This window comes from Microcoleus sp. AS-A8 (genome assembly GCA_039962225.1).
In the GTDB taxonomy this organism is placed as follows: Bacteria; Cyanobacteriota; Cyanobacteriia; order Cyanobacteriales; family Coleofasciculaceae; genus Allocoleopsis.
This window is the reverse complement of record JAMPKV010000040.1, coordinates 1-45601: the sequence shown is the minus strand read 5'-3', so window position 1 is coordinate 45601 and position 45601 is coordinate 1. Positions and strand designations below refer to the sequence as shown.

The following is a 45601-nucleotide window of genomic DNA, read 5'->3' as shown; positions in this document are numbered from 1 at the left end:
AGGGGGCATGGCGGCAGGAGTTGTCTCTTTCATCGCTCAAACTTTAACGTGAAATCTATGCCATGCTTAGATTATACCTTTATTGCTTCTCGATTTTTGTTTAAGTCCCGTTAATACACCATCTTCGTAGGGGCACGGCAATGCCGTGCCCCTACATGTAGCGGATAGCGTAGCCAGTTGCATAAGTCCTGTACCAAACAACGTCAAACTTTCTATCCAAAAATCAGTCTACTGAATGTACTAAAAATTATTAATGCAGTTGTCGCGAGCCACTGCTCACGGCATTGCGGAGCAAAATCAGAAGCATTCCTATACCTGTAAACACTAACGCCAAAATGTGACTTTCTCGAGAGGCGAAGGCAACGAGAACTAAGTTGGAGATTAGCGCTAAAGCCGGAATCAGATAAGGAACCTGAAAGCCATTAGCTCGTGGTTCTTGGCGTTTAATGACCAGCAGTGAAAGGTTGACAAGACAGAACATTGCAAGAATCAAGGTTGCGGTTGTTCCAGCTAGGAATTGGAGTGTACCTGAAAGCGCCAGAAAGATGACGATCGGCAGAATGATCAGCAGCGTTCGATAGGGAGTTGCTCGCCGTGGATGTAATTTTCCTAACCAAGCTGGAAGCAGCCCTTCTCTCGACATCCCGAAGAGCAGCCGCGATGCCGTGACAAAATTCAGCAAAGCAGTATTTAGAACAGCGAACAGGGCGATGAGTGAAAAGACGACTGCTGGAAAATTTGGCTGCGATCGCAGAACGACATCGAGAAGAGGAGCGTTCGAGGCAGCAAGTTCCGCCGGACTTAGTACGTTAGTGGCAAGCCAAGAGACGAGAACATAAACGACACCTGCAATTCCCAGGGCAAACAGGATGGCTCTTGGAACATTGCGTTCGGGATTTTTCACTTCCTCCGCGACATTCACAATATCCTCAAACCCAATAAAGGCGTAGAAGGCGAGTGCCGCTCCCTGAAAGATCGCCGTCCAACCAATTGTTGGCGCGTTCGGTACAGGGCTTGCAACAGGATTACCCGCACCTGCTGGGCCTCCGATTATAAAAAGAGCAGAGACTAGGATAACGATGACCAGACCTGAAACTTCCAGAGCTGTGCAAAAAATATTTAGGGCTGAGGACTCCTGCATTCCCCTAAAATTAACAAATGCCAGACCAGAAAACAGAGCGAGGATAATCAACCAAGCTGGAATGGCTGGAGCAAAAGCATTTAGATAGCCTGCAAACGCTTTTGAGAGAGTTGCCATTGAAACCAGGCAGGTACAAAACATCAACCAGCCTACGAGGATTGAGAGCCAATCCTTGCGAAATGCTCTGTGGATGAAAGTGGCGACTCCTCCGCTTTGTGGAATTCGGCTGCCGAGTTCGGCATAGCTTAAAGCTGTGAGTGCCGCAACAATCATAGATGTGAGGAAAGAAACCCAAACCCAAGAGCCGGAAAGTCCCGCAATTTTTCCGATCACTGCATAAATTCCGGCACCGAGAATATCACCAACCCCGTAAATCACCAGCGTAGGCAATCCAAACACTCGCTTCAGTGAATCCGCTTCCACATTCGGTTCCATAGCATTTCTCTTGTCCTTCTATTCTCCCAATCGTGTCATCTTTCTGCTCATCAGTATAGGGGGTGGAAGCGTGATCGCACTTGCGCGGATTCCCACTCAGACCAAATATGCGATCGCGCCTGCCTGTAATCAAGTAATGGCTGAGGATGAGATATGCGTTAGCTAAAAATTCAGTTAATTTTCCCAGGATTCATAGACAACCAATTTTCGTAAATCTCCTCACCAAACTCACTCTGAAGTAATTGTAAAAGCTCAAGAGAATAGAAGCTTTTAAAAGCTTTCCTCTGGGGAACGGTGATGAAAAAGTCCGTTGTTGTGATCTACTGCTGGTGGTGTTTTGCAGAAGCTAAAACTGACAATCTTTGCTCGAAGATGGCATCAAGGCGGGAAAACGCTTCTTCTGTATAGGGAGAAAAAAACCGCTCCAAATCGACCCTTAGCCGAGGCGCTATCAGACGTACTTGACAGCGAGGATGATGAACTACCTTGCTTTGCTTGCCACCTATGAGCCAGCAGAGTAGAAATCGTCCTGTATACCTTGACTACCACGCCACAACCCCTGTCGATTGCCGAGTTGCCGAGCGCATCTACCACTGCATGACTGAAGAATTCGGCAACGCCAGCAGTGTGGATCACTCGTGGGGCGATCGCGCTGAAGAAGCCGTCAAACAAGCAGCTATTTAGGTAGCTGAGCTAGTTGGATCTCACAAGCGAGAAATCGTTTGGACATCGGGGGCAACCGAGAGCCTTAACCTGGTAATTCAGGGTAGTCTGTGTCCCAACCCTGGAAAACCTCACCGCATTGCGCTGCTGCCACTCGAACACAAAGCCATTCTCGACACCTGCCATATTCTAGAAAAACGCGGCTGGGCAGAACTGGCTTATCTCCAAGTCGATTCTAGAGGAAGACTCGATCTCAACCATCTAGAACAAGTTTGTGCTGAGGGACTCTCCCTTGTTTGTGTTATGGCAGCCAACAACGAGATTGGCAACATTTACCCAATTGAGGCGATCGCTCAGATTGCTCAACGTTACAGTATTCCCTTCCTCTGTGATGCATCCCAAGCTGTAGGAAAAATCCCGATACACTTTGAAGAGTGGGGAATCACTTACCTAGCCATCTCTGCCCACAAACTCTATGGTCCCAAAGGTTCTGGCGCATTAGTTGTCAGGAAAGGACATCACCTAGAACCAATCATATTTGGTGGCCCTCATCAGAAAGGAATGAGGTCTGGAACTCTTAACGTTCCTGGTATTGTTGGCTTAGGGGAAGCCTGCCGCCTGCGTCAACTGGAAATGAAAGAAGATGAAAAAGCGATAGCGAAGCGCTGCTGCGAAGCGCAGATCGCATCCAAGCGTGACAGACTTCAAAGCCTACTGCTAGACAAAATTCCAGGTTTAGTCATCAACGGAGATACTACCTCCCGGCTTGCAGGCAATCTCCACATTTCAATCCCCGATATTCCTAACAGTGCAGTTATTGCCAGAGTACGCTCTCAACTCGCCATTTCTACTGGTTCTGCCTGCTCATCAGGTGTAGAAACTCCGTCCCATGTTCTGCAAGCCCTCAATTTGCCCTCTGAGGTAATAGAAGGAGCATTACGTATCGGTCTTGGCAAATTTACCACGAATGAAGAAATAGAGCGAGCAGCGGAGATTCTCTCTACTGCTGTAAGCAAGACTCGCCAAACTATGCTTACTTGAACCTCCATTGCCCACCCTAATAGAAATAGGACTTACGCATCTTCTGCTTGGACACACACTTTAGCGGGGGCAATTCATAAGTTTCCTGACATAAGCGGATATCGTAGCTAGTTACGTAAGTCCTAAGAATCTCAATGGACATAGACAGGCGTAATCATCTGTTTGGAAAACTGGTCACTGATCGGTACAAATTGATTTAGGCTGTATGTGCCAGTTAGTTTCCAACTTTATTATTCAGTTTCCAACTTTATTATTCAGTTTCCAACTTTATTCTCCTTTTACATGGGGTAAATCGATTAATTTACTTTAAACGACCCGACCTAAGAATACTAATCGCCAACCACAGACCCAAAAAACTAGCAGTAGCAAATAGTACATTACTAATCAAAGACAACTGACTCGTCTGTGCATTACTAGAGATAATAGCTGCGCCGATAATCAATGAGCCGACGACCACACTAAACGACAGCCGATTTGCCGAATCATCCATACTGCGACGTAAAGGGTCAAGATCTCGTATGGTGATATTCCACTTTAAAGTTTCTGAAGTTACCCGATCTAAGAGTAACTCCAACTGACGCGGAGATTGCAAAGATAAACTCTTGAGATCCAGGGCAGTTCTTAGAACAGTTTGTAATGGATTATTTCCTAGTAGCTGACGCCGAAACATATCGGTCATCAGCGGCTTGATTTCGTCTAATAGGTTAATTTCAGGGTCAAAACTTCGAGCCACTCCCTCCAAGTTAGCTAGGGTTTTTGCATACAAACCCATATTGCTGGGCAGGCGAATCTTGTTGTTACGAGCGACTTGCAGCACCTCATAAAATACCTGGCTGAAATTGATTTGCGACAGGCTGATATTGTAATACTTTCGCAACATGCGATCGTAGTCATTCGCCAGTCGCGATAAACTGACAGGCTGATCCGACTCTGCCAGTTCCAGGGTTAGCTGGGCACACCGCTGGGCGTCTAAGTCCACGATCGCCAACAACATTTCCGTTAAAATCTGCTGTGTGCGCGGGTCTAAGCGCCCCACCATCCCACAGTCTAAGAGCGCCAAGCGACCATCACTCAAATAAAATAAATTACCTGGATGAGGATCGGCATGGAAAAAGCCGTCGATGTAGAGTTGCTGCAAGAAAGCGCGAAACAAAAGCGTGGTGATTTCTTTGCGCTGCGTGTCTGCATCCTTTCCATCCCGCATTGCTGGTAGCTTCGCTAACAGAATTGGCACACCATCGAGCCATTCCATTACCATCAGCTTTTTACTCGTGAAATCCCAATAAATCTCTGGTACCACTAGCTGTGTTGGGTCAAACCAGCGACTCGTCGATAAGTTGCGCCGTAGCTGATCGGTATAGCCAGCCTCTTGGCTGAAATCTAACTCGGCTTGCAAGGCTGTGGCAAACTCCTCAGCTAAGCCAACAATGTCATAATCCTCCCCAAAGTTCGTGCGAGACACCAACTCCGCTATACTCCGAATCAGAGCAATATCCTGAGCGACAATCACCTCAATTCCAGGACGCTGCACCTTTAGGGCAACCTCTTGACCTGTTTTTAAGGTGGCTCGGTGAGTTTGGGCAATCGAACCCGCCGCAACCGCTTGGGGGTTAATGCTGGAGAAAACATCCTCCAAAGGCTGCCGCAATTGTTGCCGAATCTGGATTTCTACCTCACTCCACCCCACCGGCGGCACATTCGCTTGCAAGTCGGTTAAGGCTTCGACATATTCCCCTGGCAACAGATCAGGACGAGTACTTAGCAATTGTCCTAATTTGACGTAGACCGGTCCCAATTCTACTAAAACTTTACAGAGAACGGCGGGGGGTGGCAGATTCGGTTCGTCCGTCTTACCAGTCTTACCACCCGTCAGCAGTCCTCGCATGTAATCCCAGCCGTTGCCGAAGACGACCTCGATGATTTCACGTTGCCGAGAAGTGGTTTGAGTTAAGGAAAACATCGTTTAGGTGTCACCAAGGTTAAGAAAGAAAAGGTAGAAGCAAAAACAAAATACTCTTTTGCTTTTGGGCTATTGGATACGATTTTGTTCTATCCCTGGAGGGTAGGGGCAAGGTAGAGCTGCCCCTAGGGCTGATATTCAACGTAATCAGATGCAGCCAGCCAGGTTAGCACTATTCTATTTATTGAATGTTGTAACGTTAAACCCTGGTGAGTGCAAATGTACCTGGAGTATGAGATCGTATTGCTCTGGTGTTTGTTTAGCTGACCTGTTTACAACAACTCTTGCAGTTTCGGGTCATCTTGAAGCGCTTTAACGACCTGCTTAATTTCCTGTGTCCGGTCTTTTTTCACGATTAAGGTGACGTTGCGATCACGCACCACAACCACATCCTCTAAACCAATCGTCACAATCACTTCATCGTTATCACTGGCGTAAAGAATGGCTCCCTTCGTATCCATCCCCACATGCTGCGCCAATTCTACATTTGCAGCATCCCCCTTAAGCAAGCGCTCGATCGCATTCCAATCCCCCAAATCATCCCAACCAAAAGATGCCGGTAAAACATACGCCAATTGGGTCTTTTCCATCAAGGCATAGTCAACACTTTTTTTCGGTAGCTGGTGATACGCCTCTACACCTTTTTCTTCCAGTGGGCCAATAATTTCGGGTGCATAAGTGCGGAGTTCATTCAATACCACCCCAGCGCGGAAAATGAACATCCCACTATTCCAGCTAAAGCGACCGGTAGCCAGAAACTGCTCAGCCGTTTCGCGATCAGGCTTTTCCGTGAAGCGCGTCACCTGATACACAGGCAATCCGCCAAACGTTCCCGTCTGTTCGCCTTGCTCGATGTACCCATAACCTGTAGAAGGATGGTTAGGCGTGATGCCCAATGTAACAATTGCGGCCTCTTTTGACGCCAGTTCAGCCGCTGCCTTGATGGTTTTCTGAAACGCCTGCTGGTCTTCAATCCAGTGGTCAGCCGGGAAAAATGCCACCACAGCATCTTCCCCATAGGTTCGTGCAATCTCCAGCGTAGACCAAGCCACTGCTGGAGCGGTATCACGCCCTTCCGGCTCCGCTAACAGATTCTGCTCTAAAAGGTCAGGGAGCTGTTCTCGAACCCCTTGAGCCAGTTGGGCTGAAGTTACGACCCACAACTTCTCTGAGCTTCCGGCTAGTTCACTGAGTCGGTCAGCGGTTGCCTGCAAAAGGCTCTTGCCGCTACCATCTAAGCTTAAAAACTGCTTCGGTCGGTGCTTCCGGCTCAAAGGCCAAAAACGCTCCCCTTTGCCACCAGCCAGAATCACAGGTATCAAGGATTTATCCATGGATTGCCACGCTAACTAATTTTTCTGCTATATCCTAGCCTTGTCGCGCCTGTACAAGCTTGCCTCGTCGTCGATTTCTCTAGTTCCACAACCCAGTAGGGGCAGTGGGGACACTCAAGGGCAGTTAGGGAAGTTTCTACTCCTGGAGCTTTTTCTACTCCCCCATTTGGTAGTTGATTCCCAAGACACTCCCTAGATCGGGAATCGTGCTGCTAACGCTATAATCCTGCAAGTAATTTCTGCAAGTATGTCAAACTGTACGCGCAGTCTACAGTTGAGGTGAGGGTGAAGGAAAGTTTTGAATCGTCTTCAATGGGCATAGGGCTAGAATCGTCCAAAAGTCCTACCAATTCTCAGATGAGTGTAGATACCGATAGCCGTGAGGATGTGGCTGACACACAATCGTCTCCAGACCCTAAGACGCCTGTCCCTAAATCCAAAAAGCACAAGCCATCGGGTCGCCCCTTGATTCGGTGGTTGATCTGGGGTTCCGCTTTTGTTCTCACCGCTACAATTTCTGCCACATTGGGGGCAGCGCTAGCGCTATTCACACCTTTGTCACCGTTTATCACACCTTTAAATCAAGGATTTGGTGCTAAAGGGGACTCGTGGGGTCGAGGCTTTCCGTACAAAATCGCCAGACCCGTCAACATCCTGGTGATGGGGATAGACCGAGTGCCAGAGGCTCCAAAGAACTCAGCGGCCGTCTTTGGCGGTCGCAGTGATACAATGTTACTCCTGCGCCTAGACCCCGCCGATAATTCGGTGCGGATGCTATCCATCCCACGGGATACTCAAGTCAACATTCCAGGGGTTGGACTGGCCAAAATTAATGATGCCAATGTGGAGGGGGGTGCTGCCTTAGCCGCACGGGTTGTGAGCCGCAGCCTCAATGATGTACCGATTGATCGGTACTTACGAGTCACGACCGAGGCATTCCGAGAATTGGTTGACCTTGTGGGAGGGATTGAAGTCTTTGTCCCCTATCCCATGCAATATACAGATGTCACTCAAAATTTGAAGATTGATTTAGAGCAAGGGTGGCAAACGTTGAATGGAGACCAAGCAGAACAATTTGCTCGGTTCCGCAAAGATAAAAATGGTGATATTGGTCGGGTACAACGACAGCAGGCACTTCTGAAGGCATTGCGGCAGCGTTTGGTGACGCCAAGCGTCTTGTCCCGTTTGCCCCAAGTGATGCAGGTGATGCAGCAGTATGTGGATACCAACCTGAGCTTAGAAGAACTGCTAGCGATCGCAGGCTTTGGTCTGAAGCTCCAGCAAGATAGCGTTAAAATGGTACTCCTGCCTGGTCGTTTCAGCGCTCCCAAGGAATTTATTGGCAGCTATTGGCTGGTTGATCCATTAGGGCGAGATCGAGTGATGCGCGAGTATTTCCAGCAAAATCCAGCGTGGACAGCCTTAGAGCCGCACAGTTCATCCCGGAGTGTGCGAATTGCCATTCAAAATGCTACGGACAAACCACAACTCGGTCAGCAGGTGGCTCGGTATTTGGCTGCTAAAAACTTTCGTAATGTTTATATTGTCAAAGACTGGCCTGATCGTCAGCCCCAAACTCAAATTATTGTCCAGCAGGGCGATTTGGAAGCGGCGGCTACTCTCAAAAAAATCTTAGGATTCGGTAGGGTAGAGGCATCTTCTACAGGTGATATAGAATCTGACCTGACGATTCGAGTGGGCGAAGATTGGATGGAAACTAACTTTGAATAACACTTTCTTCGTAATTCCATCAATCCACAACCTTCAGCACAAGGATCAGGACACGACCCGGTCGTGTCCTGACAAATAACTGTGTTGCCATGTATAGACCATATAGGACATCAATGGAAATTTTGAATTTAAAAGAGATTAAACCCTTTCTACAAACTTTAGTAAGAGTAATTTTAGCGATCGCTTTGGCGTGGCTGTGGATCATGCTATGTGCCACTCCCGCCTATGCCCAGGAAAGCACCATTAACTACAGTAGTACCAATTTAACCAATCGTGACTTTTCTCAAAAGAATTTAGTAGGCGCGGTTTTCGTGGCCGCTGAGATGCGGGGGACTAACTTCCAAGGGTCTGACCTAACCAACGCTATCCTGACTAAAGGAGTGATGTTGGGTGCAGATTTGGAAGGAGCAAATCTTACGGGCGCATTGGTCGACCGAGTGACATTGGACAATGCCAATTTGAAGAACGCTATCTTGCAAGAAGCAACGATGACACGCAGTCGTTTTTACGATGCCGACATCACTGGCGCTGATTTTACGGATGCGATTATTGATCGCTATCAAGTGTCTCTTCTGTGTGAGAAGGCGAGTGGGGTTAACCCAATTACGGGCGTTGCAACGCGGGATAGTTTAGGCTGTCGCTAAAATTGGCTCAGATAGATGATTGAAGGCTTCCCAGTTACGGACATCCTGGAGTAATGCCTGATAACCAGCAACATTGGGATGAAGACCATCTGAACATAAGTGTTTAATACACCAATCCTGACCGCGCGATCGCCAAAGATCGAAAATATCCAGGTAGGGAATCTGACGCTTTTGACAGGCAAGGCGCGTTGCCTCTTTGTAGCGGTACTGGTCAGCATGATTGAAGTAGAAACAATTGAGGAATGGCATCTTAGCTTCATCCACAGGCACCATACCCACGAATAGCACGGGACACAATTGTTTCGCTTGGTCTAACAGGTGAGCGAGTTCTGCCTGGAAACTCTCAAATTCTGTAAAATTTCGTCCATCCGGTCGTCCCAGACGGGCGGAATCATTAACGCCGATGGAAAGGATCATGGCATCTGGAACGCGATTCTTCAGTTCACCGCGATGGCGAAACTCATGTTCAAGCCGTGCTTGCACTTGCTTGACTCCATCGCCTCGAACACCAAGATTGTAGAGAACATGACCGGGACTATCTGGCGACATCCACTGGCGTCGTAATCTCTCTACCCAGCCGCCTCCTTCTGGGTCACCAAATCCATAGATGAGGCTGTCACCGAGGACAACGATTTTTAAAGGGGCTTGATGGGTTTGACGGATTGACGGGAAGCTAGCAGCAACAAGTGTTTGCATAAACAGTAGTAGTCAGCCAGTTTATATTAACAACTCGACAGGTTTACAAGAGTTTACATAATCTTACGCTATTCGTTGCACCTTAGAAATCATTGAGCGCCTTTCACTCATTATTCACATCCTTGTTGTATTGATGTCCGGAGAAGAGGGATATCTTCATCAAGTCTTCTATCTTCTGGCTGTATCTTTGTCGAGAACTTCAGCTTTTTAGGTTTCCAGAAATCCTCTGCCGATACAACCGCAGGTTCGCTCTCAATCTAGAACCGCTACCGAAGCTAAGCGTCCTCCCACAGGAATAAACGCCGCACTTGTCACTGCTGTTACACTGGAGAATGAATTGTGCCTTTAGCTAACCAACCTCAAAGGCTTGACGCTAAAGGCTATTTTTCTAAATCTGACCCACCTTCTAACGACGACTGATGCTGCACAAACGTTACCACCAGTTTGATTCGAGTCAAATTATGCATCGCGCCGAGGAGCTGATCAGTGCAGCTTCCAATCGCTATCGGATTACCGTGCAAGTGGCAAATCGTGCCAAGCGCCGTCGCTATGAAGACTTTGAGAATATTGATGATCCGATGATGAAGCCCGTTCTCAGGGCGATTATCGAGATGTCCGATGAATTGACACAACCGGAAATCATTGGAGATTAGACTCTCTAGAAACACTTCTCAATCCAGGCGAGGGCAGGTTTTGTTTTGATGTGGTTGTGGTTCACATAAAGATAGCCGCTCAACCTGCCCCTATCAATCATCGCTCTCGCGTTCAAAATGCTTCAAGCGATCCGAAAAGGTATCCGTTTCCGGCTGACGCTCGGTTTAACAATCGCCACATTCACAGGCATCTGCTTAATGGTTGGGAAAGCAGAGGTAAAAGATTCTAGTGTCTTCAAGTGGATTGGAGTACAACCTGTTGCTGCCCAGCTTTCCGTCCCCCAAGATGCGTGGCAGCGAGTTTATGAACGCTTACCCAATTTGCCTCTAGAGAACCAGTATGTCAGTAAACAAACTGGGAAAATAGATGAGAATAACACCTTGATTGGTCGCTTCATGCGGTATCACATTTTTGTGAAACGCCGTCCTCCCACGTACCGTTTGGATTGGAAGTTGACACTCGCTGACTATCTCGGTGCTAACAATTACTTGGTGGAATCTCAGTATCCCAGCGCTGATACCTTACGGGAAAATCCGATGGAAAGCGATCGCAAGGCAATGGAAAAGCTGACTCGTGCAGAGCGCGACGCTTTAGTGAATGTCTTAGTCAGTCTCTTCAATCCCAATAGTACTCAACAACCTGCACCGTCCCCCCGTGAGACACCGACGCCAGCGCCACCACCGCCTACTTCCTCCAGTCCCAGTACAACCCCCTCTCTCCCCAAACCGGGAGATGCTCAGTTGCTGATGCCTTAAACCATGGAACGGGTTGTTAAAACTGGATCGGGTTGGCGTTTGGGTTGGAATCCTCAAACCACGGATTATCAAGGTTTAGTCGGTGGAGAGGATTGGGCGATCGAGCTAACCGAGGCAGAGTTAGATGATTTTTGTCGCTTATTGGGGCAGTTAGCCCAGACAATGAGCCATATGGCAGATGAGTTGATGGATGAGGAAAAAATCATCTGTGAAGCTGACAGCGACTTGTTGTGGATGGAGGTAGAAGGCTATCCCCATGCTTATACCCTGCGATTCATCTTAAACACAGGACGCCGCTGTGAGGGAAGCTGGCTTACTGAAGCCGTTCCAGGTTTGGTTGCAGCCGCTCAATCTCTGAAAGTATTTTAGATTGTTGTTTTAATTACAAATATTGTGTTACATTAGTCTAGGTTTTACGGGGCGTAGCGCAGCTTGGTAGCGCACTACTTTGGGGTAGTAGGGGTCGTGGGTTCAAATCCCGCCGCTCCGATTGATTGAAAAATAGCCAGAACCCTTACTGGTAAAACTCAAGAGCCTAATACGTCCAAGAGATTGTTTTGGATGTGTTAGGCTCTTGAGCGTTGTATGCTGACTATTTTGGACTTTACACGAATCTCTAAAAAGATGTGATAAATATCATCACTTATCCACAGTGTATACGTTTGTCCTGAGGTTCATAATGCTGACACAGCTCACATGAGCCTGTGGGATTCACGGCACACAGTAAGTAGGCTGAGTGAGCGTTATATCTACAAGTCCCCTTTTTATCTATACTATTTGATACTTGTCTCAATCGTTGTTGATGGAACTCAATCCAGCGTTTGATCTGGGCATGGGATTTGAGTCGCATTCGATTAAACGCAATATTGGTCATTGCTCAAGACGGTGTGAAACGAACAGAGGGTCTATCTTATTTTTATCTTTCTGGCTTTTTGTTGCCTAAATTTGACATAAGTTATGACAAATTCAGGTGTGATGCGCCTGATCGCACAATTCCTTGTTGTTACGCTTCAAAACCCAGATAATGTGATGCCCAAGACATGACTCCATCACGACTACCTGTTAAAGTGCGATAAACTATTACACTCCTGTTTTTTACCCAAGACGCTCAATGGTCAAGCGCTTAACCAGTCGTCCCCTCCTCATAGCGGCTGTGTTTATCGTCTGCATTACCCTTGCCCCCGTCCTAGTAATCCTGAATAGGCAGCCCATAATGACATCTGCACCTCAGTTGCTGACTGACCCGTTTTTGCAACTGCCAACGGAGAATTCAGTGCGAGTGGTTTGGTTTACTGAGTTTGCAGGCTCCCGCCATAGCGTCAGCTACGGACAAGGACTCAGTCGCACGGCGATCGCCACTACGACCAAACTCAGTCGTACACGGGAAGACCAGAAATCCAAAGTGGGGAAACAAACACAAGAGGGTCAAATTTATCAGCAACCGACCAGGAGGGATATCTGGCGTCATGAAGCGACAATCACAGGTTTAACGGCTGGCAGGCGTGTGCCTTATCAGGTGACGAGTGTGCGGGAAGATGACCAAAAAGTGAGCAGCCATCAGTTTACTCTTGCGCCGAAACCGGCACCAGGAACCCCACTGAAAATTCTTCTCACTTCTGACCACCAATTGATGCCGATGACAGCGGCAAATCTCCAGAAAGTCTATGAAACTATTGGACAAGTTGATGCCGTCTTCTTGGCCGGTGATTTAGTCAACGTTCCTGATCGCGCTTCGGAATGGTTTGATGATAATCGTGGCGGTGCCTTTTTTCCCTGTCTCCAAGGTCGGGCAGATTACGAGCTAGAGAAAGAGGGCATCAAAACAACTTATAAAGGCGGTGAGTTAATCCAATATGCCCCCCTATTCCCAGCCGTTGGAAATCATGAGGTCATGGGACGCTTTTCCAATGAGCATAACTTAAATGACCAGTTTAACGACCCCTATCCTCGTACTATTGCCCAAAGACTTTATCAAATAAAAGCCAAGTACTTAAACCCCAAGAATGACCCAAAAGTGCGTCAAGCTTGGCTGAAAAATAATTCCTTTAATACCGACACTTATAACGAAATTTTCACCTTACCTCCGAACAAATCTGGAGTAGAGAATAATTATTCTATAACCTTTGGGGACATCCGATTGGTCGTGCTATCCATCACCAATATTTGGAGAACTCCTAGCTTAGAGGCAGATGCCAAAGGTAGATATCGAGAACGAGAAAAAGACTTAAATAATCCCATAGCGTGGGGATATGGACAACATATCTTTGAGCCAGTTGCTAAGGGTAGCGTCCAATATAAATGGTTGGAGAAAGAACTCAACAGTCCAGAATTTAAACAGGCGAAGTATAAGATTGTGATGTTTCACCATCCGCCCCATTCACTGGGCGATAATATTGTCCCCGCTTATACTTATCCGGTACAGTTGATTAAACGGGATGAAGAGGGACGTATTAAAGCGGTACGTTACGAGTACCCCAAGGCAGAGGATTACATTATTCGTGACATTGTACCTCTGTTAGAGGCGGCGAATGTACAACTGGTATTTTATGGACATTCGCATCTGTGGAATCGCTTTGTTTCTCCGAGTGGGATGCACTTTTTAGAAACTTCAAATGTCGGCAATACTTATGGTGCTTATATCGGCAATAAAAAGCGTCCGGTGCCAATAGGTTTTCAGGCAGAATATACGGCGACAGGTAATCCCAATGGACTGGAACCTGTGATGCCAACACTTGCACCGTTGCTCGGTGATGAGCAGCAGCGGCTGCCTTATATAGCGAGTAATGACATCACAGCTTTTAGTATCTTAGACACAGGTAAAGGTACAGTGAGCAGCTATCGTTTTGATACGCGTGAAGCGAAGCTATCCCCTGGGGACTCGTCGAAATCAAAAGTCGTGAAATTTGATGAATTCCGATTAGCTCAACCCATTACTTCAAGGAAATTTCAAAACAAGGATGCAGTACTTTTGGCTGGCGTCGCCTTAATCATTACAGGGCTAATTATTGCTGCTGGGTTGGCTGGCATCATACCTCAAAACATTATCAAACTGCCGTTCCCTTAATGAATAATCCTATATGGATTTTCGCTCTGTAATTGTTGGGTTCTGCCCCTCGTATTAGGAGGGGCAGATTCAGGAGAGTTTTGTGTTCTTCCAGGGTTAGCTGCTTATGCCAGATCGAATAGCAGAATTTCTGCTTCTTTCGTCGCTTCAATCACAACTTCTGTTTCGTTGCTGATAGCGGCTCCATCACTCGTATCAAGAGGCAATCCGTTCAGAGTAATCGCACCTCGTGCTACCTGTACCCAGGCATGACGTTGAGGTTGGAGGGTATGAGAAAGGCGATCGCCTGCTTTCAAAACCGCAGCATACAAATCTACATCTTGATGAACCGTAACAGCACCCTCTCGCCCATCTTTAGCTGCAACTAAATGCAGTTTGCCTGGAGTCTTGGCTGGGGAAAAGTTCCGTTGTTCATAACTTGGCGATAATCCGTTTTGAGCGGGTAACAGCCAAATTTGCAGCAAATGAACCGCTTCATTTTCGGAGTGATTAAACTCACTGTGTAGGATTCCTGTCCCAGCACTCATCCGTTGTACTTCACCCGGCTGAATCACTGAACCATTACCAATATTGTCCTTGTGTTCTAATGCTCCTTCTAGAACATAGGTGATGATTTCCATATCGCGATGTCCATGGGTTCCAAAACCAGCCGTAGGGCTAACGTAGTCTTCATTAATCACCCGTAGGGCGCGAAATCCCATATGTTTGGGATCGTAATAGTTAGCGAATGAAAAGGTGTGGTATGTATCCAACCAACCATGATTCGCGTGTCCTCGATCTTCAGCTTTTCTAAGTGTGATCATTGCCTGCTCCTATTTAATTCAAAACTTTAGAATTCAGAGTTTAGGCTGGCGTCTTGGGATATTCCCTGTGTTGATGAACACCAGTAAGAAGTCTTTACTCCTACTTCAATAACACCAGGCTTTTTATCAGCAATAACAGGCTTACTCATTGGGTTCTCCTGAAAAAACTAATGCTGAGAAGATGAAGTGTAAAAGAACTTTTTACCTTTTATCCTTCATCCTTTCCTTAGTGCCTTTTTCGTATATTTATACTTTAGGCTAAGTAAGGTTATTATGGAAAGTATGCACTTTAAAGTAAGGTAGTACCCAAAAAGATACTATGGCAGCTCAAGCAGCTAGTACCGAGAGAGCAAGTTGTCCGGTAGAAAGAACCCTAGAGGTTATTGGCGGACGCTGGAAAGTCTTGATTCTGCGGGAGTTATTTCAGGGCGTACAGCGTTTTGGTCAGTTGCACCGCGCTTTAAACGGCATTACCCAAAAAATGCTGACGCAACAACTACGGGAGATGGAACACGATGGCATCATTCATCGGGAGGTTTATTTGCAGGTTCCTCCTAAAGTTGAATACTCTCTAACCTCGTTAGGGGAAAGCCTGAAACCCATTATTGATTCAATGCATGAATGGGGGGTTAGGCATCTGCTAGAACAAAATCCAGAAATTTAGGACAACCGCAGGCCATAAAATAGTAAAATTAGGCAGAGTATGCATTGATAGTTATCAACTACAGGCATAGAACAACACCAGACTTTACTTGCTGAGACTGACACTTAATCCAGTAGTCACTCCTTCCTGCCTGTCACAGGATAGATGTAATTGTGGAGATTCACTGACTTTAAGTGCCAGCTAAGCTTGTTTGAACTTTAAGTATGCAAAGCCTAACCCTTCTGGGCATTATTAACTTGTAAAAATGAATTCACAAAGCAACTTTCGTACAAAACGCTCAGCGCCTACCAAGGCAGAGTTGGAAGCAACGCTTACTCAGTTAAAAGCGAAACTGAACGAAGCCGAGAAGAAAATACAAGATCAGGAAAAAAATTTGACCGAATTGAAAGAGGCTCTCGAAAAAGCCCAAAAAAAAGAAGACTCTCTCCAACAAAAAGTTGCAGATTTACAATCTGAGTTAGAGGGGCAAAAAAAATCGGTGAAGGAAACACAAGATCAGGAAGAAAATTTGACCGAATTGGAAGAGGCTCTCGAAAAAGCCCAAAAAAAAGAAGACTCTCTCCAACAAAAAGTTGTAGATTTACAATCCGAGTTAGAGGGGCAAAAAGAATCGATGCAGCAGCAACAAAAGGACCTACAAAAAATAACTCAGCTTAGTAAAGAGTTGGAAAAAGCTAAAGCAGCCGCTGTTCAACTGGCTCAAACCAATGAAAAGCTGATGCAGGAAATTACTATCCTGAAAAAAACAAACGAAATCAAAGAAGAAAAGCCAAAGGAAAACCTTAAAATACAAGTACAAGCACAGAGAGTACCCGAAACCAGGCCAGGGAGACCGATTCAAACAGAAAGTGAAAAGCCTGCTGATTTTGCTAACAAAAGCTGGTTACTTTAACGAGCCGTCGTGGTTAAGGCGACTCACCTACACCTAAGCCACAAAAGAGCCTCCCTTAGATTAAGGAGGCTAGGAATTTCAAGTTAAGCAAAGATTGGGTATTAACTCCTGTAAGGGATTAGCTCGTTAAGCAGGTTTAGCTTGTGCTCTTTGCTCGAGTAGGCGAATAATGGATGCTTTTTCGAGAATTCCGACTAGCACACCGTTATCACGAATAACAGGCAGTTGAGTGAGTTTTCCTTGCTCCAAAAGTGTCACAACTTCCAAAAGGGATTGATCGGATTTCACAGTTGTGGAGTAATCAACAGGCCGCATCAGTTCTTGGACGGGGGTTTCATTCCAGTGGGAGGTGGGTACTGCTCTCATGTCATCAACAGCGATCGCACCCAACAATTGACCATCCTCATCCGTGACTAAGAACTTGTGCCATTCTGCTTTACCAATGATGTAGTTATTGGCAAACTCTCGCAGAGACAAGTCAGCCGATACAATCGGGCTATTGGGAATCACAGCATCTTCAGCCGTTAAACCCAGTAACTTATCTTGGATTCTGGCGGATTGGGCAGAGGAACCTGCATTTCGCAGCAGGAACCAACCAATTAACAGAGTCCAGAAGCTACCGAAATTGCTAATTCCTAAGACGGCGAGGAATCCTATGCTAATGCCAATCCAACCTAAAAACTGACCAACGCGGCTAGCAAAAACTACACCTTTATAAGGATTACCTGTGATTTTCCACACCACAGACTTCAGGATATTGCCGCCATCCAGAGGTAAGCCGGGAATCAGATTAAATAAGGCCAGCATCAAGTTAATGTAGGCCAGCAGGCTAACCATCGCGGCCAATGGCCCTGTAATCGGCGTGCCGATGCCAATCGCTGTGAACAGACCGAAGAGCAAGAGGCTGACGAGTGGCCCTGCGATCGCGACCCAAAAAGATTGAGCCGGAGTTTCTGACTCTTTCTCCAACGCCGCTAGACCGCCAAAGAGAAATAAGCTGATGGATTTAACTTCAATGCCTTGCCAAAGAGCCACAAAGCTATGACCCAATTCATGAGCTAGGACGGAGGCAAATAAGAACAAGGCTGCAACAAATCCCAGAAGAAAGGCTAATCCACTAGCCAAACCCGGAAAAATAGCTGACAGTTGACCTCCATAGCTAAAAGTAACCAAGCCCAAGACTAAAAACCAGGACGGATGCACATAAAAAGGAATGCCAAATAAGTTACCAACACGAATACTACCGTTCATAAGCGCTCCCTTAAATCTTTTTATTTAAGACTTTTTTCTGTTGTTAATTTTATTTCTTGTCATGTCTCCATCGTAACGAAATGTAAAACCTTTATTCATCTATCAATTGTCGTAAGAACCGACCCCAAGAGTTCGGTTTTGAGCATGAAGGTTGCCTGTGACATCCCTCTGGATATCGCCATAATAAAATAAGGACTGCTCCCCTGTGCCTTGAGTGGCATCATCTTCTTAGAGCAGAAAGGAATCCCTTTATTAATAACCATTAGATTATGACTGTCTTTGAACGCCAAATCGCCCGCTCTTACCAGCAAGAAGACATTCAGCAGATCCTGAATCTGGCGATCGCTCGTCAGTCTGACGGCGGAGAATTTTCCCGCCAACAGCTTCTGGAAATTGCCGCTGAATTAAGTATTTCTACTGAAAGCCTAGCCCAGGCAGAACAGGAGTGGCTTCTCCAGCAACAACAGCGGCAAAAGCATCAAGAATTTAATTTCTATCGGCGCAGCCAACTCAAGAGACGTTTCGGTAAGTATTTAATTGTTAATCTTTTTTTAGTTTGTCTGAACCTACTGACGGCAGGACAACTGTCTTGGTCGTTATATATTTTATTATTCTGGGGGCTTGGGCTAGGACTTCATGCTTGGGATACCTATCAATTACAGGGTGAACACTACGAAAGAGCCTTCCAGAAGTGGTATCGCAAGCACCAGCTCACACAAGTTGCCCACTCACTTTATAGCCGCATCAACAACTGGCTGAAAGCGGTAAGCTGAAGCAAGCGGTAACGCCAAGAGTTATATAAAGTAATTTAAGAAATTTAGCTTTCTTTTAGAGAGCCTAGGATGGCTTTGGGATAAACTGGCAGTAATCTCTAATCCTGCAACATCCTAAAAAATAAATTTATTGTGCCCAAACCCTTCTTATTAACACGCGTACTCCTGCGTTTCGACGAGCCATCTGAAGATATGGTAGGAAACCTATCTGCTGCTGCGTTTACACCTGATGGTAGCTTATGGCTCGGTTCCGATGAAGGCATAACCATTGAGCGCTTATCTCTGATTGAGCCTTATATCTTTGGAAAGCACCAGTCATTTTCGATGGGAGATTTCGTCGAACTCTTTAATCAGGAGGACGAAATCGACATTGAAGGCATGGATTACGAAAATAATTATCTTTGGTTAACAGGTTCCCACAGTACAAAACGCAAAAAGGCGAAAGGAAAAAATCCACAGAAAGATTTGGATAGACTCGCAACCATCAAAGCTGAGCCGAACCGTTATTTAATTGCTCGTATTCCTGTTATTAATGGGGAATTATTAAAATCCGGGTCGCTGCCTGATCATCCCGACCAAAAATTGACAGCGGCATATTTACAAAAAACAAAAGACGAAAACATTCTGATTGAAGCGCTCAAAGATGACTGCCACTTAGGGCCATTTTTAAGCTTTCCGCTTCCCAGCAAAGAAAATGGCTTTGATATTGAAGGATTAGCGGTTCATCAAGGCAAGATTTTTCTAGGATTTCGGGGGCCTGTGCTCCGAGGTTGGGCGATTATTGTGGAGATAGAAGTTGAAGAAAAAGAACCAGGAATCTTAACGCTCAAAAAAATTGGTGAAGAAGGAAAGCTCTACAAAAAACATTTTGTAAACCTGAATGGATTGGGTGTGCGGGAACTGTGTTTGAACGGTGACGATTTGATCATTCTGGCAGGGCCAACCATGGATTTGGAAGGTTCCTTGCGAATCTTCCGCCTGAAAAATGCCCTAGAGCATCCGAGCAACAGCCTATCGAGTCAGGAATCAGGAGATTTGGAGCTTTTATTTGACTTACCTTTTAATGTGGGCGCTGATCATGCTGAGGGATTAGCACTCTTTCCTTGTTTGGGTGAGTCAGATTCCCTTTTGGTCGTTTATGATTCACCCGATGAAGCAAGGCTTGTTAAACCGCATAGTGTTTATGCGGATGTTTTTAGATTGAAATAAAGAGAAATCTAAAAAGAGCTAAGACGGGAAGAATTAGAGCCTCGGTAATGAATAAGTGATTTGGCTCAAATCATCTCGTAAGAAGGCTTCTTCTTGGGTTTCTCCTAAAACATTTGCCAGTACAATCGCTTCTTGATAAAGAATGCGAGCATTGACCAAATTCCCTGTCGCTCTATAAAGTTGAGCCGCATACCTCAGCGAAAGCAGTTGTTCTCGACGGTTTGCCTGTGTTTGGGCTAAAGCTTTGTGTTGTTCAAGAAGTTTGAGCGCCACCGGATACTGCTTCATGGCGCTATAAGATTGCACCAGACCCCTAAGTGCACGAAACTGATTGGGGATATCCCGCGTCGCTTGTGCCACTCGCAATCCTCCTTGATAGGTGATTAAGGCATCCCTGTAAAGGTTGACAGCGCGATAGGCGTCTGCCAAATTATTTCGTGTATTTGCTTCCCCTAGGGAATCGTCCGCCCGACGTCGCAAAACCAAGGCTGCTTGGTAACGCTTAATCGCCTCAAAATAACTTCCCTGTGCTGCTGCCGCTAAACCCAGGTTACTCAAACTTAAGCCCTCGCCCGCTTTATTCTGGATACTACGAGCAATCGTCAGGGCTTCTGTAAAGGTGGCCTGAGCCGATTCAGGACTGCCGGATTCCAGCAAAATGGTGCCCAAGTTATTCAATCCATAAATCTGTCCTTGAAAATCTCGGCGTGAACGAGCAACCCCAACTCGCCGTCTTAGGGCATCTTCTGCTTGCCGATAGCGTCCCATTTTCGCATAGGTTACCCCGATGTAGTCGTAAGTCACACCCTCACCCTCAAGGTCACCAATTCGCTGATAAATGTCGAGTGCCTGTAACCAGTTGGCGATCGCTTTGTCATAATTTCCCTGCGCCTGCGCCTGTCCTCCTAACCGCATCAAGAAATCGGCCTGATTTCGATCTTCCCCTTGAATCCCATTGTTTAAAGGGACATCCAGTTGTTCTAGGAGTTCAACCTCTGGCACGCCTGGAGGCACAAATTGAGCTTGGACTCCCGTACTGAAAGTCAGGATTAAGCTGTTAAGGGTTAGCGCTACGGCTGTGTAAAAACGAGTATGCCGTCTTAGCTGGGAGCCAGGACATTGATTCCCTGACGGGTTGTTGCCACGAGTGCAAGAGGTGAGGTATGAGGGACTTTTAATCACCCCTTTGGTGTTTTTCACGACTGACAAACCCTGTTTATTCATCACATTCTCCCCGATTGCTAAAGTTTACCGACCACTTCAGCGCTTAGATCATTGCACGCCCTATGATTTTCTCTATACAGATAGAGCATTAACTTGGGAATTTGCCTGTAGGGAAGCCGCCTGAGCCAAATAAATCAGGCGAATATCTTCAGGTAAGGCTGTTTCCAAAGTTTGATAGCCTTTTTGGAGCTGAATTCTCACTTGGGCGGGTGAAACCACTTCTCCCTCCGCTTGCAAATAAGCTGCAATTCGTGTTTCGCTCCAGTGGAACGTCTGAGCCATGATCACAATCAACCGCATTACGGGTTGGAGTTGTTCTAATGCTTGTTCCAGGTAACACCAGAACGGTGGGGGTGCCGCATTGAGATCGTAGTGAATTTCCTCCACTGGCGGCAAATCCGCTTGGTTAATACAGAAGGCGGTCATGTTGATCAGCCAGTTTTGAAAGGAACTCGTCCCCGGAGTACTTTCATAGCGTAAATCTAGACCGCTGAGTTCGTAGAAGATGTGACGCCAAGTCAGAGCAAATAGATATTCAGCCTGTACCGGCGATCGCGCCGAGTGCCGAATCAATGTATAGACAATTGGACTGTAGCGACAGAAAATAGCCGTGAAGTACTTTCCCTGCTCTGGATGACGCTGAAACAGGGTCAGCAATTCCTGATCGCTGTGATGAAACAACGATTTGACAATCGGGTGATTGGATTCGGAAAAATGGGGGATTTGCACAATCTTTAATTTACAACTGGACTCAGGGAATTAGAGAAGATGCTTCTTACTATATCTACCACCTTTGACACTCTCCACAGCTCTAGGCGGAGATACTTGGTTCATCGACATGCCTTGAAATAGACTTCTGTCCACAACTTAAGGCTTCAAACTGGACTTGGCCAGAGTAATGATGGAACTTCGGTAAAATTAGTAACATCTAAGAACAAGTCTTGTGCTAATAATTTTACGAATAACAGGACAACAGAGCCATCAAAGTTAAAATCGGATTATCACGCGTTTTCAGTTCATGATTTTATCCGTGAATTTTATTTCCCTCCTGCTTGAGTCCCTACCTCTGGGTTCATTTTTGCCCGGTCTTCCTTTGGATAGCCTGTTTTCCACCCAGGGCATTATGGTGATGCTATTGGTCGCCTATGCGGGTGCCATGTGGATGTTTCTCACCAGTGCCCCCAAAGTTCATACCATCATGGTGTCGGATTTAGAGATAGCGCGACAGTTCTATGAAGGTCTGCTCAATTTGGCGGCGGCGGAAGTTCCTTTACACTACTATTACAACTACGAGCAAACCCTGGGCACTAGTACGCTTGACCCCCTTTACATGTCAGCGACCAACTTGGGAAGCACCAGCGCCACCAAACTCAGAGGTGCTGATGGGTTGTGGTACCAACTCAGAAAGAATACTCAGTTACATGTGATCTCTGGGGCAAGCCTGGGTAAGAAAAATCAGCAACGCCACGTTTGCTTCGACCATGACTGCTTAGAACAAGTGTTGATGCGAGTGCAAATGCAACGCCTCAAGTATAAAGTTCGTGCCGAGAAGCCCCTAAATTTTCTCGTCAAAGATTTAGATGGTCGCGTGATCGAATTAGCAGAAGTTTCCAATTAACTGCGATTTATGCCTAGGGGCACAGTCGGATGTGCCCCTAAAAAGCTTTAAATCTCTCGATTCTGACCGTATTTCTCGCGAATGTGCGTATTAAAATACTGTCCGACAGACGGAGCAATCTTCATTTCGTGGTACACACTCTTAGGTACATCTCGATATTGGTAGACGCTGCCACTGTTGAATTCAACTCGCAAGATTTGAGCCGCTTCGTCATAGTCAAATGAGCGAATCACATGACTAAACGTTTTGAGCAGGGGAAATGCAATCACATCCCGAATACTGGCACTATCGGTTAACAACATCACTAAGCGGTCAATTCCTATCCCAAGGCCGCCCGTGGGAGCCATCCCATATTCCAATGCTGTGATAAAATCTTCATCCACTCCCGGCGCTTCCAAATCTCCGGCTGCTTTCCGCGCCGCCTGTGCTTCTAGACGTTCGCGTTGGTCGATGGGGTCGGTTAACTCCGAAAAGCTATTTGCCGTCTCCCGTCCTACGATAAATAGCTCAAAGCGCTCGACTAAACCAGGCTTATCCCGATGCGGCTTGGCAAGGGGAGAAATTTCTACGGGATAATCCAGGACAAACGTCGGCTGAATCAAGGTTTCCTCAACCTTCTGCTCGAAACATTCATTGAGCAGTTTTCCGATGGATGAACATGCATCCACACCCGTGATTCCCGCTTGACGAGCCGCCGTTTGCGCGGCTTCCAAGGTCTCAAATTGAGTAAAATCTAAACCGATCTTTTCCTGCACCAACTGATGCATGGTGATTCTACGCCAAGGGGGGGTTAAGTCAATTTCTTGACCCTGGTAGGAAATTTTCAGCGTCCCTAAGACATCTTGTGCAGCGGTGGTAATCAAATTTTCCGTCAACTGCATCATGTCATTGTAATCCGCGTAGGCTTGGTAAACCTCAACGGTGGTAAATTCCGGGTTATGGCGGGTAGAAATGCCTTCATTCCGGAAGATCCGCCCTAGCTCAAACACCTTCTCAAACCCCCCCACCACCAGTCGCTTCAGAGGCAACTCGGTGGCGATTCGCAGGTACAGCTCCATGTCCAGGGTATTGTGATAAGTGATGAAAGGACGCGCCTCTGCCCCCCCGGCTTCCGACTGAAGCACGGGCGTCTCAATTTCTAGAAAGTCTTGTTCTTCCAGGTAGCGGCGAATGGAAGCGGTGATTTTGGCGCGGCGTCGGAACGTTTCCCGCACAGTGGGGTTGACAATCAGGTCAACGTAGCGTTGACGATAGCGCTTTTCTGTATCCGTAAGACCATGCCATTTATCGGGTAAGGGCAAAAGGGACTTCGTCAGCATAGTGTAGCGGCTGACATAAACCGAGAGTTCACCCTTTTCGGTGCGCTTAATCGTTCCCTTGACGCCGATAATGTCTCCAATGTCGGTGAGTTGCTTTAAGTGGTTGAAGGCATTGGGCACATCTGCCATTCCGGTGGTGATTTTCTGCTTATCGAGGTACAGCTGAATCGTGCCGGTTTCGTCCTGAAGATTGAAGAACGCCAGTTTTCCGAAGACTCGACGTGCTAAGATTCGACCTGCGATCGCCACTTCAAGATCAACTTCTTCACCATCGGGTAAGTCGGCAAATTTTTCCTGGAGTTCTGCGGCGTTGTGAGTCGATTCCCAATGGTAGGCATAGGGATTCATCCCAATGGCTTTGAGCTGGTGGACTTTCTCCAAGCGTGCTGCACGGATTCCTTCTAAATTTGAGTGATCTTGGGGTTCTGGTGGGGACTGCTCGGAGGGCATAGTACTGAATAACTAAAGGCTTGTGTTGTGTGACAAAAAGCGCATCCTTGCTGAACGTTGAAGAGCGCCGGGGCTTGGGTCAATTATAGGGAATGATCGGGACGTGTTTGAGCGATCGCCCTTTGGGACGGTACCATCAAGGGCAATCGCGTTGTTCCAGAATACGAATTGCGCTAGCGCTTGCTCCAGTCGCTTCGCTGCTCTCATACTCAAAGTGCTGTTCACGCACCCGCAAAGCCGAGCGCTTCCCCAAAACAGGCTTCTATTTGTGATGATTTTTGACCAAATCTTTTAGGTAAGAGTGTGCTTTTTCGGGTGTGAGGAGAAAAATCTGACCATTGCACAAAATTTCATACTTTCCCCCGTGATAACCATGCCCTGAAATCAGCCCTTTTTTAACGGCCTGATTGCCCAGCTTGGTTAATTCGTTCGTCAAAGCAGATTCCTTGGCGGCTGTTTTTCTTTCCACCATCTGCTCTTCGTTATTCTCATCCATTCTTTTCAGGCTCCTTCCTATTCCTCATCTGTGTCTCTGCTCTAGCGATGCGGTGCGTGATTCTTGAGCAGAATCCTCGCTCAAAGCGCAATCGCTACGTCTTTGCCACTCTACTCTTCGGTAACCCCTGCTTGGACGCTAGTGCATCCTCTCAGTTCGTCCCTCTGAGCGACGTTTGACTCAGCTCAGCCTAACTCAAGAAGGCGGCGGCTTTGGGAACGGAAACCGTTGCTCCTAATTTCCCTCAATCTCACTGCACTTGAGCCTATGCTCGGTAAACCCTAACCTCAGTGCTGATACGCTCAACAAATGGGACGTTGGTTGGGTTTCACGGCATGAATATACTCACTGCCCGCTAAGGGCCATCCTCGCTTGTAAGATGCTTCTTCCGGCTGCCCCCAGCCTAACTGCAAGATAATCTCCAAAAACGTTGAATTACCGTGTACAGAGAGACTGGCCCATTCCGTTCCTTTAATGATTACTCCAACCTCATCAAGCCTAATCTGTCGATAGTCTTTGCCTGAGTTAATGCTTAAGTACAAATCCATGCCCTGTGTCACACTGTGCCAAAACGCCAGGATTGAGGTCTTAGCCGCCTTGAGGATTTCCAAATCACTAGAGAGCGCCGCTAGTTGATCATCGACGGCAGGGTAGCGCAAAGTTGTGCCCTTCATCGTTAACTGCCGCCAAACAATGCCTGAAACTTGGTGTTGCCGCTGATAGCGATGAACAGCCGCCTTGAAGTCTCGATAAGCACTGAACTTTTGAATGCCATCCGGTTTCAGAAATTGATCGAGCAACGGACTGCCAGACGCCGAAGCGGCAAGATTGAGACGCTCTCCATTGATACAGGCGCGACGCTCATCCGCCAAAATTTTGATTAGCTCCTCGGTGCTGTAGACCTCTGACATCAGCACACCCAATAACATTGCACTAAAAGACAGATTAGCGTGTGAGCCTGACCCACTATATTTTAGATTTTAGATTTTAGATTTTGGATTTTGGAGTGTTTTGCCAAATCCTTATCTTGAGTTCCTGAATTAATCGAGGAAACTTTATCCGCCACCGCTCCGGCAAAATCTAAAATCATGGGGAAAAGCCTTACTTTAACGTTCACCTTCCACTAGCTCAGTATTGAATTCGTTGAAAGTTCGCCGCTTCAACTCAACGGATTCTGAACGAGGCAGCAAATCAAACACTTTCCGGAAAGCATCGTCTACCTGCTCATAGGGCACTTGTCCCGTCACATTCAGAACCACCTTACCCTTTTGGTCCAGGATCACCGTCTGGGGCACTAAGCCTTGGTAGTAGTAGCCTGGTTCTGTTGGTTGATACTTAGACTTCGGGGGTAGACTATCGATGTTAATCGGCAGAAAATTGGCGGCTCGTCCATAAGGATCTTGGAGCTGTGAGATAACGGCGGCATATTGCTTGCAATCACTGCTGTCATCTAAGTAGAACACCAACAGCGATGGTCTCTCGCGCCTCAAAGACTCTGTCAACGTTACGCGTGCTGGGACTAGAGAGCCATTTCCAGCATAGAGGGCGAAGATGTTGCCGTCAAACTTGTCATCATTCAACCCGGCTAGAGCCGATGGTGTCCCGATGAGCCACAAGCAACTTAAAAAAGCCACTAAGCTCAACAAGCCGCAAGCGACCCGATGCCTCCCTGAATGGCGAGCAGTCAGAAGTTGACTGGAAAACCGTCTAAAGTTAAAAATCATACTCCAGTGAATGTGAAACCTTAATTTTCTCTGATTAGGTCTTGAATTGACATGTTTTACCGATTTCTTGTTTATAACGAAATTACTATAGCTTTACCTATAACCTCCCTACTCTATATAGAATTATCTCTGGTTGTAGGTCGTTTGGTGGTCGCGGCCTAATCCTAATTCCGGAAAGTGGGGGTCTGCGGCTCAATCTGGATGCATTGTGAGCGTACTACCGTCAGTCGCTGGAAAAGTTTTCAGTTTTCATGGGGATAGGGTGTGAGCTGTAGCCTTCTGATCCAAGACAGTTAGTTTGCAAGCCTTGCCCCAAAGGTGCTGACAACACACTTAAACGGTGACTCGACTGAGGTGTCACTGTTGTGCAACCGACTGATGATTTTTAAGCGACGGGTGGGGAGATAAGCAGATGGGGAGAATAAAATACTGCACCCGTCCTATTGGCGGTGATGGACTGTTAGTCTTAGCAGAGATTTAAAGATTGGGTTTCATTGGGAGCAAACTCAGACTCAATAGGTATTACTGACAACAATCCAAGGCTCAGATTATACCAAGTCTCAGCATCAACAATTCCGTTTACTATCAAAGCGTTAATTTGTTGGAAGTTTTCGACGGCTGCCTGTGTGGCCAGATCAAATTGCCCATTGACCTCTAGCTTGAAGCCCTTAAAATTGAGCAACTGCTGTAAAACTCTGACAGCGCTACCAGAACTCCCTTGACGTACAATAGGCAGTTTTAAAGCCGCTTGCCTGGTAGAAACTGGCGAAAAATTAGAAGTATGCATGTTTAATATTTGAGACGTGAAGGTTTCTATCTAAGGCTAAAGAAAATGGCTCCTCTTTCGCCTCCCTCCTCTAGGAGAATTTAGCAGCACTCAGCATTACTAAAGTCACTAAAATTGTTAAGGAAGTTACACTTTGGGATGCGTTTTCTGAGCTATAGCACAAGAGTTTGAACAACAATAATCAAATAATCAGCATTAATGTCAATGAGCAAGATTAGCATCCTCATGTAACGGCTGCTTTAAGTCGAATTGCTTGACAATTTGCTGGGGATTGCCGATAACCACAACACCGGGAGGAACAGACTTGCGGACAACGCATCCCAAACCCACAGCACTATCTGCCCCAATGTTTACCCCTTTCATCACTGTCGCTCTGGCTCCAATCCACACATTGCGCTCAATCACAATCGGGGCCGAAACTTTGGGTCCGGGAGGGCAGTGACGTAGGTGCGGTTCTAGGTTGTGATAATCGCTATCGGCAATGGCGCAGTCAGAAATTAGGCACTCATCCCCAATCGTAATGGAGCGCTCACAGCCGATCCAAGAGCCATTCAGTAATACGTTACTACCAATAGTGACTGTGCCTGAACCATAGATCAAGACATGTTTACCCAGGCGACTTCCAGGCCCGATGGTCACTTTAACTGTACCATTAACCTGCAAGGTGCCTTTGATTCGCACCCCTTTAGCGAGCAATACATTAGGATATCGCATCCGATAGAACAGTCGCTTGGCTTCAAAATAGAGGTTAGCTAAATCCTTCAGAACTGGATGATTGATCGGCGGCATAGCACTAAATTCAACGTTTCTGGGGTTGATTGACAGAACTGCCATCGGCAGAAAAACGCAGCAAGACCAAGGAATAGGGATTCAACGTCAACGGTTTTTGCTCCAACGTGGCTGTATCTAGGGAGGTCGTCGTTACGCCAGTGGCATCCAGGCACAACATCAGTAGTTTGTCCGGTTTTGCATCCATCTGCGTCGCCTGAACGTTGAGTGTGGCAAGTCCAGCTGACTTATTAATCAACAAGAGTGAGCGCCCCCCATCTTTCTGCAAAACTGGCATTGCTTCCACAAAGGAGTGGTTGCTGTCTGCCTGCATCACTGTACCAGTTAGATATTTGATTCCCCAAGCAAACACGGTTGCAGCAGGTCGTAGATTATTTTCAGGATCGATCAGACCGTAAACTCCATCCTTAAGATGCCATGAGGTCGCCATGTCAATGCCGGCATCCGCCAGATTTTTGAGTACCGACGCAAACCAGACGGCTCCAACATGGGTATGTTGGCGATTTTCACCCGATCGCCAATCGTAGTTAATGTTATATTCTCCCAGCAGTAGTGGCACGTTGCGATCGGGGATGTACTGCTTCGCTAATTTGCGAAATTCCTGCACCTGATTCCTATAGTTTGGTGTGTAGGACATCAGCGTGTCAGTGGATGCACTGGCATCGCCACTGCCGTAACGGTGCCAGGAAATGAAGTCTACATTCGGTTCGCACGCCTTCAGAAAGGCCGCGAGTCGTCTGGGTTCGTCCCAAGTCTGCACTGGCCCCCCGACTTTAATCTGGGGGTCTTGACGCTTCATCGCTGTCGCCGTCTTGTTGTAGATTTTCCAAAGCTCGTCGAGTTTACCCGCTTTTTCGTAACGAACATCTTGTTCGTTGATGGGCTCCCAATAAACCACTTTTCGCTGCTGGCGTCGGTTGAGAATTTCCACCAATTGAGCACAGAAAGCCGCATAGTTATCGTACTCAGAAGGGTCGAGTAGACCATCTTGGGTCTGAGCCATCCACTGGGGCCAACCAGAAATGTTCTGGATGATTGTCGGTCGTTGGGGATAGGAGGCATCGTAACCCGCTTTTATCTTGGCCTCATCCCAGGTTTTGGTGGTAGAGTTAGTCCAGCGATCGCTTAATCCCGCGAAGTGAATCCGAATTAAACCGATGCCTAGTTCCACTAGGCGACTCTGATAGACTGGGTCAGCCGCCGCTTCTGGTTTAGTGATTTCGTAGTCGTTGGAGCCAAACGTGAAGGGAGTGGTTTGAGCTACTGCTGTCGCCCAATCTACCCTCACTCTTGCGGTAATAGAATTTGTAGAAGACAGCCTAGGGGTGGATGAGCCTGGATTCTCTCCCATAATCTTGGTAAAGATTCGACGATGGCAACTTGTGTTTAAAACCTGAGCTAACGCACCGCCAGATACGGCTAACTTGAGCATGACTCTACGCCGCATAGCTCAGGAATTCACTAAAGACTCATTAGAGCGATACGGATAGGCTTTTGAGTTGGCCTCCACACCATTAATGACTAAACCCAAGATTTTGGCACGGTGCTGATCCAGTTGATCGAGGCTCTCATTCACGGAGTTACTATAGCTCGTACCGGGTCGGACGACAAATAACACGTTGGGGACGACGTTAGCCATCAAAGCGGTTTCACTGGTCAGACTAACTGGAGCGCTGTCAACTAGGACGTAGTCATAGTTATCCGCAGACTCAGCAACAGCCAGACTCTGCTCGAATCTTCCCCGCCTCACCAGTTCTACAATCTTGCCTTGTTTGGGTAAGGTTGGCAGTAAATCTAGACTCGGCTCTACTGATATTGGCTGCTGGACTTCGTTGGCCAAGCGGACGGCGTCAGCCGATTCCCGTTCCCGACCATAACCCAAGCGTCGGCTCAGTTCGGCTTTGCGGAAATCCCCGTCCACGAGCAGGACGCGGAAGCCTAAATCTGCCAAGGCTCTAGCCAGTCCTAGGGTCACCGTTGTCTTCCCTTCCCCCATAATCGCACTAGTAATCAACAAGCGGCGATCATTAAGAGGTTGTAAGCTAATCGCTGAGGCCAGTCGCTGAAACTCAACTTCTGTTTCCGTACCCACTTGCCAGCTTAGGCCAGAATTCCTGAGCCTGGGAATGCGTACCACAATCGGAAATTTGATGGATTGCAAGTCTTTGGGACTCAACAGCGGATTCCGGCTCTCTAGGAACAGCACCAACGCAATGCTACCGATAAGGGAAGCCATCAGGCCACTGAGGACAGTGATTGACCGCTTGGGGCCGGAAGGCTTGGAGTCAACCTTGGCAGGGTCAAGTACCTGCACGTTCGGATAAGTATCAAAGGCGTTAATATTGTTCTGCTGCACTTGGGCTACCAAGCCTTTGTAAACCCCCTCAGCGACATCAACCTGCCGTTGCAGTTCCAACAGTTGAGCCTGAGAAGCGGGAAGGGATTTTAAGGCAGCGTTCAGTTTGGCAATCTCTCTCTGTAGTTGCTCGGCCTGTCGCTGCTGACCTGTGGCTTCACTCTCGGCAAGCACCAATTGCTGGATTAAAGTGGCACGTCCATCAGTCCCGGTAGATACTGTGGTGTCTACTCGCGTGCCAGCGGCTGATTGAGCGATGTAATCCTGAAGCTTACGCTGCAACCCGTCGCGCTCGGAAACCAGTTTCTGTACGGCTGGATGGTTATCGGTGAAAGTAGCTCTGAGCTTCAGCAATTGGGCGTCTACTTCCGCCAGTTTGCTGCGAACGAACTGGTAGTTTTGGTTCTCACCCAATCCTAGCGATCGGATAGCCTGGTTAGGTGTAAGACTTAAGCGAGTCGATAGGACTCTGATTCGATTTTCACTCGCCTGAGCTTGAGCCAGTACCTGCGCCTGCACAGTAGTCAGATTATTGATGGCGCTCACAATTCCTTGGGTTTGTGCTTCGCTGTTGACCAAACCTGTGGACTGCTTGAACCGTGCTACTGCTATGTGCGCCTGACTTAATCTTTCCCTAGCTTGATTCAGTTCTTTCTGACTAAACTGCTTGCGAGACGCACTATCAGCTTGACGCAATTCATTCAGACGCTGTTGATACACTTCGAGTAAGGTGTTCGTTCGCTGGCGTGCCAATTCGGGCGTTGAACCACTGACAGCCAGTGAGACGATGGTGGATTGTTCCTGAGGAGATGCTTTGAACAACCGCTTGTAGTTCGCGAGTCTGGAAAACTTACTTTTCTCAGGGTCAGAGTCTAACACCCGTTCTAGCAGCGCATCACTGGTTAGGATAGAAGCCTGAACTTTTAAAGGATTGACTTCACTAGAAAAACCAGGGTCGGCATTTCTAAGGGAACCCAGCGTTCCTAAATTGGCATCTAGATTGCCGCTTTTCTGAGGCAGAATAAGCTGTGCCGTAGCCGTCCAAACTTTAGGAGAAGTTGCCAACTTGCCAACGGTGGCTGCAAGCACGAGCAAATTCAATATGAATAAAGATTTCCAGTGCCTAGTGGCAATTGCAGCTACTTTACCCATGAATTTATAGATACCAAAAGATGCTTCTCAAGGCTAACAAGTTAATTACCCTTATTGATAATATTAAGGAAATTACAGACGATTTTCATCTGCAATTGGATAGAACTTTTTCCGTGCTTCAGTATCTCCTGCTAACTGCTCCCAGCTGGTTATAGAGCCATCAGGCGGCTGGATTTCCGAGAGAATTGCACCCAACCAGACAAAGAAGAACCAAAAATACACGGTCATCCAGGTCAAGGGTGTGGCATTGCACAGCACGTACAACGCCACCAGGCTAGCAAATGCTCGCTTGCCGAGTGGGTTACCACGAACGGCTGGCCCCCAGAAATTCCACAGTGTTAAGGCTAAAGCGGCAACAAAGACGACGAAACCGACGATTCCGTGCAAATAAAGAACTGAAGCGTAGGTTGAGAAAGAACCTAAGGCAATGTCGTAGGTATACCATTTGACTGAGCCTCTGATGATTCCCCACCCTAGCCAAGGTGATTCTTGCCAAGCTTCGAGTGTTTTGCGAACCACAAGTTCCCGGTCTTTCGATGACTCAGCGCGAGCACCCGTGAAAATTTCCATGGGTTTTTCAATTAACTGACTTAAGGTCAGCCCCAAAAGAGCACAAAGTAATGAAGTGAAGGATGCGCCCCACAGAGAACCTTGACGAACCCACCGACTGCGGAAACACCCCAGAATCAACAAAGCCAGGGGAAAGCAGACCCAAGCAAGACGACTCTGACTAATGAGCAGAGAAACTAAGCAACCGGCTAAAGCCCATCTGCGTAGGCGGCGGTCGGTTTCACCTAAGCAGATAAAGAAACATAGAACCGTGCAAACTCCCACGATAGGGGGGTCTGGCGTGTAAAGGACTGTCCTGGGTAAAGGGATGCCAAAGAACGGTTGAAACGCGGCAAATGTGACTTTCAGGCTTAGTTTATCCCCTGGAAGCAGTCGTGCTAGTGGCGGAATAAAACCGGATCCGCCAATTTTCAGGAAAAGCATTGCTAATTCAATAGCAATGGTTACTAAGTAGCCGGTTGTCATCCAGGCAACGGCACGCGTCACCACCCGAACCCTGATCTGATTCCAAAAGGGTAGTGATAGACAGACAAAGATTAAGAAATAGCTCTTGACAAAGGTGACTACGAACGCAGCCGTTTTCTGAAATTCAAATCCTGTGCTACCCAGACCAATGATGGCAGTCCAAGCCATGACCAAAGCCATCGCCAACCACGCCCATACACTGACTGGTAATGAAGTTCTGATGAGCTTGTTGAGGTCAAAGGTAATGACCAGTAAAAGCACTAAAATAGCTGGGTAGAGCAGAGTCTGTATACCTGAGAGCCACCACAGGGGTGTTAGAACAATCGTCCAATAAATCACCCGCTCTGGGAATGACAGGGCACCTAATTTGAAATCTTTGATTGACGAAGCTGTTGGGTTAGAGGTGACGTTTAACATTCAACGCTTGCAGAGCGAAAGGTTTAACTGAATGAATTTTCGGGTTATCAAAGGATTAGGGTTGGGATTGTTGCAGGCTTGAGTTACGACTTGTACGAAGTTTGCTGATGAACTGGAGTAGGGCACGGCTCATTTTAGGTGAAATCAGTCGCATCAGCAGTGCCTTAATCAATAGATTTCGAGTCCAGCTTTCTCGTAAAATCGGGGGATGTAGACGAATTGCCATCCATAGCTTCTGAATGGCCTGCTGAGAGGCGGCTGTCGTTCCAACCCTCATCAAGTATAGGTGAGCTGAGAACCTGTACGTATTGGCAAGACTTTGATTCTTTAAAGACTGTATTTCTGGTGGTGCAGATTGAAATCCTCTGTCAATGACGATGAGATTACATTTTTCCATCACCTCAACTTTAGAAGACGCAGAGTTTGAAGTTATCCGGTAAAGAATCTGAGGTTTAGGCACCACCACAAAAGGCCAACGAGCAGCTAACCGTAGCCAGTAATCCCAATCTGCCGCACATGGCAAAGCAGGATCGAACTCTCCCACAGATTCAATAGCTTCTCTACGAACCATGCAATTTGAGCCGCTAACAATGAAGTCTCTGACTAGCAACTCGGCATAAACATTTCCTTCAAAAAAAATAGGTTGATCAACTTGAAGAGATTCTCCCTTTTCATCCATGTAATAAGCCCAGCTATAAACTACTCCGGCCTCTGGATGCTGCTGTAGGGCGGCTAACTGTAGCTCTAATTTATCCGGTGTCCATAAGTCATCGGCATCAAGAAACGCCATGAACTTGCCAGTAGCTAGAGAGATGCCGCGATTGCGTGCTACTGATTCTCCGCCATTTTCATATGAGAAAATCTTCAGCCGTAAATCCTCAACTGTATTGAGCAGTTCTAGGGTCTTGTCGGTTGAGCCATCATTGATAACAATCAGCTCAAAGTCTGAAAACGTCTGATTCAGAACTGATGTAATCGTTTCTAGAATCGTTCGTTCCGCATTGTAGGCAGGAACAATCACAGAGATGGTTGGCATTGTTTTATCGTTTTCATCAAATTGAGAAGTGTGCTGTAGTTGTGGCGTGCATCAAAGCGTTCTTCCGCTAGGCGGCGGCTGGCAGTTGCCATTGTGTATCGTTTTGTGTTGTCACCAGCGATCGCTCGCACAGCGGTAACCAGCCCACCCGCATCCGACGGTGGTACAATCAAGCCGTTTACTCCGTCTTCTACTTCTTCGCGCAATGCGCCCACATCCGTCGCGATAACCGGCAATCCCGCCGCCATCGCTTCCATCACGGCAATTGGCAAGCAATCGCCTTGCGTCGGAAACACAAAAATATCTGCCTTCGCATACAGTTCCTTAAGGGGTTGGCTGTTGGGAGTCAAACCGCAATGCACTTGCACGCCTTCCATTCCCGCTAGTTCGCGCTCGATACTGGTGTCTTTGGTAACAATGTCCAGTGTGCAATCGTGAGTCAATCCGCTGCGAAATGCCTCGACTAGCGTGTAACCCCCTTTGCGTGCAAATTCACCGGCTACGAACAACAACCGCACTCTTGGGTTTGTCGAAATTGGGTCTGCCGCCTTGTCGCGCCCGAAATGCCATTTTTCCATGTCCACGCCGGGGGGAATCACTGTGATTTTGTCGGCAGGCACGCCGTAGTCAGTAATCAGCGAATCTTTAGCCCACTGACACCACGTCACAAGGGCGGTAGCAGCGTGATAGGTACTCCGGTTCCACAGAAATTTGCGCTGTTCGAGTAAGGAGTTACCGCCCACTTTGTGGTTGTACCCCTCGCCGACAGAGTCATAGTTGAATGGTGTGGCGTCCGTCGAAATAATGGTTGAGATCTGCTTCATAAAGGGAAAGCCAAACAACGCCAGCGTCTGCGTATGCAGGAACAAGGCATCAAGCGGTTGAATCTGCAAAGCTGTCTTGATGGCATCACGGGCGCGTAAACTGGCTTGGAGCGACCAATTATTGCGAATAATTGGCATACGCTCCCAAATGTCGTTTTCGCCGGTTTTAATCGGCATCCACGTTGGGTGGATGTCGGCATCTTCTGCTACCCACCGTCTTAGGTTCTGGTAGTGGGTGACGTGTCCTAATCTGTGTTCGATTACAAAACCAAAATTAAGCATTAATATTTAACCTTTTTAGAAGTTAATTGATGATGCAATTTTCTATAATTCTCTCAAGTTTTTGATTGAATATTAATTTATATTGAGGCTATTCAATGGGTTAGGAATAAATAAACACAGAGGTCAGACGGCTTTCCAGAATAGGGAGAAACAGAGTAAGGAGAAGAGTAACTTTAATAATTAATTGGGTATTGTAGAGTTTTTGGCATTATTTTTTATTTTGAAATAACGCCAACTTATTGGCAACTTTGCCGACTAGAGATGAGTACATTAAAAAATTCTTTGCAGCTAAAAAGCGAACGCAGACTAGATACATGGCAATAAATAAAAATGGCTTCCAGATTACAGGTACGCTCATAGAAATTAAAATTCCAAAAAGCGCAAATAGGGCGGCTTTAAAGGAAGGAATTAAAAACTTCATTAATGGCCAACCCAGTTCGCGGCAACCCACCCACCACCAGTAGACTGTCCAGGAAATTCCCAGCACGACAGCAACTGCAATACTCACCCCCACAATTCCTGCTTGCCAAGCCCCAAGCAGAAAGCCCACAATAGCGATGGGAGCAATATAAAGGTTGACCTTGGCATTAACACCAGGGCGACCTTTGGCAGACAACATAGAACCGATTTGACCGTTGATCAGTCGAAAGTAAGCAAAGATAAGTAACCAAGGAATTACTGCACTCGCAGGTATCCACTTGGCTCCAAATACTAGAGAGATTGCCCGTTGGTCAATGATTAAAAAGAATAAGGCGTATAGGGGAGCAGTTAGGTAAGCAACTTGTTCAACAACTGCCAGCAGGCCATTCTCCTGCTGTTTATCATCTGGCAATTGAGCGAAGGCTGATATCCCAATTTGACCGATCGCTTGACCGAGGATTGTGGTGAGCGCCATCGTCAACTGATATGCAAAATTGTAGTAGCCCAGATTGGTACTACCCAGCATCCTGCCGATCGTAAAGTTATCGCCGTTGGCATTGACGTAATATCCTAAGCTAGATCCTGTGGCTCCTAGGCAGTAAGACAATACTTCTTTTCTCGCCTCTGGATCAATCTCTAGACGAAAATCCTGCTTGGCGTGGTAACGCAGTAGCGCACATGATGTTAGCCAAAAAGCCGTATCTCCCGCTACAAAAGACCAGTAGCTAAAACCTAGGAAAGCGCACCCAGCTGTAGAGAAGACTCGAACCATTGAGGCGATTAGGTTGGAGTTAGCGAGTTCTCGATACTGCATTCGCCTCGTCAGTACTCCCGCATAAATCGAGTTGGCACAAGAGAGCACGAGGTTAAAGGCAAAGACAACCAGAATCCAGACTAAGCTGGGCACTCTGAAAAATTGAGCAGCTAGGGGTGATACTGCAATTAGCCCTACACCTAAAACCAGCCCAATACCGAGACTGATTGTGTAAGTTGTATTTAAATAACGCTTGTCTTCAAGACCCTTGTAGACAATAAAAGACCCAGCAGAATCCTGCGTGAACAGATTGACGAACCCCCAGAAAATGTAGGCGACGGCAATTATGCCAAATTCGGAGGGCAGGAGCAATCTTGCTAGCAGCAAGTTGCTGAGTAAGGCTAGTACGCGTGTGGCGATCGCTCCGTAGGTCGTCCAGAACCCACTTTTGATTAACGAGTTACGGTTCATTCAGCCCTACTTTTGGGTGTACTCTACTGAGCCTAGCGATCGCCCAATCACCTGCTTGGAAAGTGGTGACAAACGCACAGACACCAGGGTGAGCATTGAGCGGGGGTCGCGATAAAAAATTGAGCGATCAGTAGCCCATGCTCGATCCAGAAAATGACGGGCTTGTTGTGCATTACCCGCTGTCAGGGATAAACGAGCTAAGTAGCGATACATATAGGCGTATGCGGTTGGAAGTAAGGGAGCGACCACCTCTGGAGACCGTCGCAAGGCAGCCTCAAGCACTTGTTCGTGAGAACGCTGCATTTGTGCCACGTTGAAGGAAAGTCCAGACGGACGAACGCGATAGCCACATAGAATTTGGGGTAGGCGATGGAAGTGCCAGCGCCGCGTTGCTGCAATCCTCAGCCAAAAATCGATATCCTCAGAGCTACGTAACCCTTCGTCAAATTCACCCACCTGATCGAATAGGGTGCGGCGGAACACAGCATTAGAACCGTGACCAACAAAGTTTTTGCACAGTAAAGCTAAGAGGGGGTCAGACATGATCGGCTTCCCACTCAGGGACATTAAGGTTGGGCGTCCGTCGTCACGGATTGCCCGTGAGGCACTATACACAACCCCGACATCGGCAGCGCGATCAAGTACAGCGACATGGGTGGATAATTTATCAAGTTCGTAGACATCATCGCCATCCAAGAGGGCAATGTAGGGGGAACGGGAATGACGGATGCCATAGTTGCGAGCTGAGGAGAGACCTCCATTCTGTTTTTGCAGTAACTGAAAGCGTGAATCACGCTCACAAAATCCTTTAACCACCTCCGCCGTACCATCGGTAGAACCGTCATCAACAATAATCGCCTCGAAGTCTGGAAAGGATTGATTTTGTAAAGAGACCAGAGCCGGTTCGATATAAGAGCGAACATTATAGGCGGGAACAATAACACTGACTTGAGAGACAACCATCATTAGATAGACCCATTCCTACACGGCAAAAGCAGTAATTTTTAATGTTTTCTAAGAGAAAAATTCTCTGTGCTGGAACTTATCCAGCTCAACTCTGAAAAATTAAATGTTCGAGGTGTCTAGAACGGGATTAGCAATTGTTAGACCCACCAACTGAATTTTACGAACAGATAAAAAAAAGACATCCCCCCAAAGAAGGAAAATAAAATGTATACTTAATAACTTTTATGTATTAACGCATATAATACTCCCTTCTAACGAATAAATCTTTGGCACAACTGAAAAATCATACTTTCGATAGAAAATAATAATCCGGCTTTTGGGGGACTACAGCCAGCTTAAAAACTCTTAACGTTCTATAGGAAGGCATTCTTCATCTGGTTCTATTTAGATGACTACAACCACAGTCAGGCCCTCAGGTTTCTCTACCGATGTCTCTCAAGTAGAGACGTTGCCGAGCATTAACGTCCATCTTCTATCTCGGCGCATTACTTGTATGCCCGTTCCGGCTATTGTCGAAGCGATTCATACGGCCTGTATTCAGGGAAGAAAGATTACTGTAGCGAATTACAACGTACACAGTTTTAATCTTTCGATGCTACTGCCATGGTTTTATAACTTCCTACAAAGTTCAGAAATCACTCACTGTGACAGCACTGGCATCTTAAAAGCATTGCAATTCATGGGGCTGAAATTACCCATAGAGTACCGAGCATCCTACACGGCGTTGATGCCCGCATTGCTGGAACATTGCAACAAGCAGGGTTTTTCCATTTTTCTGCTAGGATCTAAGCCTGAGTGTCTAGAGGCAGCGCTCGACCAGCTTAAAAGCGAATATCCCAATATTCCTGTAGATGGGCACCACGGTTATTTTGATATTGAAGACCTCGATCAAAATGAGGCTGTGATTCAAAAAATCAACCTTGCCAAGCCTAACATTTTGGTTGTAGGCATGGGAATGCCGCGTCAAGAAAATTGGATTCGACTGCATCGTAGCCGTCTTAATGTCAACGTGATCATGGCGGGTGGTGCGGTTATCGATCGGCTAGCCGGTATCGTTTCAGACTGTCCAGCCTTTCTTTCAGAATGGGGTTTAGAGTGGGTGTACCGCTTATGTCGGGAACCTAAACGTTTAGCCGTTCGCTATTTGTTAGGGAATCCAGCTTTCGTGCTTCTGCTCGCCTTGGCTAAGTTTTATGCCTCTCCATTAGAGGTAGAGGATATACCGATGAATCGTACCTCTACTTTGAGGCTTCAAAAAAACCAAGCCAACTCTTCCTCAACAGTTAAGAATCAAAATAGGTTTCTTGCTATTGTCCACCCGGATGATAAGCATCTCGGTCGTTATCTCGTGGAAGCTGGTCTTTTAACTCCGCTACAACTCAAAACAGCGTTATCTGAACAACAGGTGACCGGACTACGCCTAAGCGAATTAATAGTTAGGAAGAGATGGCTCAAGCAGCAAACCGTTGAATTTTTGGTGGAAAAGTTATTGATCCGCGAACAAGTCGTCGTCGAAACGGATGACAAACGTATTGGTCATTATCTTGTTGAAGCAGGTCTTTTAACTCAGGCACAAGTGGAAATAGTCTTATCTGAGCAAAAGGGAACTGGACTGCGCCTAGGTGAATTGATAGTAAGAAAGGGATGGATTAAGGAGCAAACCATTGAATTCTTGATTAAAGATGTGATTCTCTCGGAAAGGGCTTTATGTGCTTGAGTATTTTGGTAGACAAAAGCACTTAAATGCCTACGCCACGAATTAAGGCATATTTTTCGGAAAATTAACTTTGAACCTGGCTAGAAATACATACCAGTGGGTGACATAAATTCTTTTGCCATGTCTGAGGAAGATGCATGAAAGTTTGCTATCTGCTACAAACTCATAGAAATCCAGAGCAAATTTACCGATTAGTTCGCATCATAAAAAAATTAAGTCCTGGTTCTGAAGTCCTCGTAAGTCATGATTTTACTAACTGTAATCTTGATGGAGCAGAACTTCATAACCTATGTGGTATTCATGTGATTCCTGGCAAAGGAGGACGTGGAGATTTTTCCATAGTTCAAGGATATCTAGACGCGGTGGATTGGCTGTTGAGCCGTCAAATTGAGTTTGACTGGCTAATCAACATCTCAGGTCAAGATTATCCAATCCAACCCCTATCACAAATTGAAAACTTTCTGGCTCAAACCAGTTATGATGGTTTTCTTGAATATTTTGAAGTCTTCTCTGAACAAAGCCATTGGAGTATTAGAGAAGGCCATACGCGATACTTATACCGATATCAGAAAATAGGAATTGAATTAACTGAATGGCAACGGCAACTCCTAATCCCCTTAAAAATAATTAATTACATTCAGCCTTTTTTTAGGCTTAACATTGCCTATGAGCTTATAGGAGTCAGAGCTTCAGCTCCCTTCAATGAGAATTTTATTTGTTATGGCGGGTCTTACTTCTGTACCTTGTCTAGAAAATGCATTCAATATATTTATGACTTCTCTCAGTCAAATCCGGATATCGTTAACTACTATAGACGAGTGTGTGTGTCCGATGAATCTTTCATACAAACAGTCTTAATTAATAGTCGATTGTTTAACCTATGTAATGACGGCAAGCGGTACTTGGATTTTTCTAAAACTCGTAATGGTCGCCCCCAAACTCTCACTACGAATGACTATCCAGCTTTAGTGGAAAGTAATGCTCACTTTGCCAGGAAATTTGACATAGCTCAAGATAGCAAGATTTTAGACCTTTTAGATACCATCATCCTGCAACGGTCTCAAGAGTGCCACCAAGAGGCCAACACACGTTAAAGTTTTTTCTTGTAGTTGTCAATAACAATCACCCAAACCATCAGGAGGTTATTTCCTTGGAACCCCTAGTCAGTGTCGTGATACCCACCTATCGCAGGCCACTATTGGTTAAACGGGCGGTTCAAAGTGCGCTTGCTCAAACGCTGAGTCAAATTGAAGTTATTGTTGTCATTGATGGCCCAGAGCAGTCCACTCGTGAAGCACTGACAACGATCGATGATTCCCGGTTGAGGGTGATTGAACTACCAAGCAATCAAGGGAGCTGTAGCGCCAGGAACACTGGGGTGGCTGCCGCTCAAGCCAAATGGGTAGCTTTTCTAGACGATGATGATGAATGGATGCCCCAAAAGCTAGAACGGCAACTGGAAGTTGTTAGAAGTTCTCAGTCCTCGCTTCCAATTGCCACCTGCTATCTGGTTGTGCGATCGCCCAAAGGAGAGGCAATTTGGCCGAGAAGACCTCCGGCTGAGTCGGAACCGTTGAGTGAATATCTGTTTGTTCGCAATACCTTGTTCCAGGGAGAAGCACTGATCCAAACCTCCACCATCCTCACCGCCAAAGAGTTATTGGAAAAAGTTCCCTACAGAAGCAGTATGCAAAAGCATGATGATTGGGACTGGCTATTGCGGGCAATCAACCAGGAAGGGGTAGGGATTGAATTTGTGTCTGAGCCGTTGTCGATTTGGTATTTAGGGGAAAATCGTCCTACTTTAAGTAGCACTTACGATTGGCAAAGTTCATTCAACTGGATTCAAGCTGCACGAGATTTAGTAACACCGAGAGCTTATTCATCCTTCATATTGGCAGAAGTCAGCGCACGAGCTGCCCGAACCCAAGATTGGAAAGCCTTTTGCCTTCTGCTTTGGGAAGCCATCAGGCAAGGTTCGCCCACACCTGCTGACTTATGTTTGTATCTCGGCATGTGGCTAATCCCCCCACAGACCCGACACTGGTTACGGAATCTTTTAACGAGGGAACGTAGGACATTGCCAACTTGACCGGGTACTTTCAAGCGGGCTACATTACATCCAAATTCATTGGCAGACCACTACATTAATTTGGCAGTTAGCAAAAACTGAAAATTACATCTATCCTTGGGGATATCTTTGGTATCTGGCACTCTCTAAGTTAGGCTGGGACAAATATTGCACCAGTCACAGAGACTTTTGACCTGAGGACTGCTGCAAGGTATGTGAATCCTTCGGCAAAACCCTATGTCTAACGCTCTTTCGTTCAGACTCATTCTTGGATTACTACTGCTTAATGTTGTTCAGGTTGCTGTATCTACTCCGACAAGAGTACAACCCCTGAAAGCGGAAATCTCTAGGGCAGATTCGACAGTCGGTGAGATAACCACCGTTAAACCCACCCTTTTAATCGCTCAACAATCTCGCACACGCCGCATTCGGTTTGCACGCGGTGCTAGCTCAGCAGTGGTAGAAGATGCTGTAGTCCGAGGGACTAGAGATATTTATCTGCTGGGTGCTAAAGCGGGTCAGAAAATAACAGTCAGTATCACGTCTGTGGAAAATAATGCTGTTTTTGATGTTATTTCTCCCAAGCAAAAGATCCTCAAGCAAGAGGCGACTAGTTGGAGTGCTCAATTGCCTGCAACCGGTAACTATCGGATTGTTGTAGGTGGAACTCGTGGGAACGCTACATACAAGCTGCGAGTTGAGATTAAGTAATGAGATTGAGAAGACTTGTTGCTAAGTATATTTTTAAGCAACCACAGAGACACAGAGAACTCTGAGGAGGAAAGAAAAGAGGAGAGATGAGTGAAGTTTTCGTTGCCTTTGGATCGGTTTCCTAGAGGCAAAGAAGCGCAATGGCTCGAAAAATTAGTGCCATCGCGCATGGGGTTTCATGCCCAGATAGGGGACAGGAGAGTTGGATAATAACTAGGGAGTGTGCCAATCATCAGCAATGGCTAGCTGATTGGCGAGATGTCCGGTACAATGCTGACGAGCAATGCGTAGAACAGTAAATAGCCCTATCGACCCTAAACGTTTAGAGGCTGTTTGGCTGATTCAGGAGTGTGGATTTGAGCATATCAGTTGTTGATCGATTACGGCTTGGAGTATCTGTCGGGGTATCAAAAACAGTTACGTCTGTGGTACGTTCGTTACGCTTGGGAGCCGCGAGTGTGTTGCCGGGAGAGGTGGCTCGTCGTCTCCAGCCGAAGGCGCTACCGCTACTGTTTAAACAAGTCAGGCGAGGGGTAATTCTCGTTGTTGGCACCAATGGTAAAACGACGACTTCTCTACTCCTGTGTACCATTCTTGAGGCTCAGGGTTGGCGAGTCGCGCACAATGCCACGGGTGCGAATTTGATTAATGGCTTGGTGACGACACTACTGGAAAATACAAATTTACTGGGTCAGCTAAACGCAGACTATGCCATTTTGGAGGTGGATGAGAATATCCTGCCTCTAATCCTGCGCGATTGTCAGCCTCAGTTCATTTTGGGTTTAAACTTGTTTCGCGACCAGCTCGATCGCTATGGAGAAGTCGATACAATCAGTCGTCGATGGCAAGAAGCGATCGCACCTCTTCCCCCTGACACCAAAGTCATCTTAAACGCTGATGACCCCACCCTCTCCCATTTAGGTCAGCAGCTACCTCAAAAGGTCTTATTCTTTGGTCTGAGTGAACCTGACCTGTATCTGGATGAAATTCCTCATGCTGTAGACTCGATTTATTGTCCCAGTTGTGGACATCCTTTGGATTATGAGGGCGTTTACCTCTCCCATTTAGGAGACTATCGCTGCCCTAGCTGCGGTTTTAGCAAGAGTCAACTAGCGGTAAATAGTCGAGAATGGCCTCAAATTCTGATTGGTGTTTATAACAAATACAACACCCTAGCGGCGGGGTTAGTAGCACGGGAGATGGGAATTGATACCGCCGCCATTTATGACACGGTTAAGAACTTCCGTGCCGCCTTTGGACGTGCGGAAGAATTAGATGTAAATGGGAAGCATGTGCGGATTTTGTTATCCAAGAATCCGGTAGGCATGAATGAAACGATCCGTGCCGTGACTGACATCCAAAAAAAAGGTGGCGCATCGACCAAGCTATTGGTACTCAATGACCGTACACCCGATGGTACGGATGTGTCCTGGATTTGGGATGTGGATACCGAGAAGCTGGTGGAATTAGGGGGAACGATTATTGTTAGTGGCGATCGCGTTTATGATATGGCACTACGCCTACGCTATAGCCAAACGGCAGAAGACAATAAGTTTCGACTCATTGTCAAAGAAGACTTGCAGGAAGCGATCGCGACAGCTTTGGAACTCACCCCAGCCAATGAAACCCTCCATATTTTACCCACCTACTCCGCCATGCTGGAAGTACGCGGCTTGCTGACGGGTCGGAAAATTCTCTAGTTTTAACCTTCAACCTGCAATCTTGCCATGAATCCCGAACAATTGACGTACTCCACCCCTAACCCTACGGGTATACGAGTGGATTCTTAAGAGATTTTCACCCTTAACGGCTGCGCCAAACAGCCTCTACCCAGTCCAAACCGAGGTTTATCCTGGCTACTTTCAAGATGTTTTTTGAGGATATTTGCAGCTCCGTTAATATCAGCGTTGATCAGCCAACCTTTCTTGGTTCGGTACAGTCCACGATTAATACGTTTGCCACTTCCTTTAAATTCAACTGGGTTGTCAGCGTTGTAAACGGGGATTGGGTCGCCATCTACAAAACTGGATTTGGAGGTATAGGATTCTTCTTGCTCGACAAAAGTAATGCCGTATCGCTCACAGAGGCTTCTCAGCTTGAGGCGAAGGGTAAAAATTGGAACTTGGACAAAGTTCTGATTGTTGCGAGTACCCATGTTGGAGTCTTGTTTCATTCCTGGGTTGTAGCCCACAACCACTTTGCCAATTCCTTGGTCAATACAGTGGTTAATAATGTGTCGAGCCGCTTTGTTCAAATAATCTCTAACCCGACGATTACGACGGTCTGTGATTCTAAACTGCTGCTCGGTAAGCCCCTTGATGCCCTGCTTATCTTTTTCAGATTGAAGTTGGGACTTCCGCTTATTAAACCACTGATTAACAGATTTAAGCCGCTTGCCATCAATGACAAAACTCGTTTGTTTTGTCGTTATACAAGCCGCGAGATTATCCATCCCCAGGTCAATGCCCATCATGTGTTCAGGGTTAACTTGAGCCGGAGTATCATCAGATTCGTAGATGTAAGTTACATCGAACAGGCAAGCGTTGTACTTGGGATAAATGCGAATCTCCTTGATTCGCTTTTCTCTCAGGCGTTCCGGGATTTCAAGGGTTACGCTTCCTCCAATTTGTCGTTTAAAATCACGAGACAAAGGAATTGGAAACTTCCACTCTTTGAAGACTTGCCTTGCACGAATCGGAATAATCAGAGCCAAGTATCCTTCTTTATCCAAATATCGAGGTATAGATACAAAGCTCGTAAACGTTCCAGTTCGTCTAGCTTCGAGCAAGCCGAAAAACGACTGAAAAGCTCGATCAACAACTTTGAGAGTTTGCTGCCCAATGTCTGTCGCCAACAATTTGTAATTCTCGTTGGTTTTGCAATGATGATAAGTCGATTCGTAGCGCAAGTGCTTGCGTTCAGTGAAAAAGTATTGCCTCACTGTGTAGAGTCCTACATTGTAGAGATTCTTACTCAGGCGGCACAATGTCCGAAGCGTCTGGGTTTCTTCAACACTCAGATGCAATCGATTTGTTTGAGTCAGGAGCATAGCTTATCGACCGATCCGCTACAAAACCTATTTTATAGCGGATTAGCAAGTGAGTCTAGCAACTCCCTGACCGCAATTTCCCATATCACCAAGTTTCGCAGCTATGGTGGTAAGCTGCTACGCAGCTTGATTGTATAATATTAAAATAATTAACTAAGCTAGTGCTAGCCACGTATGCCAGCCAAAAATCATCTTTCTCAAAAACAGAGGGAACGGCTACTAA

The 45601-nt window shown here is 46.7% G+C and carries 43 protein-coding genes and 1 tRNA gene; 21 read left to right on the top strand and 23 right to left on the bottom strand.

The annotated features are described in order from the left end of the window. Window positions 1-250: 250 nt before the first annotated feature. Window positions 251-1576: an APC family permease gene (locus NDI48_30695; protein MEP0835537.1), complete on the bottom strand. Its 1326-nt coding sequence runs from the start codon at window positions 1574-1576 to the stop codon at window positions 251-253. A 10-nt stretch (window positions 1577-1586) separates the two neighbouring features. Between NDI48_30695 and NDI48_30690 the strand changes: the two genes are divergently transcribed. The 3 genes from NDI48_30690 to NDI48_30680 all read left to right on the top strand — a co-directional run bounded on the left by NDI48_30690 (window position 1587) and on the right by NDI48_30680 (window position 3280). Next, window positions 1587-1742: a hypothetical protein gene (locus tag NDI48_30690; protein MEP0835536.1), complete on the top strand. Its 156-nt coding sequence runs from the start codon at window positions 1587-1589 to the stop codon at window positions 1740-1742. A gap of 338 nt (window positions 1743-2080) precedes the next feature. Further along, a complete protein-coding gene (locus NDI48_30685) occupies window positions 2081-2260 on the top strand; it encodes a hypothetical protein (GenBank protein ID MEP0835535.1) in 180 nt (59 codons plus the stop codon). 33 nt (window positions 2261-2293) lie between these two features. Beyond that, a complete protein-coding gene (locus NDI48_30680; protein MEP0835534.1) occupies window positions 2294-3280 on the top strand; it encodes a cysteine desulfurase in 987 nt (328 codons plus the stop codon). Window positions 3281-3581: 301 nt separating this feature from the next. Here the strand turns inward: NDI48_30680 and NDI48_30675 are convergent, their stop codons facing one another. After that, window positions 3582-5240: an AarF/ABC1/UbiB kinase family protein gene (locus tag NDI48_30675; protein MEP0835533.1), complete on the bottom strand. Its 1659-nt coding sequence runs from the start codon at window positions 5238-5240 to the stop codon at window positions 3582-3584. A gap of 272 nt (window positions 5241-5512) precedes the next feature. After that, window positions 5513-6574 carry a mannose-1-phosphate guanylyltransferase gene (locus NDI48_30670; protein MEP0835532.1) on the bottom strand — a complete coding sequence of 354 codons (1062 nt, stop codon included), beginning with the start codon at window positions 6572-6574 and terminating at the stop codon, window positions 5513-5515. 312 nt (window positions 6575-6886) lie between these two features. Between NDI48_30670 and NDI48_30665 the strand changes: the two genes are divergently transcribed. After that, the gene (locus NDI48_30665) at window positions 6887-8305 is read left to right on the top strand and encodes an LCP family protein (GenBank protein MEP0835531.1); all 1419 of its coding nucleotides are present in this window, start codon (window positions 6887-6889) and stop codon (window positions 8303-8305) included. 113 nt (window positions 8306-8418) lie between these two features. Continuing rightward, window positions 8419-8949 (top strand): pentapeptide repeat-containing protein, encoded by a 531-nt coding sequence (locus NDI48_30660; protein MEP0835530.1) that lies wholly within the window; start codon window positions 8419-8421, stop codon window positions 8947-8949. Here the strand turns inward: NDI48_30660 and NDI48_30655 are convergent. Beyond that, complete coding sequence (locus NDI48_30655) at window positions 8935-9645, bottom strand: GDSL-type esterase/lipase family protein (GenBank protein ID MEP0835529.1); 711 nt, start codon at window positions 9643-9645, stop codon at window positions 8935-8937. The two genes, NDI48_30660 and NDI48_30655, sit on opposite strands and share 15 nt — an antisense overlap. A 419-nt stretch (window positions 9646-10064) precedes the next feature. On the opposite strand from NDI48_30655, the gene NDI48_30650 reads away from it, so the two are divergent. The 4 genes from NDI48_30650 (at window position 10065) to NDI48_30635 (ending at window position 11544) form a co-directional block, all read left to right on the top strand. Next, complete coding sequence (locus NDI48_30650) at window positions 10065-10298, top strand: DNA-directed RNA polymerase subunit omega (protein MEP0835528.1); 234 nt, start codon at window positions 10065-10067, stop codon at window positions 10296-10298. A 117-nt stretch (window positions 10299-10415) separates the two neighbouring features. Continuing rightward, on the top strand, window positions 10416-11054 hold the full coding sequence (locus NDI48_30645; GenBank protein MEP0835527.1) for a hypothetical protein: 639 nt from the start codon (window positions 10416-10418) through the stop codon (window positions 11052-11054). A gap of 3 nt (window positions 11055-11057) precedes the next feature. After that, window positions 11058-11423 carry a DUF1818 family protein gene (locus tag NDI48_30640; GenBank protein MEP0835526.1) on the top strand — a complete coding sequence of 122 codons (366 nt, stop codon included), beginning with the start codon at window positions 11058-11060 and terminating at the stop codon, window positions 11421-11423. A gap of 47 nt (window positions 11424-11470) precedes the next feature. Further along, window positions 11471-11544: transfer RNA gene (locus NDI48_30635), tRNA-Pro, on the top strand. 153 nt (window positions 11545-11697) lie between these two features. On the opposite strand, the gene NDI48_30630 is transcribed toward NDI48_30635, so the two are convergent. Then, window positions 11698-11904, bottom strand: coding sequence for a DUF6464 family protein (locus NDI48_30630; GenBank protein ID MEP0835525.1), 207 nt, complete (start codon window positions 11902-11904; stop codon window positions 11698-11700). A gap of 261 nt (window positions 11905-12165) precedes the next feature. On the opposite strand from NDI48_30630, the gene NDI48_30625 reads away from it, so the two are divergent. After that, window positions 12166-14118, top strand: coding sequence for a metallophosphoesterase (locus tag NDI48_30625; GenBank protein ID MEP0835524.1), 1953 nt, complete (start codon window positions 12166-12168; stop codon window positions 14116-14118). A 104-nt stretch (window positions 14119-14222) separates the two neighbouring features. Here the strand turns inward: NDI48_30625 and NDI48_30620 are convergent, their stop codons facing one another. Further along, window positions 14223-14921: a pirin family protein gene (locus NDI48_30620; GenBank protein MEP0835523.1), complete on the bottom strand. Its 699-nt coding sequence runs from the start codon at window positions 14919-14921 to the stop codon at window positions 14223-14225. Between the two features lie 319 nt (window positions 14922-15240). Between NDI48_30620 and NDI48_30615 the strand changes: the two genes are divergently transcribed. Then, a complete protein-coding gene (locus NDI48_30615; protein ID MEP0835522.1) occupies window positions 15241-15585 on the top strand; it encodes a helix-turn-helix transcriptional regulator in 345 nt (114 codons plus the stop codon). A gap of 244 nt (window positions 15586-15829) precedes the next feature. Beyond that, window positions 15830-16477, top strand: a complete 648-nt coding sequence (locus NDI48_30610) for a hypothetical protein (protein ID MEP0835521.1) — start codon at window positions 15830-15832, stop codon at window positions 16475-16477. 126 nt (window positions 16478-16603) lie between these two features. Here the strand turns inward: NDI48_30610 and NDI48_30605 are convergent, their stop codons facing one another. After that, window positions 16604-17728, bottom strand: a complete 1125-nt coding sequence (locus tag NDI48_30605; GenBank protein MEP0835520.1) for a site-2 protease family protein — start codon at window positions 17726-17728, stop codon at window positions 16604-16606. 269 nt (window positions 17729-17997) lie between these two features. Here NDI48_30605 and NDI48_30600 point away from each other — a divergent pair, with 269 nt between their 5' ends. Together NDI48_30600 and NDI48_30595 are read left to right on the top strand one after the other, a co-directional pair. Further along, window positions 17998-18501, top strand: coding sequence for a 2TM domain-containing protein (locus NDI48_30600; GenBank protein MEP0835519.1), 504 nt, complete (start codon window positions 17998-18000; stop codon window positions 18499-18501). A gap of 132 nt (window positions 18502-18633) precedes the next feature. After that, window positions 18634-19710 carry a DUF3616 domain-containing protein gene (locus NDI48_30595; protein MEP0835518.1) on the top strand — a complete coding sequence of 359 codons (1077 nt, stop codon included), beginning with the start codon at window positions 18634-18636 and terminating at the stop codon, window positions 19708-19710. 33 nt (window positions 19711-19743) lie between these two features. On the opposite strand, the gene NDI48_30590 is transcribed toward NDI48_30595, so the two are convergent. Further along, window positions 19744-20934 (bottom strand): tetratricopeptide repeat protein, encoded by a 1191-nt coding sequence (locus NDI48_30590; protein ID MEP0835517.1) that lies wholly within the window; start codon window positions 20932-20934, stop codon window positions 19744-19746. Between the two features lie 72 nt (window positions 20935-21006). After that, window positions 21007-21663: a sigma-70 region 4 domain-containing protein gene (locus NDI48_30585; GenBank protein ID MEP0835516.1), complete on the bottom strand. Its 657-nt coding sequence runs from the start codon at window positions 21661-21663 to the stop codon at window positions 21007-21009. Between the two features lie 289 nt (window positions 21664-21952). Between NDI48_30585 and NDI48_30580 the strand changes: the two genes are divergently transcribed. After that, window positions 21953-22552 carry a glyoxalase-like domain protein gene (locus tag NDI48_30580; protein MEP0835515.1) on the top strand — a complete coding sequence of 200 codons (600 nt, stop codon included), beginning with the start codon at window positions 21953-21955 and terminating at the stop codon, window positions 22550-22552. Window positions 22553-22599: 47 nt separating this feature from the next. On the opposite strand, the gene lysS is transcribed toward NDI48_30580, so the two are convergent. The 13 genes from lysS to NDI48_30515 form a co-directional block, all read right to left on the bottom strand. Beyond that, on the bottom strand, window positions 22600-24321 hold the full coding sequence (gene lysS / locus NDI48_30575; GenBank protein MEP0835514.1) for a lysine--tRNA ligase: 1722 nt from the start codon (window positions 24319-24321) through the stop codon (window positions 22600-22602). Between the two features lie 262 nt (window positions 24322-24583). After that, entirely contained in the window at window positions 24584-24817 is a 234-nt protein-coding gene (locus NDI48_30570) for a hypothetical protein (GenBank protein ID MEP0835513.1), read from the bottom strand. A gap of 302 nt (window positions 24818-25119) precedes the next feature. Continuing rightward, a complete protein-coding gene (locus NDI48_30565; GenBank protein ID MEP0835512.1) occupies window positions 25120-25728 on the bottom strand; it encodes a hypothetical protein in 609 nt (202 codons plus the stop codon). 195 nt (window positions 25729-25923) lie between these two features. Continuing rightward, window positions 25924-26541, bottom strand: coding sequence for a thylakoid membrane photosystem I accumulation factor (locus NDI48_30560; GenBank protein ID MEP0835511.1), 618 nt, complete (start codon window positions 26539-26541; stop codon window positions 25924-25926). A gap of 466 nt (window positions 26542-27007) precedes the next feature. Continuing rightward, window positions 27008-27328 (bottom strand): peptidoglycan-binding protein, encoded by a 321-nt coding sequence (locus NDI48_30555; protein ID MEP0835510.1) that lies wholly within the window; start codon window positions 27326-27328, stop codon window positions 27008-27010. Between the two features lie 201 nt (window positions 27329-27529). Next, the gene (locus NDI48_30550) at window positions 27530-28117 is read right to left on the bottom strand and encodes an acyltransferase (GenBank protein MEP0835509.1); all 588 of its coding nucleotides are present in this window, start codon (window positions 28115-28117) and stop codon (window positions 27530-27532) included. 10 nt (window positions 28118-28127) lie between these two features. Beyond that, a complete protein-coding gene (locus NDI48_30545) occupies window positions 28128-29564 on the bottom strand; it encodes an alpha-L-arabinofuranosidase (protein ID MEP0835508.1) in 1437 nt (478 codons plus the stop codon). Window positions 29565-29567: 3 nt separating this feature from the next. Then, complete coding sequence (locus NDI48_30540; GenBank protein ID MEP0835507.1) at window positions 29568-31625, bottom strand: AAA family ATPase; 2058 nt, start codon at window positions 31623-31625, stop codon at window positions 29568-29570. A gap of 72 nt (window positions 31626-31697) precedes the next feature. Then, window positions 31698-33077, bottom strand: a complete 1380-nt coding sequence (locus NDI48_30535) for an O-antigen ligase family protein (GenBank protein ID MEP0835506.1) — start codon at window positions 33075-33077, stop codon at window positions 31698-31700. Between the two features lie 55 nt (window positions 33078-33132). Beyond that, on the bottom strand, window positions 33133-34113 hold the full coding sequence (locus tag NDI48_30530) for a glycosyltransferase (GenBank protein MEP0835505.1): 981 nt from the start codon (window positions 34111-34113) through the stop codon (window positions 33133-33135). Beyond that, the gene (locus tag NDI48_30525) at window positions 34095-35219 is read right to left on the bottom strand and encodes a glycosyltransferase family 4 protein (GenBank protein ID MEP0835504.1); all 1125 of its coding nucleotides are present in this window, start codon (window positions 35217-35219) and stop codon (window positions 34095-34097) included. The genes NDI48_30530 and NDI48_30525 overlap by 19 nt, the downstream gene beginning before the upstream one ends. A gap of 208 nt (window positions 35220-35427) precedes the next feature. After that, on the bottom strand, window positions 35428-36864 hold the full coding sequence (locus tag NDI48_30520) for an oligosaccharide flippase family protein (protein MEP0835503.1): 1437 nt from the start codon (window positions 36862-36864) through the stop codon (window positions 35428-35430). Window positions 36865-36870: 6 nt separating this feature from the next. Then, window positions 36871-37830, bottom strand: a complete 960-nt coding sequence (locus NDI48_30515; protein ID MEP0835502.1) for a glycosyltransferase family 2 protein — start codon at window positions 37828-37830, stop codon at window positions 36871-36873. Window positions 37831-38218: 388 nt separating this feature from the next. On the opposite strand from NDI48_30515, the gene NDI48_30510 reads away from it, so the two are divergent. The 6 genes from NDI48_30510 to NDI48_30485 all read left to right on the top strand — a co-directional run bounded on the left by NDI48_30510 (window position 38219) and on the right by NDI48_30485 (window position 44029). Then, the gene (locus tag NDI48_30510; protein ID MEP0835501.1) at window positions 38219-39547 is read left to right on the top strand and encodes a WecB/TagA/CpsF family glycosyltransferase; all 1329 of its coding nucleotides are present in this window, start codon (window positions 38219-38221) and stop codon (window positions 39545-39547) included. 137 nt (window positions 39548-39684) lie between these two features. Further along, window positions 39685-40641, top strand: coding sequence for a hypothetical protein (locus NDI48_30505; protein MEP0835500.1), 957 nt, complete (start codon window positions 39685-39687; stop codon window positions 40639-40641). Window positions 40642-40697: 56 nt separating this feature from the next. Then, entirely contained in the window at window positions 40698-41639 is a 942-nt protein-coding gene (locus NDI48_30500; protein MEP0835499.1) for a glycosyltransferase, read from the top strand. A 216-nt stretch (window positions 41640-41855) separates the two neighbouring features. Next, window positions 41856-42329 (top strand): hypothetical protein, encoded by a 474-nt coding sequence (locus tag NDI48_30495; GenBank protein ID MEP0835498.1) that lies wholly within the window; start codon window positions 41856-41858, stop codon window positions 42327-42329. 140 nt (window positions 42330-42469) lie between these two features. After that, window positions 42470-42628: a hypothetical protein gene (locus NDI48_30490; protein ID MEP0835497.1), complete on the top strand. Its 159-nt coding sequence runs from the start codon at window positions 42470-42472 to the stop codon at window positions 42626-42628. A gap of 51 nt (window positions 42629-42679) precedes the next feature. Beyond that, window positions 42680-44029: a Mur ligase family protein gene (locus tag NDI48_30485; GenBank protein ID MEP0835496.1), complete on the top strand. Its 1350-nt coding sequence runs from the start codon at window positions 42680-42682 to the stop codon at window positions 44027-44029. Window positions 44030-44115: 86 nt separating this feature from the next. Here the strand turns inward: NDI48_30485 and NDI48_30480 are convergent, their stop codons facing one another. Next, a complete protein-coding gene (locus NDI48_30480; protein ID MEP0835495.1) occupies window positions 44116-45378 on the bottom strand; it encodes a transposase in 1263 nt (420 codons plus the stop codon). Between the last annotated feature and the right edge of the window lie 223 nt (window positions 45379-45601).

Bases quoted from the DNA above. Each gene is read 5' to 3' on its own strand.
- NDI48_30570 (MEP0835513.1), bottom strand. From the start codon at position 24,817: ATGGATGAGAATAACGAAGAGCAGATGGTGGAAAGAAAAACAGCCGCC.
- NDI48_30525 (MEP0835504.1), bottom strand. From the start codon at position 35,219: ATGCTTAATTTTGGTTTTGTAATCGAACACAGATTAGGACACGTCACC.
- NDI48_30480 (MEP0835495.1), bottom strand. From the start codon at position 45,378: ATGCTCCTGACTCAAACAAATCGATTGCATCTGAGTGTTGAAGAAACC.
- NDI48_30665 (MEP0835531.1), top strand. From the start codon at position 6,887: ATGGGCATAGGGCTAGAATCGTCCAAAAGTCCTACCAATTCTCAGATG.
- NDI48_30605 (MEP0835520.1), bottom strand. From the start codon at position 17,728: ATGAACGGTAGTATTCGTGTTGGTAACTTATTTGGCATTCCTTTTTAT.
- NDI48_30640 (MEP0835526.1), top strand. From the start codon at position 11,058: ATGGAACGGGTTGTTAAAACTGGATCGGGTTGGCGTTTGGGTTGGAAT.
- NDI48_30540 (MEP0835507.1), bottom strand. From the start codon at position 31,625: ATGGGTAAAGTAGCTGCAATTGCCACTAGGCACTGGAAATCTTTATTC.
- NDI48_30490 (MEP0835497.1), top strand. From the start codon at position 42,470: ATGGCTCGAAAAATTAGTGCCATCGCGCATGGGGTTTCATGCCCAGAT.
- NDI48_30615 (MEP0835522.1), top strand. From the start codon at position 15,241: ATGGCAGCTCAAGCAGCTAGTACCGAGAGAGCAAGTTGTCCGGTAGAA.
- NDI48_30590 (MEP0835517.1), bottom strand. From the start codon at position 20,934: ATGAATAAACAGGGTTTGTCAGTCGTGAAAAACACCAAAGGGGTGATT.
- NDI48_30625 (MEP0835524.1), top strand. From the start codon at position 12,166: ATGGTCAAGCGCTTAACCAGTCGTCCCCTCCTCATAGCGGCTGTGTTT.
- NDI48_30655 (MEP0835529.1), bottom strand. From the start codon at position 9,645: ATGCAAACACTTGTTGCTGCTAGCTTCCCGTCAATCCGTCAAACCCAT.
- NDI48_30670 (MEP0835532.1), bottom strand. From the start codon at position 6,574: ATGGATAAATCCTTGATACCTGTGATTCTGGCTGGTGGCAAAGGGGAG.
- NDI48_30520 (MEP0835503.1), bottom strand. From the start codon at position 36,864: ATGAACCGTAACTCGTTAATCAAAAGTGGGTTCTGGACGACCTACGGA.
- NDI48_30600 (MEP0835519.1), top strand. From the start codon at position 17,998: ATGACTGTCTTTGAACGCCAAATCGCCCGCTCTTACCAGCAAGAAGAC.
- NDI48_30565 (MEP0835512.1), bottom strand. From the start codon at position 25,728: ATGTCAGAGGTCTACAGCACCGAGGAGCTAATCAAAATTTTGGCGGAT.
- NDI48_30510 (MEP0835501.1), top strand. From the start codon at position 38,219: ATGACTACAACCACAGTCAGGCCCTCAGGTTTCTCTACCGATGTCTCT.
- NDI48_30495 (MEP0835498.1), top strand. From the start codon at position 41,856: ATGTCTAACGCTCTTTCGTTCAGACTCATTCTTGGATTACTACTGCTT.
- lysS (MEP0835514.1), bottom strand. From the start codon at position 24,321: ATGCCCTCCGAGCAGTCCCCACCAGAACCCCAAGATCACTCAAATTTA.
- NDI48_30545 (MEP0835508.1), bottom strand. From the start codon at position 29,564: ATGCGGCGTAGAGTCATGCTCAAGTTAGCCGTATCTGGCGGTGCGTTA.
- NDI48_30630 (MEP0835525.1), bottom strand. From the start codon at position 11,904: ATGCGACTCAAATCCCATGCCCAGATCAAACGCTGGATTGAGTTCCAT.
- NDI48_30505 (MEP0835500.1), top strand. From the start codon at position 39,685: ATGAAAGTTTGCTATCTGCTACAAACTCATAGAAATCCAGAGCAAATT.
- NDI48_30620 (MEP0835523.1), bottom strand. From the start codon at position 14,921: ATGATCACACTTAGAAAAGCTGAAGATCGAGGACACGCGAATCATGGT.
- NDI48_30535 (MEP0835506.1), bottom strand. From the start codon at position 33,077: ATGTTAAACGTCACCTCTAACCCAACAGCTTCGTCAATCAAAGATTTC.
- NDI48_30580 (MEP0835515.1), top strand. From the start codon at position 21,953: ATGATTTTATCCGTGAATTTTATTTCCCTCCTGCTTGAGTCCCTACCT.
- NDI48_30675 (MEP0835533.1), bottom strand. From the start codon at position 5,240: ATGTTTTCCTTAACTCAAACCACTTCTCGGCAACGTGAAATCATCGAG.
- NDI48_30645 (MEP0835527.1), top strand. From the start codon at position 10,416: ATGCTTCAAGCGATCCGAAAAGGTATCCGTTTCCGGCTGACGCTCGGT.
- NDI48_30650 (MEP0835528.1), top strand. From the start codon at position 10,065: ATGCTGCACAAACGTTACCACCAGTTTGATTCGAGTCAAATTATGCAT.
- NDI48_30560 (MEP0835511.1), bottom strand. From the start codon at position 26,541: ATGATTTTTAACTTTAGACGGTTTTCCAGTCAACTTCTGACTGCTCGC.
- NDI48_30550 (MEP0835509.1), bottom strand. From the start codon at position 28,117: ATGCCGCCGATCAATCATCCAGTTCTGAAGGATTTAGCTAACCTCTAT.
- NDI48_30660 (MEP0835530.1), top strand. From the start codon at position 8,419: ATGGAAATTTTGAATTTAAAAGAGATTAAACCCTTTCTACAAACTTTA.
- NDI48_30555 (MEP0835510.1), bottom strand. From the start codon at position 27,328: ATGCATACTTCTAATTTTTCGCCAGTTTCTACCAGGCAAGCGGCTTTA.
- NDI48_30685 (MEP0835535.1), top strand. From the start codon at position 2,081: ATGAGCCAGCAGAGTAGAAATCGTCCTGTATACCTTGACTACCACGCC.
- NDI48_30695 (MEP0835537.1), bottom strand. From the start codon at position 1,576: ATGGAACCGAATGTGGAAGCGGATTCACTGAAGCGAGTGTTTGGATTG.
- NDI48_30515 (MEP0835502.1), bottom strand. From the start codon at position 37,830: ATGATGGTTGTCTCTCAAGTCAGTGTTATTGTTCCCGCCTATAATGTT.
- NDI48_30610 (MEP0835521.1), top strand. From the start codon at position 15,830: ATGAATTCACAAAGCAACTTTCGTACAAAACGCTCAGCGCCTACCAAG.
- NDI48_30530 (MEP0835505.1), bottom strand. From the start codon at position 34,113: ATGCCAACCATCTCTGTGATTGTTCCTGCCTACAATGCGGAACGAACG.